Source organism: Nonomuraea africana (assembly GCF_014873535.1).
GTDB lineage: Bacteria > Actinomycetota > Actinomycetes > Streptosporangiales > Streptosporangiaceae > Nonomuraea > Nonomuraea africana.
On sequence record NZ_JADBEF010000001.1, the window covers coordinates 4,004,784 to 4,062,454 of the forward strand.

Annotated in this window: 49 protein-coding genes (2 of these 49 cut by a window edge); 21 read left to right on the plus strand and 28 right to left on the minus strand. The window is 70.9% G+C overall.

Annotation, left to right across the window (positions count from 1 at the left end; translation table 11 throughout):
- The 5 genes from H4W81_RS19000 to H4W81_RS19020 all read left to right on the plus strand — a co-directional run.
- Positions 1 to 954: the 3' portion of an ABC transporter substrate-binding protein gene (locus tag H4W81_RS19000; protein WP_192776044.1), read on the plus strand. Its footprint begins 399 nt before the window's first position; only the last 954 of its 1,353 coding nucleotides appear in the window; its start codon lies beyond the left edge, outside the window; the stop codon is at positions 952 to 954.
- Between the two features lie 244 nt (positions 955 to 1,198).
- The gene (locus H4W81_RS19005) at positions 1,199 to 2,173 is read left to right on the plus strand and encodes a carbohydrate ABC transporter permease (RefSeq protein ID WP_192776045.1); all 975 of its coding nucleotides are present in this window, start codon (positions 1,199 to 1,201) and stop codon (positions 2,171 to 2,173) included.
- Complete coding sequence (locus H4W81_RS19010) at positions 2,170 to 3,063, plus strand: carbohydrate ABC transporter permease (protein WP_192776046.1); 894 nt, start codon at positions 2,170 to 2,172, stop codon at positions 3,061 to 3,063. Before H4W81_RS19005 ends, H4W81_RS19010 begins: the two co-directional genes overlap by 4 nt.
- Before the next feature lie 85 nt (positions 3,064 to 3,148).
- Complete coding sequence (locus H4W81_RS19015; protein WP_192776047.1) at positions 3,149 to 4,585, plus strand: GH1 family beta-glucosidase; 1,437 nt, start codon at positions 3,149 to 3,151, stop codon at positions 4,583 to 4,585.
- Positions 4,586 to 4,617: 32 nt separating this feature from the next.
- Positions 4,618 to 5,637 carry a LacI family DNA-binding transcriptional regulator gene (locus tag H4W81_RS19020; protein WP_192776048.1) on the plus strand — a complete coding sequence of 340 codons (1,020 nt, stop codon included), beginning with the start codon at positions 4,618 to 4,620 and terminating at the stop codon, positions 5,635 to 5,637.
- A 147-nt stretch (positions 5,638 to 5,784) separates the two neighbouring features.
- Here the strand turns inward: H4W81_RS19020 and H4W81_RS19025 are convergent, their stop codons facing one another.
- From H4W81_RS19025 to H4W81_RS19045, 5 genes are all read right to left on the minus strand, one after another.
- Entirely contained in the window at positions 5,785 to 6,708 is a 924-nt protein-coding gene (locus tag H4W81_RS19025; protein WP_192780896.1) for an ATP-binding cassette domain-containing protein, read from the minus strand.
- Entirely contained in the window at positions 6,708 to 7,652 is a 945-nt protein-coding gene (locus H4W81_RS19030; protein ID WP_192776049.1) for an ABC transporter ATP-binding protein, read from the minus strand. The genes H4W81_RS19025 and H4W81_RS19030 overlap by 1 nt, the downstream gene beginning before the upstream one ends.
- Before the next feature lies 1 nt (position 7,653).
- Complete coding sequence (locus H4W81_RS19035; RefSeq protein WP_192776050.1) at positions 7,654 to 8,541, minus strand: ABC transporter permease; 888 nt, start codon at positions 8,539 to 8,541, stop codon at positions 7,654 to 7,656.
- A complete protein-coding gene (locus H4W81_RS19040) occupies positions 8,538 to 9,530 on the minus strand; it encodes an ABC transporter permease (RefSeq protein WP_192776051.1) in 993 nt (330 codons plus the stop codon). Before H4W81_RS19040 ends, H4W81_RS19035 begins: the two co-directional genes overlap by 4 nt.
- Before the next feature lie 75 nt (positions 9,531 to 9,605).
- Positions 9,606 to 11,372: an ABC transporter substrate-binding protein gene (locus H4W81_RS19045; RefSeq protein ID WP_192776052.1), complete on the minus strand. Its 1,767-nt coding sequence runs from the start codon at positions 11,370 to 11,372 to the stop codon at positions 9,606 to 9,608.
- A 278-nt stretch (positions 11,373 to 11,650) separates the two neighbouring features.
- Here H4W81_RS19045 and H4W81_RS19050 point away from each other — a divergent pair, with 278 nt between their 5' ends.
- Genes H4W81_RS19050 through H4W81_RS19070 form a run of 5 tightly spaced genes read left to right on the plus strand, consistent with a single transcriptional unit; the run spans position 11,651 to position 17,144 of the window.
- Positions 11,651 to 12,640, plus strand: coding sequence for a phosphotransferase family protein (locus H4W81_RS19050; protein WP_192776053.1), 990 nt, complete (start codon positions 11,651 to 11,653; stop codon positions 12,638 to 12,640).
- A gap of 55 nt (positions 12,641 to 12,695) precedes the next feature.
- Positions 12,696 to 13,862: an FAD-dependent oxidoreductase gene (locus tag H4W81_RS19055; protein WP_192776054.1), complete on the plus strand. Its 1,167-nt coding sequence runs from the start codon at positions 12,696 to 12,698 to the stop codon at positions 13,860 to 13,862.
- Positions 13,863 to 13,888: 26 nt separating this feature from the next.
- On the plus strand, positions 13,889 to 14,575 hold the full coding sequence (locus H4W81_RS19060; protein WP_192776055.1) for a hypothetical protein: 687 nt from the start codon (positions 13,889 to 13,891) through the stop codon (positions 14,573 to 14,575).
- Entirely contained in the window at positions 14,569 to 15,819 is a 1,251-nt protein-coding gene (locus H4W81_RS19065) for a S8 family serine peptidase (protein WP_192776056.1), read from the plus strand. Before H4W81_RS19060 ends, H4W81_RS19065 begins: the two co-directional genes overlap by 7 nt.
- Complete coding sequence (locus H4W81_RS19070) at positions 15,813 to 17,144, plus strand: class II 3-deoxy-7-phosphoheptulonate synthase (protein WP_318782507.1); 1,332 nt, start codon at positions 15,813 to 15,815, stop codon at positions 17,142 to 17,144. The genes H4W81_RS19065 and H4W81_RS19070 overlap by 7 nt, the downstream gene beginning before the upstream one ends.
- A 146-nt stretch (positions 17,145 to 17,290) precedes the next feature.
- On the opposite strand, the gene H4W81_RS19075 is transcribed toward H4W81_RS19070, so the two are convergent.
- The 7 genes from H4W81_RS19075 to H4W81_RS19105 all read right to left on the minus strand — a co-directional run bounded on the left by H4W81_RS19075 (position 17,291) and on the right by H4W81_RS19105 (position 29,123).
- Positions 17,291 to 17,668 (minus strand): thioredoxin family protein, encoded by a 378-nt coding sequence (locus H4W81_RS19075; protein ID WP_192776058.1) that lies wholly within the window; start codon positions 17,666 to 17,668, stop codon positions 17,291 to 17,293.
- A 60-nt stretch (positions 17,669 to 17,728) separates the two neighbouring features.
- The gene (locus H4W81_RS19080; protein WP_192776059.1) at positions 17,729 to 20,458 is read right to left on the minus strand and encodes an ABC transporter permease; all 2,730 of its coding nucleotides are present in this window, start codon (positions 20,456 to 20,458) and stop codon (positions 17,729 to 17,731) included.
- Positions 20,455 to 23,607, minus strand: a complete 3,153-nt coding sequence (locus tag H4W81_RS19085; RefSeq protein ID WP_192776060.1) for an FtsX-like permease family protein — start codon at positions 23,605 to 23,607, stop codon at positions 20,455 to 20,457. The genes H4W81_RS19080 and H4W81_RS19085 overlap by 4 nt, the downstream gene beginning before the upstream one ends.
- A gap of 127 nt (positions 23,608 to 23,734) precedes the next feature.
- Entirely contained in the window at positions 23,735 to 25,459 is a 1,725-nt protein-coding gene (cydC, locus tag H4W81_RS19090; RefSeq protein ID WP_225958692.1) for a thiol reductant ABC exporter subunit CydC, read from the minus strand.
- Positions 25,456 to 27,189, minus strand: coding sequence for a thiol reductant ABC exporter subunit CydD (gene cydD / locus H4W81_RS19095; protein WP_192776061.1), 1,734 nt, complete (start codon positions 27,187 to 27,189; stop codon positions 25,456 to 25,458). Before cydD ends, cydC begins: the two co-directional genes overlap by 4 nt.
- Positions 27,190 to 27,220: 31 nt before the next feature.
- A complete protein-coding gene (locus H4W81_RS19100) occupies positions 27,221 to 27,949 on the minus strand; it encodes a cytochrome d ubiquinol oxidase subunit II (protein ID WP_192776062.1) in 729 nt (242 codons plus the stop codon).
- A 1-nt stretch (position 27,950) separates the two neighbouring features.
- Positions 27,951 to 29,123 (minus strand): cytochrome ubiquinol oxidase subunit I, encoded by a 1,173-nt coding sequence (locus tag H4W81_RS19105; RefSeq protein WP_192776063.1) that lies wholly within the window; start codon positions 29,121 to 29,123, stop codon positions 27,951 to 27,953.
- Positions 29,124 to 29,213: 90 nt separating this feature from the next.
- Between H4W81_RS19105 and H4W81_RS19110 the strand changes: the two genes are divergently transcribed.
- A complete protein-coding gene (locus tag H4W81_RS19110) occupies positions 29,214 to 29,558 on the plus strand; it encodes a helix-turn-helix transcriptional regulator (RefSeq protein WP_192776064.1) in 345 nt (114 codons plus the stop codon).
- A 34-nt stretch (positions 29,559 to 29,592) separates the two neighbouring features.
- Here H4W81_RS19110 and H4W81_RS19115 read toward each other — a convergent pair whose 3' ends face one another.
- Entirely contained in the window at positions 29,593 to 30,261 is a 669-nt protein-coding gene (locus H4W81_RS19115; RefSeq protein ID WP_192776065.1) for a permease prefix domain 1-containing protein, read from the minus strand.
- 10 nt (positions 30,262 to 30,271) lie between these two features.
- A complete protein-coding gene (locus H4W81_RS19120; protein ID WP_192776066.1) occupies positions 30,272 to 31,441 on the minus strand; it encodes a pentapeptide repeat-containing protein in 1,170 nt (389 codons plus the stop codon).
- 114 nt (positions 31,442 to 31,555) lie between these two features.
- Here H4W81_RS19120 and H4W81_RS19125 point away from each other — a divergent pair, with 114 nt between their 5' ends.
- From H4W81_RS19125 to H4W81_RS19145, 5 genes are all read left to right on the plus strand, one after another.
- Positions 31,556 to 33,904, plus strand: coding sequence for an ExeM/NucH family extracellular endonuclease (locus H4W81_RS19125; protein ID WP_192776067.1), 2,349 nt, complete (start codon positions 31,556 to 31,558; stop codon positions 33,902 to 33,904).
- 115 nt (positions 33,905 to 34,019) lie between these two features.
- Positions 34,020 to 34,634 carry a transporter gene (locus H4W81_RS49375; protein ID WP_192776068.1) on the plus strand — a complete coding sequence of 205 codons (615 nt, stop codon included), beginning with the start codon at positions 34,020 to 34,022 and terminating at the stop codon, positions 34,632 to 34,634.
- Positions 34,631 to 34,933, plus strand: a complete 303-nt coding sequence (locus tag H4W81_RS49380) for a transcriptional regulator (RefSeq protein WP_192776069.1) — start codon at positions 34,631 to 34,633, stop codon at positions 34,931 to 34,933. Before H4W81_RS49375 ends, H4W81_RS49380 begins: the two co-directional genes overlap by 4 nt.
- Complete coding sequence (locus H4W81_RS19140) at positions 34,930 to 35,811, plus strand: ABC transporter ATP-binding protein (RefSeq protein ID WP_192776070.1); 882 nt, start codon at positions 34,930 to 34,932, stop codon at positions 35,809 to 35,811. The genes H4W81_RS49380 and H4W81_RS19140 overlap by 4 nt, the downstream gene beginning before the upstream one ends.
- Positions 35,804 to 36,544, plus strand: coding sequence for an ABC transporter permease (locus H4W81_RS19145; RefSeq protein ID WP_192776071.1), 741 nt, complete (start codon positions 35,804 to 35,806; stop codon positions 36,542 to 36,544). The genes H4W81_RS19140 and H4W81_RS19145 overlap by 8 nt, the downstream gene beginning before the upstream one ends.
- Positions 36,545 to 36,617: 73 nt before the next feature.
- Here the strand turns inward: H4W81_RS19145 and H4W81_RS19150 are convergent, their stop codons facing one another.
- The gene (locus H4W81_RS19150; protein ID WP_225958694.1) at positions 36,618 to 38,027 is read right to left on the minus strand and encodes a S1C family serine protease; all 1,410 of its coding nucleotides are present in this window, start codon (positions 38,025 to 38,027) and stop codon (positions 36,618 to 36,620) included.
- 181 nt (positions 38,028 to 38,208) lie between these two features.
- Complete coding sequence (locus H4W81_RS19155) at positions 38,209 to 39,729, minus strand: acyl-CoA synthetase (protein WP_192776072.1); 1,521 nt, start codon at positions 39,727 to 39,729, stop codon at positions 38,209 to 38,211.
- Between H4W81_RS19155 and H4W81_RS48690 the strand changes: the two genes are divergently transcribed.
- On the plus strand, positions 39,728 to 39,850 hold the full coding sequence (locus H4W81_RS48690) for a hypothetical protein (protein ID WP_264083175.1): 123 nt from the start codon (positions 39,728 to 39,730) through the stop codon (positions 39,848 to 39,850). The genes H4W81_RS19155 and H4W81_RS48690 overlap by 2 nt on opposite strands.
- A gap of 157 nt (positions 39,851 to 40,007) precedes the next feature.
- On the opposite strand, the gene H4W81_RS19160 is transcribed toward H4W81_RS48690, so the two are convergent.
- The 5 genes from H4W81_RS19160 to H4W81_RS19180 all read right to left on the minus strand — a co-directional run bounded on the left by H4W81_RS19160 (position 40,008) and on the right by H4W81_RS19180 (position 44,586).
- Positions 40,008 to 40,580, minus strand: a complete 573-nt coding sequence (locus H4W81_RS19160; protein WP_192776073.1) for a hypothetical protein — start codon at positions 40,578 to 40,580, stop codon at positions 40,008 to 40,010.
- A gap of 156 nt (positions 40,581 to 40,736) precedes the next feature.
- Positions 40,737 to 41,543 (minus strand): MetQ/NlpA family ABC transporter substrate-binding protein, encoded by an 807-nt coding sequence (locus H4W81_RS19165; RefSeq protein ID WP_192776074.1) that lies wholly within the window; start codon positions 41,541 to 41,543, stop codon positions 40,737 to 40,739.
- Between the two features lie 21 nt (positions 41,544 to 41,564).
- Entirely contained in the window at positions 41,565 to 42,221 is a 657-nt protein-coding gene (locus tag H4W81_RS19170; RefSeq protein ID WP_192776075.1) for a methionine ABC transporter permease, read from the minus strand.
- Complete coding sequence (locus tag H4W81_RS19175; protein ID WP_192776076.1) at positions 42,218 to 43,168, minus strand: methionine ABC transporter ATP-binding protein; 951 nt, start codon at positions 43,166 to 43,168, stop codon at positions 42,218 to 42,220. The genes H4W81_RS19170 and H4W81_RS19175 overlap by 4 nt, the downstream gene beginning before the upstream one ends.
- Before the next feature lie 458 nt (positions 43,169 to 43,626).
- Positions 43,627 to 44,586 (minus strand): GlxA family transcriptional regulator, encoded by a 960-nt coding sequence (locus H4W81_RS19180; protein WP_192776077.1) that lies wholly within the window; start codon positions 44,584 to 44,586, stop codon positions 43,627 to 43,629.
- Positions 44,587 to 44,657: 71 nt separating this feature from the next.
- Here H4W81_RS19180 and H4W81_RS19185 point away from each other — a divergent pair, with 71 nt between their 5' ends.
- Positions 44,658 to 46,100, plus strand: a complete 1,443-nt coding sequence (locus H4W81_RS19185; protein ID WP_192776078.1) for a pyridoxal phosphate-dependent decarboxylase family protein — start codon at positions 44,658 to 44,660, stop codon at positions 46,098 to 46,100.
- Positions 46,101 to 46,228: 128 nt separating this feature from the next.
- Here H4W81_RS19185 and lon read toward each other — a convergent pair whose 3' ends face one another.
- Positions 46,229 to 48,586, minus strand: a complete 2,358-nt coding sequence (gene lon / locus H4W81_RS19190; RefSeq protein WP_192776079.1) for an endopeptidase La — start codon at positions 48,584 to 48,586, stop codon at positions 46,229 to 46,231.
- 163 nt (positions 48,587 to 48,749) lie between these two features.
- Between lon and H4W81_RS19195 the strand changes: the two genes are divergently transcribed.
- A complete protein-coding gene (locus H4W81_RS19195; protein WP_192776080.1) occupies positions 48,750 to 49,349 on the plus strand; it encodes a response regulator in 600 nt (199 codons plus the stop codon).
- 58 nt (positions 49,350 to 49,407) lie between these two features.
- Here the strand turns inward: H4W81_RS19195 and H4W81_RS19200 are convergent, their stop codons facing one another.
- Genes H4W81_RS19200 through H4W81_RS19215 form a run of 4 tightly spaced genes read right to left on the minus strand, consistent with a single transcriptional unit; the run spans position 49,408 to position 51,940 of the window.
- Positions 49,408 to 50,007 (minus strand): TetR/AcrR family transcriptional regulator, encoded by a 600-nt coding sequence (locus tag H4W81_RS19200; RefSeq protein WP_192776081.1) that lies wholly within the window; start codon positions 50,005 to 50,007, stop codon positions 49,408 to 49,410.
- Between the two features lie 9 nt (positions 50,008 to 50,016).
- Positions 50,017 to 50,655 (minus strand): biliverdin-producing heme oxygenase, encoded by a 639-nt coding sequence (locus H4W81_RS19205; protein WP_192776082.1) that lies wholly within the window; start codon positions 50,653 to 50,655, stop codon positions 50,017 to 50,019.
- A gap of 9 nt (positions 50,656 to 50,664) precedes the next feature.
- On the minus strand, positions 50,665 to 51,735 hold the full coding sequence (locus tag H4W81_RS19210; protein ID WP_192776083.1) for an acyltransferase family protein: 1,071 nt from the start codon (positions 51,733 to 51,735) through the stop codon (positions 50,665 to 50,667).
- Entirely contained in the window at positions 51,728 to 51,940 is a 213-nt protein-coding gene (locus H4W81_RS19215) for a hypothetical protein (protein WP_192776084.1), read from the minus strand. Before H4W81_RS19215 ends, H4W81_RS19210 begins: the two co-directional genes overlap by 8 nt.
- 178 nt (positions 51,941 to 52,118) lie before the next feature.
- Here H4W81_RS19215 and H4W81_RS19220 point away from each other — a divergent pair, with 178 nt between their 5' ends.
- Entirely contained in the window at positions 52,119 to 53,516 is a 1,398-nt protein-coding gene (locus H4W81_RS19220) for an MFS transporter (RefSeq protein WP_192776085.1), read from the plus strand.
- On the opposite strand, the gene H4W81_RS19225 is transcribed toward H4W81_RS19220, so the two are convergent.
- Positions 53,498 to 54,727 (minus strand): cytochrome P450, encoded by a 1,230-nt coding sequence (locus tag H4W81_RS19225; protein WP_318781818.1) that lies wholly within the window; start codon positions 54,725 to 54,727, stop codon positions 53,498 to 53,500. The genes H4W81_RS19220 and H4W81_RS19225 overlap by 19 nt on opposite strands.
- A 66-nt stretch (positions 54,728 to 54,793) precedes the next feature.
- Here H4W81_RS19225 and H4W81_RS19230 point away from each other — a divergent pair, with 66 nt between their 5' ends.
- A complete protein-coding gene (locus H4W81_RS19230; RefSeq protein WP_192776087.1) occupies positions 54,794 to 56,200 on the plus strand; it encodes an FG-GAP-like repeat-containing protein in 1,407 nt (468 codons plus the stop codon).
- 582 nt (positions 56,201 to 56,782) lie between these two features.
- On the opposite strand, the gene H4W81_RS19235 is transcribed toward H4W81_RS19230, so the two are convergent.
- A protein-coding gene (locus H4W81_RS19235; RefSeq protein WP_192776088.1) for a phosphotransferase family protein crosses the window boundary here: on the minus strand, positions 56,783 to 57,671 show its 3' portion. 11 nt of this gene lie beyond the right edge of the window; 889 of the gene's 900 nt are visible here — the last part of the coding sequence; the start codon falls outside the window, past its right edge — the gene reads right to left on this strand; it ends in the stop codon at positions 56,783 to 56,785.

The window sequence follows — 57,671 nt, forward strand, 5'->3', positions numbered from 1 at the left end:
GCGCAGTACGGCCTCGACAGCCGCAAGGCGGACTTCCCCGAGTGGAAGTGGAACACCGGCCTCAACAAGGACGGCAAGCTGTTCGCACTCGGCACCGACGTCGGCGGGATGGCCATGTGCTACCGCAGCGATCTGTTCAAGAAGGCGGGGCTGCCGACCGACCGCGAGGAGGTCGCCAAGCTCTGGCCCGACTGGGACTCCTACCTGAAGGTCGGCCAGCAGCTCAAGAGCAAGCTGCCGAAGACCAGCTTCGTGGACGGCCCGGTCACCATCTTCAACACGCTGATGGTCCAGGAGGCCGGCAAGGCGGGCAACCTGACCTTCTTCGACAAGGAGCAGAACCTCGTCATCGAGTCGAACCCCGCGGTCAAGACCGCGTTCGACTTCACCAAGAAGCTGAGCGAGGCCGGGCTGAGCGCCAAGCTCGCCGCCTGGACCGACGAATGGGCCGCGGGACAGAAGAACGGCGCGTTCGCCACCATGGCCTGCCCCAGCTGGATGCTCGGCGTGATCTCGGGCAACGCCGGTGAGGAGAACGCCGGCAAGTGGGACGTCGCGGCCGTGCCTGGCGGTGCGGGCAACTGGGGCGGTTCCTGGCTGGCGGTGACCTCGCAGAGCAAGCACCCCAAGGAGGCCGCCGAGGTCCTGAACTACCTCACGAGCAAGGAGGGTCAGCTGCACGCCTTCAAGGAGGCGGGCGGTGTGCCGAGCACGCTGACGGGTCAGCAGGACCCGGTGGTCGCCGACGCCGTCAACGAGTACTTCAGCAAGGCGCCGAGCGGCAAGATCTTCGCCGAGTCGACGCAGTCGGTGAGCCCGATCTTCTTCGGTGAGAAGCACACCCAGGTCCGTGCGGCCGTTGAGCAGGTGCTGCTGGGCGCCGACCAGGGTTCGGTCAAGTGGGGCGAGGCCTGGGCGAAGTTCGTGGCAGAGGGGCAGATGGCGGCCGGCTGAGCACGCCGCCCTGCCCACCTTCGATCGAGGGCGGCCCGAGCGGGCTTGCCACCGCCTCCGGCCGCCCTCCCCACGAAGACCCGCTCCTCCCCGAAAGCACAGCCGCTCCGTCAACGGAAGCCGGGCTCCCCGCGACGGCGACCTCGTCCTCCAGAAAGCCGGGCCGCAAGCCCCATAAGCCCCATGCCGCCATCCCACCAGCAACGCCATCCCATGAAAACGCCATCCCATGAAAGGGACAGCGATGAGCCTCGACGTTGACGCGGGCCGTGCCAGGCTCCGTCCGGTGCCGCCAGGCCCGCACCGGCATCGCCAGTCCAGCACGCGACACCTGCTGTCGTGGCTGGACATGCGGGCCACCCCCTACCTGTTCGTCTCCCCGTACTTCCTGCTGTTCGCCCTGTTCGGGCTGTTCCCGCTGATCTTCACCCTCTGGGTGTCGCTGCACGACTGGCAGCTCGCCGGTGAGCGGGAGTTCGTCGGCCTGGAGAACTACACCCAGCTGCTCGCCGACACCAAGTTCTGGAACTCCGTCCTCAACACGGTCGGCATCTTCGTCCTGGCCACGGTGCCGCAGCTGCTGATCGCCCTCCTGCTGGCCAACGCGCTCAACAAGCGCCTGCGCGGCCGGCTGGTGCTGCGGCTGAGCGTGCTGATCCCGCTGGTCACATCGGTGGTCGCGGTCGGTGTCATCTTCACCCAGCTGTACGCCAGGGACTACGGCCTGGTGAACTGGCTGCTCGGCGCGTTCGGCGTGGAGCCGATCCACTGGCAGAACCAGAAGTGGTCGTCGTGGATCGCCATCGCCACCATGGTCGACTGGCGATGGACCGGCTACAACGCGATCATCTACCTCGCCGGGATGCAGACCATCTCGAAGGACATCTACGAGGCTGCCTCGATCGACGGCGCCACCCCGCGCCGCCAGTTCTGGACGATCACCGTCCCGCTGCTCAAGCCGACGATCATCTTCACCGTGATCGTCTCGACCATCGGCGGGTTCACGCTGTTCGCCGAGCCGGTGATCTTCGGGGGCGGCGGCATGACGGGAGGCACCGTCGGACAGTTCCAGACGGTGGCGATGTTCATCGTCAAGGAGGCCTTCCGCGACTTCGACTACGGCTACGCCGCCGCGGCCGCCTGGATCCTCTTCCTGCTGATCCTCGTCGCCGCGCTCGTCAACTACGCCATCACCCGGGGCCTTGGGAGATCACGATGACCACCGTCCAGCACAGCGGGCCGGGCGCGAGGCGCCACCGCGCTCCCGCGCCCGTGGCGGGCGACGTGTTCAGGGCCACGGTGCTCACCAAGGTCATGCTCGGCTTCACCGCGATCCTGTCGATCTTCCCGATCTACTGGATGATCATCATCGCGACGCGGTCCAACGCCGACGTGCACAGCATCCCGCCGCCGCTGCTGCCGGGCGGCAACCTCGGGGAAAACATCAAGGCGGTGTTCGAGGCCGAGAACGCCCACTTCCTGACCGGCATCGTGAACTCCGTGATCGTCACGGCGAGCGTGACGCTGGCCGTGGTGCTGATCTCCACGCTGGCCGGGTTCGCGTTCGCGTCGCTGCAGTTCCGCGGGCGCAACGTGCTGCTGCTGTCGGTGGTGCTGACCATGATGGTGCCGCTCCAGCAGATGGGCGTCGTGCCGCTCTACCAGATGATGGTCACGCTGGGCTGGACGAACACCCTGCAGGCGGTGATCCTGCCGTTCCTGGTCAACGGGTTCGGCGTCTTCCTGATGACGCAGTACACCCGCCAGGCCGTCCCGCGTGAGCTGGTCGAGGCGGCCAGGGTGGACGGCGCGAGCACCGCGCGCATCTGGTGGAACGTCGTCGTGCCGGCCGTACGGCCGGGCATGGCCGTGCTGTCGATCCAGACGTTCATGCTGATCTGGAACGAGTTCCTCTGGCCGTTGATCATCCTGCGCGCCGACAACCCGACCGTGCAGGTCGCGATCAGGGCACTGAACGAGAAGTACTCGACCAACTACGTGCTCGTCTTCGCCGGAACGGCCCTGTCGATCATCCCGCTGCTGCTGGTCTTCGTCTTCTTCGGCCGGCAGATCATCGGCGGTCTGATGGACGGCGCGGTCAAGTCGTGAGCAGAGCCCGCGCGGCGGCTCCCCCTGGAAAGACCCGACACCCGAACAGAACCTCGGTCATGCGACCGACGAAGGAGGAGGCTGCGTGACCACGCAGGAGACTCAGACCTCGGCCGGACCGGCCATCCTGGACTTCCCCACCGGGTTCGTCTGGGGAGCGGCCACCTCGGCCTACCAGATCGAGGGCGCGCTCACCGCCGACGGCAGGGGCACGTCGATCTGGGACACCTTCGTCTCCAGGCCGGGGCGGGTGCTGAACGGCGAGCACGCCGAGCTGGCCGTCGACCACTACCACCGCTACCGCGACGACGTGAAGCTGATGGCCGAGCTCGGCCTGAAGGCCTACCGGTTCTCCGTCTCGTGGCCGAGGATCCAGCCGGACGGCGCGGGCCGGATCAACCAGGCGGGACTCGACTTCTACCGGCGGCTGACCGACGAGCTGCTCGGCCACGGCATCGACCCGTGGCTGACGCTCTACCACTGGGACCTGCCGCAGGCGCTCGAGGACGCCGGCGGCTGGCCGTCCCGCGACACGGCGCTGCGTTTCGCGGACTACGCGGCCGCCGTCCACGACGCGCTCGGTGACCGGGTGCGGCACTGGAGCACGGTCAACGAGCCGTGGTGCGCGGCGTTCCTGGGTTACGCCTCGGGCGAGCACGCGCCGGGACGGCGCGAGCCCGCACAGGCGGTACGCGCCGCGCACCACCTGAACCTCGCGCACGGCCTGGCCGTGGGGGCGATGCGGGCGCAGGGCAAGGGCACCCTGATCGGCGGCTGCGTCAACCTGTACGCGGTCACGCCGGAGACCGGCTCCCCCGCCGATCTGGACGCGGCCCGCCGCATCGACGGCCTGCAGAACCGCTTCTTCCTGGACGCGCTGCTCAAGGGCCGCTACCCGCAGGACGTGCTCGAGGACCTGCGCGAGGTGGGCGAGCCCGACTTCATCAGGGACGGCGACATGGAGATCATCTCCGCCCCCCTCGACCTGCTCATGGTCAACTACTACAGCCGCTTCACCGTCTCGGGCACGCCCGGCGGCGCCGCCTCGGCGGCCGCCGCGCCGACCGACTCGGGCTCGCCGTGGGTGGGCAGCGAGCACGTCTCCTTCGTCAACGCCGGACGCCCGGTCACCTCGATGGGCTGGGAGATCGACGACTCGGGCCTGGTGGAGATCCTTACCTGGGTGGCCCGTGAGTACCCGGCCATCCCGATGGTGATCTCCGAGAACGGCGCCGCCTTCGACGACGAGCTCACCGCGGAGGACACCGTCCACGACGGGGACCGGCGCGCCTACCTCGACGCTCACCTGGGCGCCTGCCACGCCGCGATCACGGCGGGCGTGCCGCTGCGCGGATACTTCGCCTGGTCGCTGATGGACAACTTCGAATGGGCCTGGGGGTACGGCAAGCGCTTCGGACTGGTCTACGTCGACAGGGAGACGCTGCGCAGGATTCTCAAGGACAGCGCGCTCTGGTATGCCGAGACCATCAGGGCCGGCGGCTTGCGCGTTCCGGCAGAATAGGCGCTGACACTCAGGGACAGGGGAAAACAGCCATGAACGGGGATCGCCACGCCGCAGTGCGCCCAACGCTGGAGGCGGTCGCCGCACTCGCGGGAGTCGGCCGCGGCACGGTGTCGCGCGTGATCAACGGTTCGCCGAAGGTCAGCGACCGGGCCAGGACGGCCGTCCTGGAGGCCATCGAGGAGCTGGGCTACGTACCGAACAGGGCGGCGCGCACGCTGGTGACGCGCCGTACCGACACCGTCGCCCTGGTGGTCTCGGAGACCCAGCAGCGCCTGTTCGACGAGCCGTTCTTCGCCGGCACGATCCGCGGCATCGGCTCGGTGCTGGCCGAGACGGGGCTGCAGCTCATCCTGGCGCTGGCCCAGACGCAGGAGGAGCACCAGCGGCTGGAGCAGTATCTCACGGGACAGCACGTCGACGGGGCGTTGCTGATCTCGCTGCACGGCGCCGACCCCCTGCCCGGCAGGCTCGAGGAGCTGGGCGTGCCGACCGTGCTCGGCGGCCGTCCCGTCGGTCTCGCGCCCTACAGCTACGTCGACATGGACAACAGGGGCGGGGCCCGGCAGGCCGTGAAGTACCTCGTCTCCAAGGGCCGCACCAGGATCGCCACCATCGCCGGCCCCCAGGACATGGGTGTGGGCGTGGACCGCCTCGCGGGTTACCGCGACGCGCTGCTGGCGGCGGGGCTGCCGGAGATCGTGACCTACGGCGACTTCAGCGAGGAGAGCGGCATGACGGCCATGCGCACGCTGCTGGCCGAGCATCCCGACGTCGACGCCGTCTTCACCGCCTCCGACCCGATGGCGCTGGGCGCGATCAGGGTGCTCAAGGAGAACGGCAAGGACGTGCCCGGCGACGTGGCGGTGATCGGCTTCGACGACTCCCCCGCGGGGGCGCATTCCTCGCCCGCGCTCACCACTGTCCACAACCCCTCGGAGGCGATGGGCCGCCAGATGGCCCATCTCCTCGTCTCCCGCATCAACGGCGAACGGCTGGAGCAACCCGTGGTGATCCTCGACACCCACCTCGTGATCCGCGACTCGGCCTGAACGACAGCCCCGCCGCCACGAAGGCCCCAGCCCGCGAAGCCCGCCACGGGAAACCCCCCACACAGCCCGCCTTTCGAAGAAGAGCTCCAAAAGGTGGAGGCGTGAAGGGCCCAAGAGGGAGGTCCGAGGGGGGAGGCGCCAAGAGCCTCAGCGCACCGGCTCCAGGGCCGGCGCGCACGTGCCCGAGGTGGCGCAGCCGACGAAGTGGCCGGGCTCGACCTCCACGAGGCCGGGCCACGTCGCGTCGCGCCCCGCGGCGCCGTGGTAGAAGCAGGTCGCCTCCGCCTCGGGCCGGTCCTCCTCCTCCGACCACCTGTGGTGCAGCCGCGGAACCGAGCCGAGCAGGTTCCTCGTGTAGGGGTGCAGGGGGTTGCCGAAGACCAGCTCGGTCCGGCCCATCTCGACGACCCTGCCGCTGCGCAGCACGACCGTCTTCTCGCTGACGTAGTTGCCGAGCGACAGGTCGTGCGTGATGAACAGGATGCCGAGCCCTCTCCCCTTGAGCTCGCCGAGCAGGTTCAGCACGTCGATCCTGGTCGAGGCGTCCAGCATGCTGATGATCTCGTCGGCGACCAGCAGCCTGATGTCCAGCAGCAGCGCGCGGGCGATCAGCAGGCGCTGCAACTGCCCTCCGCTGAGCTGGTGCGGGTACTTCCCGAGCACGGCTCCGGGATCCAGCCGTACGGCCGCGAGCGAACTCTCCACCCTGCCCTGCCAGTCGGCCGCGCCCATCCTGGGGAAGAACCGCTGCCTGATCATCTCCAGCACCCTGTCGGCCTTGAAGATCGGGTTGTAGGAGCTGAAGGGATCCTGGAAGACGCCCTGCACCGACCGGTAGTAGTCCTTCGTCCCTGCCACGTCGGCGCCGTCCAGGGTGATCGTGCCGCCCGAGACGGGGGCGAGGCGCAGGATCATCCTGCCCAGCGTGCTCTTGCCGCTGCCGCTCTCGCCGATCAGGGAGACGACCTCGCCCTCCGCGACCTCGAACCCCACCTCGCGTACGGCATGCAGCTCGCGCCCGCCGAACGACCCTGTCCTGTAGGTCTTGGAGACCCCGTCCAGTCTGAGCATCACACGGCGTTCCAGCAGGCGACGGAGTGTCCCGGCGCGACCTCGGCGAAGGGCGGCTCCTCCGCGCAGCGCTCGAAGGCGAGCGGGCAGCGGCTCCTGAACCTGCAGCCCTTCGGCGGGTCGAGCAGGGAGGGCGGGCGTCCTGGAATGCCCTGGAGCCTGCGTTCCTCGTAGCGGACGCCGACCTCGGGCAGCGAGGAGATGAGCGCCTGGGTGTAGGGGTGGCGGGGCGCGGAGACGATGACGTCGGCGGGCGCCTTCTCGGCCAGCTTCCCGGCGTACATCACCATGATCGTGTCGGCGATCTGGTAGCCGAGCGAGATGTCGTGGGTGACCACGATCATGCTCTTGACCAGGTCGCGGTCCCTGAACTCCAGCAGCGTCTTCGCCACGGCCTTCTGCGAGGAGACGTCGAGGGCCGAGGTGACCTCGTCGGCGATCAGCAGGGAAGGGTTGAGCAGCGTGGAGATGACCATCACCATGCGCTGCTTCATCCCGCCCGAGAGCTCGATCGGGTAGCGGTCGAGCACGTCGGCGGAGAGGCCGACCAGTCCGACGCGCCGTTCGAGCTCCTGCCGCATGGGCGCGACGCCGCGCGACCTGAGCAGCTCGTCGACCATCCGGCCGATCTTCCTCGTGGGGTTCATGGCGCTCATGGCGTACTGCGGGATGAGCGACACCTCGTGGAACCTGAAGGGGTTCATCGCCTCGGTGTCGCCGACGGGCAGCTCCTTGCCATCGAGCTCGGCGCTGCCGCCGATGTGCCGCATCCTGCCGTCGAGCCTGATGAGGCTCTTGCCGAGCGTCGACTTGCCCGAGCCCGACTCGCCGGCCAGGCCCATGATCTCGCCGTCGGCGAGGGAGAAGCTGACGCCGTCGAGGGCCTTCACGTCCCCCTTGAGCGTCCGGTAGTAGACCCTGAGGTCCTCCACCTTCAAGGTCATGTCACATCTCCCTCAGCTTGGGATTGAACACCTCGTCGAGGCCGACGTTCATCACGTAGAGCGAGCCGACGACGGCCGTGATGCCGAGTCCGGGCGGGATGAACCACCACCACATGCCGAGGTGCAGCGCGTTGTAGCGGGCGGCGTTGTTCAGCATCAGGCCCAGGGAGATCGAGTCGGTCGGGCCGAGCCCGACGAAGTCGAGGGAGGCGCCGATCAGCACCGATCCCCCGAACAGCAGGATGAAGGCCATGAACAGGTAGGAGCTCATGTTGGGCGCGATCTCGGTGGTCATGATCTTCCACGGACGCACACCGCTGAGCCTGGCCAGGTCCACGAAGTCGCGGGTGCGCAGCGAGAACGTCTGCGCCCTGATCGCTCTTGCGACCCACGGCCACGAGGTGAGCCCGATGAAGACGGCCTGCACCGGGATGCTGCGGATGCCGAGATAGGCGTTGATCACCAGCAGGACGGCCAGCGCGGGCAGCACCAGGACGATGTTGGTCAGCATGTTCAGGACCTCGTCCACGACGCCGCCCCGGTAGCCGGCGGTGAACCCGATCGCCATGCCGATGACCGCGGCGATGCCGCCGCCGAGCAGGCCGACCAGGAACGTCGCGCGCAGGCCGTGGACGAACTGGGTGAAGATGTCCTGTCCGAAGAGCGTGGTGCCGAACCAGTGGTCGCCGGACGGCGGCGCGAACTGCGGGCCGACGTACGCGTTGGGGTCGCCGGCCGACACCAGCGGCCCGAACAGACCGAGCAGCAGGAGCGCCAGCAGTACGGCGAGGCCGGCCAGGAGCTTGCCGTTGCGCAGCGCGAAGTGCAGCGCCTCGGCGCGGACCCCCGCGGACGCGACCGCCGCCTTCTCGTCGGGAACGACGCTCATGCCTCAGCCCCCATCCCGGCCCTGGTCCGCGGATCGACCAGGACGTAGACGATGTCGATGACGAAGTTGGCGATGAGCACGCCCGTCACGATGAACAGGAAGATGCCCTGGAGCAGGAAGAAGTCCTGGTTCTGGATGGCCTTGAGTATCAGGCTGCCGAGCCCCGGATAGGAGAAGACCACCTCGGTGACCAGCGCGCCCGCCACGAGCACGCCGAGCTGCAGGGCCAGGCCGGTGATCTGCGGCAGCACCGCGTTCCTGAAGGCGTAGCGGCGGATCAGCCGCCGCGGGGCGCCGAGGGCCGCCAGATAGCTGGAGTAGTCGGCCTCCAGCTCATAGATGATCATGTTGCGCATGCCGATCGCCCAGCCGCCGAAGGCGACCAAGAACAGCGACAGGAACGGCAGGAACCAGTGCAGCGCCAGGCTGCCGGCGAACTCCCACGACAGGTTGGGACGCATCGCGTAGCTGTAACCGCCCGCCACGGGGAAGATCCCCGCCACGATGCCGAGCCCCCACGCCAGCAGGATGGCCAGCCACATGTACGGCGTGGCCGTCAGGATGTAGCCGACGGGCAGCACCGTGTTGTCCAGGAGCCTGCGCCTGGCCGCGAAGGCGCCGAACCTGTTGCCCGCCCACCAGCTCAGCAGGATCGCGGGAACCAGCAGGCCCAGGGTGTACGGCACGGCACGCGTGATCACGTCGGCCACCGGGGTGGGAAACAGCCAGATGCTGATCCCGAGGTCCCCGCGCAGCAGCGCGCCCCAGAAGTTGAGGTACTGCTGCCAGGCGGGCAGGTCGAGGCCGAACAGGCCGGTGTAGTAGGCCTGCATGGCCGCCACCGCCTCGGGCTGGGTGAGGTTGGCCCTCGACACCATCGAGGCGACGGGGTCGCCGGGCATGAGACGCGGGATCAGCCAGTTGATGGTGACCGCCGCGAAGAAGGTGAGTCCGTAGATGAGCAGCTTCCTGCCGAAATAGCGTCGCACGCGAGAACTCCAGAGAGGACGGCGAAGGGCGGGCGGGCCGCCCCCTCCGGCGAGGGAAGGGGCGGCGGACGGGGGTCAGCCCTTCGCCGGCTGGATCTCGGTGAGCGTCAGGATGCCGCCCAGCTCCAGCCAGTTGCGCCACATGGTCGGCGCGGACTTGGGCGCGTCAGGGGCCGACGACGGCCAGTTCGTCCACACCGAGCTGGTGGTCTGCGACCACAGGCCGTTGTACCAGAGCGGGATGGCCGGCATCTCCTCCAGCTGGATGCGCTGGATCCTGGACAGGACCTCCTTCATCCCGGCCTCGTCCTCGGGCTTCTTGCCGTCGAGCTCCTGGACCAGCTCCCAGGCCTTCTTGTTCTCGTAGCGGCCGAAGTTGACCGTGTTCTGCGCCTTCTGGATCGGCAGCTGGAAGAGGTAGTCGTAGTACATCCACGGCGTGTTCGACAGCTGCCGCTCATTGTTGATCATCATGTCGAACTTGCCCGACGAGCGCTTGTCCACCAGGGCGTTGTAGTCGGGGAACTCGGGCGTGAGGTTGACGCCCACCGCCTTGGCGCTCTCGGCGATGACCCTGATCGACTCCATCCAGTCGGACCAGCCGGCCGGCACCTCGATCTTCAGCTGGATCTTGGAACCGTCCTTGTTCTCGACGAAGCCGTCGCCGTCGGTGTCCTTGTATCCCGCGTCGGCCAGCATCTTCTTGGCCTTGGCCTGGTCGAAGGTGAATCCCAGCTCGCTCACCACGTTCTGGTCGACGTACTTGTCCCACTGCGGCAGCAGGCCGGTCGGGTTGGCGGGGCGCACGAGGTTGCCGTAGACGCCCTCGACGATCTTCTTGGTGTCGACGGCGCCGGCCACGGCCTTGCGGAAGGCCGGGTCGTCCATGGGCTTCTTTTCGGTGTTGAGCACCAGCCACGCGGTGTTGGCCGACAGCATGTACGGCGGCTCGGGATAGTAGGTCTTCACGCCGAAGCTGCCGTTGACCAGGTTGGCGATGCCGGGCAGGAAGTTGTTGCTCAGGTCGAGGCCATTCTGCAGCAGCAGGCCCATCGCGACCTCGTTGCTGGAGTTGACGATGTCGACGATGTACTTCGGCTTGACGTCCTTGTTCAGCGCCTTGGTGGCCCACCAGCCGTCCCGCTTCACCCAGGCCACCCGGTCCTGGTCGTGGCTGTGGTAGGTGTACGGGCCGGTGCCGACGGGCTTGTCGTTGACGCCGTTGACGACGTCCTCCTCCGAGCGGCTCTCCCAGACGTGCTTCGGCACGATCACCCTGCTGTACAGCGCGTTGGCCCACTGCTGGTAGTTGGGCTTGGAGAAGCTGAACCGCACCGTCTGCGCGTCGACCGCCTCGGCGCTCTTGAGGAAGGTCCACAGGTTGGCGTACGGGACGGTCTTCATCTTGCCGAGCTCGAAGGTGAACACGACGTCGGCCGCGGTGAGCGGCTTGCCGTCCGACCAGGTGACGCCCTGGCGCAGCTTCAGCTCGTAGGTGGTGTCGTCGGCCCAGGCGCCGCTCTCGGCCAGCCAGGGGGTGAACGTGCCCGTGTTGGGGTCGAACAGGAACAGCGGCTCGTAGACCAGGCCGTTGGTGCCCGTGGCGTGGTCCCAGTTCCTGATGGGGTTGAAGTTGGCCGGCGCTCCCCACTGGGTGCCGCCGGTGTAGAGCGTCTCGTTGCGCGGGAACGCGCCGGTGCCGCCCTGGGCGGGCGCCTGGCTCGCCGCCGCGCCGGGGGCGCTCGACTGCACGGCGGGCGCAGGCGGCTGCCCCGACGTGCAGGCGGTCACTACCAGGCAGGTCGCGAGCAGGGGAGTGAGCACGCGCCATCGGTTTCGCATGGAATCTCCTTCGTCCCCGCTCAGGGATCGCCCTGGCGGAGTTCTCCTCGAGCACCATCCCCCCGATGGCCTGAACAGCAAGGCGCCGCCTCGCTCAGTGGGAGCGCTCCCACTCGCCAAGCTCTCCGCCGCGCCGGACAGGTAACGCGACCGTAAAATCGGCGAATCTCGCTGTCAATAGCGCTGCAGTACGCGTGACGTATCCGAGATACGCCGAAAAATCCTGGAACCGGATAGCGTGGGAGCGTTTCCATACCCTTCCGGAGGGATCATCAGGGGTGGACAGCAGAACCAAACGCCGCCTCGACGCCGAGGCCCTCTCCGCGCTCGCCCACCGCGCCGTCGGCGCGCACGTGCGCGAAGCGGTCGAGCTCGCCGACGGCTTCGCCAACGCCGTGTGGAGGCTCCACCTCGACGACGGCCGCCAGGTCGTGCTGAAGCTCTCCCCTCCGCCCGACCTCGATCAGCTCACCTACGAGCGGGACCTGCTGCGCATGGAGGCCGCCGCCTGCTCCCACGCGGCCGCCGCGGGCGTGCCGGTGGCGAGCCTGCTGAAGGCCGGGTTCGACGACCCCGTGCTCGGCGGCGACTACCTCGTCATGGCGGCGCTCGACGGCACCCCGTGGAACCAGGCCGAGCTCGACGCCGCCGCCCAGGCGGCGCTGAGGTACGAGCTGGGCGGCCACCTGGCCCGCCTCAACACGGTGACGGGCCAGGTGTACGGCTACCCGCACAGCGGCCTCACCGGCGCGACCTGGCGCGAGGCGTACCTGCGGATGACCGGCGCGCTGCTCGACGACGCCGTGCGCTATCAGGAGATCCCGCTCCCCCGTCCCGTCACCGAGCTCAGGGCGTTACTGGCGAGCGCCTCGGCGGCGCTGGAGGAGGTCACCACGCCGCACCTGGTGCACTTCGACGTCTGGACGGGCAACGTGTTCCTCGACCTGACCGGAACGCCCAGGATCCAGGCGATCATCGACCACGAGCGGGCCTTCTGGGGCGACCCGCTGGCCGAGCTGATCACCCCGACCCTCTTCGGCGAGATCGACGAGGACGACCCGCTGCTGGCCGGATACCGCGCCGTCCGTCCGCTGGAGTTGACTCCCGCCGCGCACCGGCGGCTCGACCTCTACCGTGCCTACCTCTACCTGATCCTGCTCGTGGAGCACGGCCCGAGGCAGTACCCGGAGGACGACTACGCCCCGCTCAGGGAGCTGGCGACGACCTGGCTGGTGAAGGTCCTGGACCGGCTCCAGGGATCCCCGTGACGATCGGCGGGTAGGGAGGGGTTGCGCCTCCCCAAATCTCAACGGATGATGAATTATGCGCTGTGTGATAGCGGGCGGCGGCCCGGCGGGCGCCATGCTCGCCCTGCTGCTGGCCAGAGCGGGCGTCGAGGTGACGTTGCTGGAGAAGCACGCCGACTTCCTGCGCGACTTCAGGGGTGACACCATCCACCCCTCGACCCTCCAGGTGCTCGACGAGCTGGGGCTGGCGGCGGCCTTCCACCGGATCCAGCACCGCAAGGTCTACGCGATCGACCTGGTCACCGACACCGGCAGGACCCATCTCTCGAGCCTGCGCAACCTGCCCGGCCCCTACAACTACATCGCCTTCGTCCCGCAGTGGGACTTCCTCACCCTCATCACCGCCGAGGCCGCGAAGTACCCCACCTTCCGGCTGATCATGAAAGCCGAGGCGGTCGGCCTGATCCGCGAGGGCGGCGCGGTGCGCGGGCTGCGCTACCGCGACGCCGAGGGCGAGCACGAGCTCAGGGCCGAGGTGACGATCGCCGCCGACGGTCGCGGCTCCACCCTGCGGGCGGCCGCCGGGCTGGTGCCGAAGGAGCTGGGCGCGCCGATGGACGTCGTCTGGTTCAGGATGCCGCGCGAGGGCGACGACCCCGGCGACACGTTTTTGCGCGTCTCCGCGGGGCATCTCATGGTCTCGATCAACAGGGAGACCTACTGGCAGCTCGGCTACGTCATCCCCAAGGGGGGCGCCGACCGGCTGCGCGCCGCGGGCATCGAGGAACTGCGCCGCAAGGTCGGGCAGCTGCTTCCCTTCCTCGGCGACCGTACGGACCAGATCGGGAGCTTCGAGGACGTCAGCGTGCTCACCGTGGCGCTGAACCGGCTCGAACGCTGGTACCGGCCCGGCTTCCTGTGCATCGGCGACGCGGCGCACGCGATGTCGCCGCTGTTCGGGGTCGGGATCAACCTGGCCGTGCAGGACGCCGTGGCCACCGCCAACATCCTGCTGCGCGAGGGCCCTTCGGCGCTGCCCAAGGTGCAGCGGCGGCGGATGTTCCCGACGAGGGTGACGCAGTTCGCCCAGCAGGTGGCGCAGCGGCGGCTGGTCCAGCCTGCGCTGACCGGGACGCTGAGGCCCGCCAGCGTGCCGAACCTGGCCGCCGTGCCGCTGGTCAACACCCTGATCGCCCGCTTCATCGGCCACGGCGTCCGCCCGGAACACGTAACCGCAAAGTGACATAAAGCATTTACTATCGCTTGCCCATGCGAGCAAGATCACTTGTCATCGGCCTGTTATGCGTGGTCGCGGGCCTCGGCGCCATCGTCGCCGGCGCGTACGGCCTGGCCACCGAGCTGACCAGGGGTCCGACCACGGAGGAGAAGACCAAGGCGAGCCTGCGCGAGCTGGCCCTGCGCTGGCGGTACTGGTCGGCGGAGCGACTGTTCCCCGCCCAGCTGGGGGACGTCGGCGACACCGGGTTCGCCCGCCGCCTCGGCATCGCCCCCGAGAGCGACTGCGCGAAGGCCCTGGACGAGGCCGCCGCCAGAGTGGTGACGCCGCGCGGCTGCGAGCGCGTGCTGCGGGCCACCTACGCCGACAGCTCGGGCACCATGCTGGCCACGCTCGCCGTGGTGGTCATGAAGGACTCCGAGTCCGCGCGGGCGGCGCTGGCCGCGGGGAAGTGGGAGACCAGCGGCGTGCGTCCGGCGGGCTTCTCCGGCACGGTGTCGGCGAGGTTCGACACGGGCCAGGAGCAGGAGCGTTCGGCCACGCACCGCCTCAACTACCTCGTGCTGGGCACGGGCGGCTTCGCCGACGGCAGGCCGCGCATGGCCGAGGCCGACCGCACCGGACTGCCCGGCATCACGGCGGCCGCGATGGACAAGCTCGCCGGAAGACTGCTGAAGCCGGTGCCCGCCTGCGAGGTGAAGGAGATCGTCACATGCTGATCAGAGCGCTGCTCATGGCGGTTCCGCTGGCGCTGGTCAGCACGACACCCGCGCATGCCGACGAGGCTCCCGTCCTGCGTATGCTGGACGACTTTCGGACCGCCCAGCGCGTCACCTCGGGCGAGGGAGCCACGGTGGCCATCGTCTCCGACGGCGTGGCCAACTCCCGTGCGCTCAACGGCGCTGTCAAACGCCGCCTCGACCTGGTGAGGTGGCCACGCGCCAAGATGATCGCCGGCACCGCCGCCGCCACCATGCTCGCCTCCTCGGGGCCGCGTCCAGGCAGCCAGAAAGCCACGCGCGGCCTGGTGCCCGATGTCGATCTGCTCTCTGTGCGCGTCGAGGACGGCATGCCAGCCGTCGGCCGGCCAGGGGTCTGGCTGGACGACAGGCAGAGCCTGCTCTTCCTGTCGAGCGGCATCCGCTGGGCGGCCAACCACGGCGCCGATGTCATCTGGACCTTCTACGCCTGGCAGCCAGGGGACAAGGGGCTCGAAGAGGCCGTCGAGTACGCCGTCGGCAAGGGCGCGGTGGTCGTCCAAGGCGCTCAGGTCGTCACGAAGGACTGGCCCGGCGGCCGCGACGGGGTGAGTGACCCAGCGGCGCTGCCCGGCGTCATCGGCGTCGGCACCGTCAACCTGAACGGGAACCGCTTGGAGGAGTACTCCCCCAAGAACCGCACCATCCTGGTGTCGGCCCCCGGCATGGCCGTACCGGCGACCGGGCCACGCGGCGAGCCGTACTCTGTGAGCGGCTCCATGGCGGCGGCGAGCTGGGTGGTGGCGGCCGCGGCGATGATCAAGGCGAAGTATCCCAAGCTGTCCCCCGCTCTCGTCGTCCAGGCCCTGGCGACCTCCGCGCGCCGTCCCGACCAGCCGCGGCAGTCGGACGACATCGAGACAGCCGCATGGCGGAGCGCGGCCGAACCCGCGAGCTATGACACCTCGATCGGGTTCGGGCTGGTCAACGCGGCGGGGGCCCTCAAGGTCGCCGGCCGGCTCGCCGCCATGCGGCCGGGGGCCGACGCGGTCGCTCCTGGCTCGCGGTTCGGTGGCGCGCCTGTCCAGAAGATCAAGGCGGTACGGCACGACAAGGCCATGCTCACCGGCTACGCGGGCGCGATAGCCGGGGGCGGGCTGCTGCTCTCCCTCGCCTCCGTGGTCATCGTCCGCGGACGGCGTTCTCACTACGTGGACATCGATGTCCACGCTCGAGAGCGAGTGGAATACCCTCGTATATCGTGAGCAACCTTGATTCCTGGCGCACCATGACCGCGGCCCAGCAGCCCGACTGGCCCGACCGCAGCGAGCTCGAGAAAGTCGTCGCCGAGCTCGGCGGCCTGCCCCCGCTGGTCTTCGCCGGCGAGTGCGACCAGCTGAAGGACCAGCTGGCCGCCGTGGTCAGGGGCGAGGCGTTCGTGCTGCAGGGCGGCGACTGCGCCGAGACGTTCGCCGGCGCGACCGCCGACAACGTCCGCAACAAGCTCAAGACGCTCCTGCAGATGGCGATCGTGCTCACTTACGCCGCCAAGGTGCCGGTGGTCAAGATCGGGCGCGTGGCCGGCCAGTTCGCCAAGCCGCGCTCCAAGGGCACCGAGGTGCGCGCGGGCGTCGAGCTGCCCGCCTACCGCGGCGACATGGTGAACGGGTTCGAGTTCACGGCCGAGTCGCGCAGGCCCGATCCGTGGCGGCTGCTGCGCGCCTACCACTCCTCCGCCGTCACGCTGAACCTCGCGCGTGCCTTCACCAAGGGCGGCTACGCCGACCTGCGCCAGGTCCACGCGTGGAACCAGGACTTCGTGGCCGAGTCGCCCGCCGGGCGCCGCTACGAGCAGCTGGCCCGCGAGATCGACCAGGCGCTGGCGTTCATGCACGCCTGCGGGGCCGACCCCGAGGAGTTCCACACGGTGGAGTTCTACTCCTCGCACGAGGCGCTGATCCTCGACTACGACCGGGCGCTCACCCGGGTCGACTCCCGCACCGGCCTGCCGTACGACGTGTCGGCGCACATGGTCTGGATCGGCGAGCGCACCAGGCAGCTCGACGGCGCGCACGTGGAGTTCTTCTCGCGCATCCGCAACCCGATCGGCGTCAAGCTCGGCCCCACGACGACGCCCGAGGAGGCCCTCGCGCTGATCGACAAGCTCAACCCCGACAACGAGGCGGGACGCCTGACCTTCATCACGCGGATGGGCGCCTCCAAGATCCGCGAACACCTGCCAACGCTGGTGGAGAAGGTGACCGCCTCGGGGGCGAAGGTGGCCTGGATCTGCGACCCGATGCACGGCAACACCTGGGAGACGCCGAGCGGGCACAAGACGCGGCGGCTCGACGACGTGCTCGACGAGGTGGCGGGCTTCTTCGAGGTGCACCGCGCGCTCGGCACGCACCCCGGCGGCATCCACATCGAGTTCACCGGCGACGACGTCACGGAGTGCGTGGGCGGCGGCCAGGAGATCGTCGAGGGCGACCTCGCGCTGCGCTACGAGACGGCCTGCGACCCCAGGCTCAACCGGAGCCAGTCGCTCGACCTGGCCTTCAGGGTGGCCGAGCTCTACCGCTCGGCCTGACCGCGAAACCGCCCCGGCCTGACCGCGGAACCGCTCGGCCTGACCGCGAAACCATCCGGTCTGACCGCGCTCCCCCGCTTCGGGAGCGGGCGTGACGTGACGCGAGCCCTCACCCCGCCGGGGTGAGGGCTCGCCGCGTCATGGCGTCACTGCTGCTCGGGAGCCGTGCCCAGCTCCTTGGCGAGCTCGGCCTTGATGGCGTCCATGTCGAGGGCCTTGACCTGGCCGATCAGGTCCTCGAGTGCGGGGGCGGGGAGCGCGCCGGGCTGGGCGAAGACCACGATGCCGTCGCGGATCGCCATGATCGTCGGAATCGAGGTGATCTCGAATCCCTCCGACAGCCCTCGCTGAGCCTCAGTGTCGATCTTGCCGAAGGTCACGTCGGTGTGCTTCTCCGACGCCTGCTCGAAGATCGGGCCGAAGGTCCTGCACGGGCCGCACCAGGCCGCCCAGAAGTCGAGAAGGACGATCCCCTTGTCGGCGATGTCGTTGAAGTTCTCGTCGGTTACTTCGATAGTCGCCACAAGTGGCTCCTCGTATCGTCGTCATGCTTGCTTTTCCTTAGAACCGCCAGCATTTCACGCTCATTCCCCGCCCCGCAGCGCCACACCGACCTTCCTCCTGCCCGACAGCGCGACGTGCGCCACGGCGCCCAGCAGCGCGGCGAGGGTCACGCCGGCGCCCAGCGCCAGAGGTGTCGTCCAGGTGACGGTGTAGCCGACGGGCAGTCCACCGGCGTAGCCGCTCAGGTCGACGCCCCCGCCGAAGAGCGAGGGGAAGAGCGTGCCCAGCGCGATGCCCGTCACCGCGGCCGTGACCACCAGCGGCGAGATCTCGCCGAGCGTGATGGCCCGCGCCTGCCCGCTCGACATGCCCATGGTGGACAGGAAGGAGATGCTGCGGTCGCGCTCGGCCGCGCCCGCGACCACGCTCACCCACACCGCCAGCAGTGAGTAGAGGGCCAGGACGACGGCCGACAGCCGGAAGGCCAGCGTGATCGTCCTGGTGAGCGGCGTCGAGACGATCGCCGCCAGATCCCCTTCGCGGGTGCTCGCCGAGGCGGCCGGTCCCACCGCCCGCTCCAGGTCGGCGGCGCGCAGGCCGGCGCCGAAGACGAGGAGCCGGTTCGGCCGCATCGCGACCTTCTGCTCGGGCAGCACGGAGGTGGGCAGCACGAGCAGCTCGCCGAGTTGGTCGGTGCCGGGGAAGCGGTCGAGGTGGCCCACGTGGTCGACCACGACGGGGGCGCGCTCTGCGCCCTCCAGCACGATCGGTCTGCTGCGCGCCTTGCCGAGACCACCGGTCACCAGGACGGGGGCCGAGGGCCCGTTGGCCGCGCCGGCGGCCCTGTTGACGGCCGCCACCGGCGAGGAGACCACGGAAGGGGCCGGGCCGAGCCGCTTCGCGTAGGCGGCGGTGTCCATGCGCAGGTAGGAGAACGACAACGTGCCACCCGACAGGCGGCCCTCGCGCAGCTCCACCGGGAGGACCTCCCGCACGCCGGGCAGCGCCCGCACCTTCTCGATCGCCGCCGGCGCGATCACCCCCTCGCCGACGCCGACCTGGGCGTCGGCCCCCGTCCGCTGCCAGGCCGCGGCCCGCTGGCCCGCGTCCAGTGAGTCGAGGGTGAGCGCGCTGTAGACCGACAGGGTGAGCGCGGGGACCAGGATCAGCGCGGGCAGCGTGGCGGCGGTCCTCGAGCGGGCCGCGGAGGCGACGGCCAGGAACAGCACCGACCGCCTGCTCCGGGCCGCGCCGAAGGACAGCAGGCGCAACAGGTACGGGTAGCCCCACAGCACGACGAGCGCGACGGCGACGGCGACCGCGGTGGGCGCCGCGACCAGGAGCGGATCGCTGCCCGAGGCCGTCTGGGCGGTCGTCACGCCGCGCGTGACGGCGATGTAGGTGGCCACCGCCGCCAGGAAGACGACCAGGAGGTCGGCCACCAGCCTGCGCGGCGTGAACGGCCTGGCCACCAGGTCGTCGCGCTGCTCCACCAGTGGCCGGCGGTGGGTGAGCAGGAGGCGGCCCATGCCGTACAGGACGGTGGCCAGGGCGAGCAGTGGCGCGGACAGCAGGGAGATGGGGGTGTCCAGCCCGGGGACGAGACGCGCCAGCGCGAAGCCGAGCAGCGCGCCCGGCACGACGGCCAGGAGGAGCACGGCCGCGCCCACGGCCGCGAACTGGCCGAGCGAGGCGGCCCTGGCCCTGGCCGCGACCAGACTGGCGGCGACCCGGCCGAGCAGCAGGCCCGCCACGAGCGCCACCACGCCGAACGCCACCGCGAAGAGCCCGGCGAGCAGCACGCCCATGAGAGTCTGCGTCGTCTCGAGCTTGCCCAGGAAGTCGTCCATCATCTTCGGCAGGTGGCTGGTCACCTTGTACGGCATGCCGGGCGTCGACATCCGCCGCGCCGCCGCGGTGAAGTTGTCGAGGGCGGGACCGGCGTCGGGCGCGGCCTCGATGGTGAAGGCGCCAGGGACGGCGGCGAACCCCCACCGGTAGTGCATCCGCTCCCTGAGCGGGGCCAGCGCGGCCACGACCTGCTCACTCCCCAGGGCGGTGACCACGAAGGAGGCGCGGTTGGCGGCCGGGTCTGGGACGTAGACGCCGGCCATCGAGGGGAAGACCGACCAGAACGGGTCGGCCGGGTCGACCGGCTCGTACAGCCCCGTGACCTTGATGAGCAGGCCCGCCGCCGAGACGATCGTGTCGCCGACGGCGAGGCCCATCAGCTCGGGGGCGTCGCTGGGCAGGCCGACCTCGACCGTGGTGATCGTCGGCTTGGCCAGCGCGATGGTCAGCGCCGGGTCCTGGTACGGGTTGGGCGTCGATCGCTCGGTGAGGGGGTTGGGCCCGCTGGTGACGCCGGAGGGCGGGGTGCCTTCGACGTAGCGGACGCGCCTGACCGCGCCGCTGTTCCACGCCAGGTCGACGTAGTTGTTGGCGCGTGGTTCGTGTCCGACGTGGCCGGCCAGCCGCAGGCGGTTGGTGCTGACGCCGTACTTCACCTCGCCGACCAGGGAGGACAGCGCGGGCGGCAGCGCCCCGCGCAGCGCGTCGACGCGCGCGGCCAGCGCGGCGGCGTTCTCGGGACGATGCCCGGGCGACACCGACTGCGCGTCCACGGCGATCTCGAGCAGTTCGGGCCTGGTCTCCTGGACGGCCTGCCGCAGCGAACGCTCGTAGGAGTCCTCGAAGACCCTCGGCAGCGCGCCGCCCAGGAGCGTGACGCTGAGCACCAGCAGTCCCAGCAGCGCGGTGATGCCTCTGTGCAGCAGGGCGAGCCGCCCGGCCAGCTTGAGTACGGTCATGCGTCCTCCCCCACGTGCCTGGCCTGGACCAGGCCGCGGCGGCGCAGCGACGCCGCCAGCGCGGCCACGATCGCGAACAGGGCCGCGGCGATGACCGCGAGCAGGATCGCCGTCCGGGCCCAGGGGATGTCCAGCCGCACCGGCGGCGTCACCGCGGTGACCTGGCCCGACAGCACGAGGTGCGGCACCACGACGGCCGCCATGCCGCCCGCGAGCAGCGTGCCGCCCACCAGGCCGAGGCCGATCAGGAACGTCTGCTCGACGGCGAGCAGGCCGAGCACCTGGCGGAAGCTCACCCCGAGCGCGTGCAGCAGTCCCAGCTCGGCCGAGCGCTCGCGGGCGGCGACGGCGGCGTTGACCGCGAAGCCGAGTCCCGCGAAGATCACCGCGGCGACGAAGCCGACGAGCAGCGCGCCCTGCAGGCCACCGGCGAGCGGGTCGTCGCGCAGCTCGGTGAAGACGGTCTGCCTGTCGAGCACGCGGGCGCTCCAGCCGGGTTGGGCCGCCAGCGCCGCGGCGGCGGCGGTGGGGTCGCCGTCCGCCGTGGCGGCCCACCATTCGGTGACCCTGGGCGGGGCGTTGACGGTGAGCACGTCCCTGTCGGCGATGGTCGGCAGATCCACCAGGACGGCGGGCTCGCCGACGTCCAGGCCGGGCAGGCTGTCGACGACGGCGACCACGACCAGGCTGGAGGTGGTGGCGTCGAAGGGCAGGAACAGCTTCGCGCCCACGGAGAGCTTCTCCGCCGCCGCCAGCTCGTCGGTGACCACGATCGGCAGCGACTGCGGGAGGGTCGCCCTGCCGTCGACGGTCTCGCCGAACACCCGCTCGGGTGGCGTGCCAGGTGGTACGGCCAGCACCACCGCCTTGCCCCTGGCCGGGATCGCGTCGAGGCCGAACAGCGTGCCCTCTCCGGTGCGGACCTCCTTGACCTCGCCCTCGCCGACCCCGGCGGCCCCCGGCAGGCTCGCCTGCTCGAAGCCGGTCCACGCCAGGCCACCGGGCAGCACCACCTCGGCCGTGCCCGCGGTCAGCGGGCCGAGCACGACGGGCGCGCCCGTCTCGCCGAAGGCGAAGCCGCGCAGCGCCAGCGGGTAGGCGATCTTCCCTTCCTTCCCCGCCAGCGCCGCCAGGTCGGCCACGAGGCTGCGCTCGTCGCCGGAGCCACGGTCGGCCAGGTCGAGCTGCCAGCGCACCCCGTCGGCGTCGGTGAGCAGGATCGCGGCGTCCAGCGGCGCGGGGGCCTGGGTGCGCAGCGGCACGGTGAGCAGGGACGGCGCGCCGGGGATCGGCACCGCGCCGAGCGAGGGCCGGCCCGCCTTCAGCGCCGTGGCCAGGTCGGCCAGCGGAGTGGCCGACAGGTCCTCGCGCAGGTTCATGACCTGGTCGAGCCGGTCGGCGTCGAGCGCGAGCAGCTGGGCCGAGCCGGACCCGATCGCCACCGAGTCGCGGAAGGCGGGGCTGATCGTGCGCACGCCGGGCAGTTCCGCGTAGACCCGGCCCGCGCCGAGCCCGCCCACCTGGCCCTGGTCGAGGACGGGAGAGATCCGCAGGTCGGCGCCGACCCGGTGACCGGCCTGGTCGCGCTGGGACGACTCCCACGTGGTCGTGGTGGTGATCGACAGCACCCCGATGGCCACCGCCATCGTCAGCAGCAGCGCGGGGCCGACGTAGCGCAGCGGGCGGCGGCTGACCTGCCACGCGCCGAGCGCCGGGGCCAGCGTCGGGCGGCGTGAGGTGAGGGCGGAGACGATCCTGGAGGTCCAGGGCACCAGGCGCATGCCCAGCAGGCCGCCGCTCAGCAGGGCGAGGGCGGGCCCGGTGACCAGCATGGGGTCGATGCCCAGCACGCCACCGGCGGTCGCGGTGACCGGCGAGCCGTACCTGGTGAGCTGCCAGACCGCCAGCGCCGCCACCACGAGCAGGGCGAGGTCGCCGCCCGCCCTGGCCAGCGGGCCCCTGCGGTCGCCGCGCCCGCGCGCCGCCTGCTCCTCCACATACGTACGGCGGGCGCTCTTGACGGCCGAAGCGGCCAGCAGCACCGCTCCCGCCAGCGCCGCCGCGGCGGCGATCGCGAACGTGACGGGTTCGGGGGCGGAGGGCACCAGCACCGCGCCCGCCTGCGTCCACAGCAGGCCGCTCACCCCGTTGAGCACGTGCGGGGCGGCGAAGGGCGCGATCAGCACGCTCGGCAACGCGATCAGCAGCGCCTCTGTCAGGCTGAGGGACACCAGCCCGCCCATGCCCGCGCCCCTGGCCCGCAGCAGCGCGACCTCCATGCGGCGGCGGTCGGCCAGCATCCTGGCGGTCAGCATGAGCGAGTATCCGGCCAGGATCAGCAGCTGCAGCACCGGCACGAGCATCGTCGACTGGCCGACGAGCGCGCTGCGGTCGAGCTGGCCGAGATAGCCGGACAGCTCTTCGCGGACCGTGCAGTCGGCGCAGTCGGGACGGCCCTTGAGCTGGTCGGGCAGGCGCGCGGCGGCCGCCGACAGCGCGGCCAGGTCGCCGGTGCTGACGCCGCTGAGGTCGGGCAGCACGTGCCAGAAGCCGAGCATCTGGTCGGTGAACCGCGCCAGGAAGGCCTGCTGGGGGAGCATGAGCGGGCTCTTGCCGGCGTCCAGACGCGGATACAGGTCGTCGGGGACGGTGAACACGCCGGTGACCAGCACCGTGGTCGGCGGGTCGGTCGCGCCGCGCCGTACTGTGAGCTCCTGGCCGGCGGTGACGCCGAGGCGCTGGGCGCTCTCCTGCGCCAGCGTCGCCTGCAGCGGCCCTGCGCCCGGGCGCGCCCACCGGCCCCGCACCAGCTTCGCCCGCTTCTCCAGGTCGGAGCGGGTGCCGAAGAACAGCTGCGCGCCGTTCTCCCCGTGGAAGGCGTTCGAGGTGACGGACGACACGATCTCGGGGCGGAACCGGCCGAAGGACTCGGCGGCCTGGGCGCGCACGGCCGCGTCGGCCCTGGCGAAGGTGGCGCCCTTGATCCAGGTGGAGACCTCCGCCGAGGTGTCGGCCCGGTCGGCCTGTGTCACGCTCCATCGGACGCCGACGTCGACCACCAAGGAGATGGAGATCGACAGGGACACCAGCGTGGTGGTCGCGAGGAGAATGGCCGCGAAGGCGGTCAGGGGCAGCAGCGGCTCACTCACGGCACGCTTGAGCACCCACGTTGTCCGCCCCCGCATCCGGTTCCCCCTCTGATCTGGTACGGGAGAACATTCGCGGGACAAAACTCACATACGCAACGATTACCGTGATTTCATCACATAGTTGAGATCAACCCGAGACCAGTGCCTCCGACTGCCAGAGATCGCGGTAGTAACCGGGCCTGGCGACCAGCTCGTCGTGGCGTCCGCGCTGGATGATCCGGCCGTGCTCCATCACCACGATCTCGTCCACCTCCTCCAGGCCCTTCAGGCGGTGCGTGACGATCAGCGTGGTGCGGCCGTGCGTCACGTCGAGCAGATCGGCCATCAGCTCGTCGGCCGCCGTCTCGTCCAGCGCCTCGGCGGGCTCGTCGAGCAGCAGCACGGGCGGGTCGTACAGCAGGGCGCGGGCGAGGGCCAGACGCTGCAACTGCCCGCCCGAGACCGTCCGCCCGTCCTCGCCGAGCTGGGCGTCCCAGCCGGTGCGCGCCACCCACCGGTCCAGGCGGGCCCGCCGTACGGCCTGCTCCAGGTCCTCGTCCGTGCTCTCGGGACCGGCCAGGCGCAGGTTGTCGCGCAGCGTGGTCTGGAAGATGTAGGGGTCTTGAGTCAGGCCGGTCATGAGCGTCCTGACATCGTCGGAGTCGAGGGACCTGAGGTCGGCGCCGTTGACGGTGATCGCCCCCGACTCCGGCTCGACCAGCCGCATCAGTGCGGCCAGCAGCGTGCTCTTGCCCGCGCCGCTCGGGCCGACCAGAGCGACCCGCCGGCCCGGAGTCAGCGTGAGGCTCACCCCGTCGACGGCCGCGGGGCCGCCGGGGGCGTGCCGTACGACCAGGTCGGCGATCTCGACGGTCAGCGGCGCGCCGGGCACCGGCGCCGGCGTGGCGGGCTCGGTGACGGCGGGCGGCACCGAGCGGACCTCCTTCAGCCGCCGCAGGGCCGCGGAGATCCCCGCGAACCGCTCCCCCGCCGCGGCCAGCGGCAGGACGGGCTCGAAGGAGACCAGGGCGGTGAGCGCGAGCACGGCCGTCGCGACGGTGCCCGCGCCGGACCCCTGCGCCAGCAGCACGATGGCGGCGACGGTCAGCCCCTGCACCAGGACGCCGACGGCCAGCGCCGCCGCGTGGACACGGGACTGGCGGCGTTCGAGCGCCGAGAGGGCCGCGTCGGCCTCGAGCGCGCTCGACAGCGCCCTGTCGCCCGCGCCGTAGGCGGCCAGGTCGGCCGAGCCGTGCACCAGATCGGCGACGCGCTCGGCCAGCGCGGCCCTGGCCGGGGCGATGCGGGCCGACCAGCGACGGGCGGCCGCCGCCGTGCCGGCGGGCAGCAGCACGCCCGCGGCCACCAGCCCGGCCAGCAGCACCAGCGCCGCGGCGGGGTGCACGACGACGGCGATGACGACGGCGGCGAGGCCGGTGATGAGCGCCGAGGTGGCCGGCAGGAGGCAGCGCACCAGCAGGTCCTGGACCGCGTCGGTGTCGTCGACCATGCGGCTGAGCAGGTCCGCGCCGCCGTGCCGGGGCGGCCTGGGCGGGATGAGCGAGTGGTAGAGGCGTTCGCGGGTGGCGGCCTGGGCCCGCAGGGCGACGTCGTGACCGGTCAGGCGTTCGGCGTAGCGGAAGACGCCCCTGCTGGTGGCGAACGCCCGCACCGCGACGATCGCCACGCTCAGCGCGGCCAGCGGCGGCTGCTCGGCGGCCCTGGTGATGAGCCAGGCGGCCGAGGCGATCAGGCCGAGCCCGGTCAGTTCGGCGGCCGCCCCGGCGAGCACGGCCCACAGCAGGCGGACGCCCATGCGGCGGCCGGACATCGGCTCGGTGTCCCCGGCGCCCTGCTGGGTGGTGGTGGTCATCGCTCGTCTCCTGCCTGCGCGGCGCTCGCGCCTGGGACCAGGCTCTTCTCGGCGAGGGTGTCGGAGACGACCCGCCCCTCCTGGATGCGGATCACGCGGTCGGCCAGGTCGATCATCGCGGGCCGGTGCGCGACGATCACGGCGGTGCGCCCCCTGCTCAGCTCGGCGGTCGCGGTGACGACGGCCGCCTCGCTGCGGCCGTCGAGGCGCGCGGTGGGCTCGTCGAGCAGCAGCAGCGAGGCGCCGGGACGGCAGAACGCGCGGGCCAGCGCCAGCCGCTGGCGCTGGCCGGCCGACAGGTTGGCGCCGCGCTCCCCCACCGGCGTGTCGTAGCCGTCGGGCAGGGCGCTGACGAACTCGTCGGCGTGCGCTGCGGCGGCGGCCTGCCGTACGAGATCAGGGGTGGCCGAGGGGGCGCCGAGGCGGATGTTGTCGGCGACGGAGGTGGCGAACAGGTGGGGGCGCTGGGGCACGAAGGCCAGCCGGTCGCGCCAGGCGGTCAGGTCGAGGCCGGCCAGATCGGCGCCGTCGACCAGCACGCGGCCCTCGGTGGGGGTGACGAAGCCGAGCAACAGGTGCAGGAGGGTGCTCTTGCCGCCGCCGCTCTCCCCCACCAGCGCCACCCGCTCCCCCGGCGTGATCACCAGGGAGACGTCGTCGAGCGCGGGGTCGTCGCGCCCCGGATAGCGGACGGTGACGTTCTCCAGGCGGATCTCGGGGGGACCGCCGGAGGTCAGCGCCGATCGGGCGTCTTCGCGGAGGCCGGTGGCCGAGGTCCGCTCGGCCGAGCCGGCGGCGCCGGCCAGGGCCCGCTCGGGGTCGACGGCGTCGTCCAGGACGGCGAAGGCCGCGTCGGCCGCCGCGACGCCCTCCATCGAGGCGTGGAAGCGGGTGCCCATCATCCGCAGCGGCAGGTACGCCTCGGGCGCGAGCAGCAGCACCAGCAGCGCGGTCGTCAGGTCGAGCGACCCGCCGAGCAACCGCAGCCCGATCGGCACCGCGACCAGCGCGAGCGACAGCGAGGCGCACAGCTCCAGCACGAGAGAGGAGAGGAAGGCCACCCGCAGCGTCCGCATGGTCGCCGACCGGTGCGAGTCGGCCACGCGCTGGATGACGGTCGCCTGGTAGCGGGCCCTGCCGAAGGCGCGCAGGGTGGGCAGGCCGCGCACCACGTCGAGGAAGTGCCCGCCGAGCAGGGACAGCGCCCGCCACTGCCGTTCGGTGACGGCCTTGGTGTGCATGCCGACCAGCGCCCCGAAGATCGGAATGAGCGGCAGCGTCACCAGCACGATGACCGCGCTGGTGAGGTCGGCGGCGAACAGCCTGACGAGGACGGCCACCGGCACCACGCCCGCCACCGCCATGGCGGGCAGGTACCCGGTCAGGTAGGGGTCGAGCGCGTCGAGGCCGCGACCGGTGAGCGTGACGAGCTCCCCGGATCGGTGCCCCGACAGCCGCGCCGGCCCGAGGTCCTGGAGCCGGGCCAGCAGCCGGTGACGCAGCGCGGACTTCACCCCCGTGGAGGTGCGGGCCGCGAAGATCCCCTGCCCCCAGCCGAGCAGCGCGCGCAGTCCGACGACGGCGGCCAGGACCAGCAGCGCCCCGGTGGCGAACCTGCCCGACAGCACCCCCGCCAGCAGTTCGGCCTGGACGAGCACGAGCAGCCCGGCGATGACGGCGGCGGCCAGAGTGGCGGTCAGATGCGTGCGTACCGAACGCTCGGCTCGCATGAGCCGCAGGAGATCCTTGTGCACGGGCCCTCTAGAAGAACGACGGGATGCGGTCGGCGCCCTTGCCTGGACGGAAGGTGCGCCACACCCATACTTGCGCGCCCACCATGAGGGGTGCGAACGGGACCACCATGAGACTGAGCACATTCAGCGTCGCGGCCGGCGCCGCGTGGTCGAGCAGGTGCGGGGCGACGGCCGCCAGCAGCACGATGACGGGCGCGGCGGCCGCGAGCGCCGACAGGGTCAGGCTCCTGCCCCCGCCGCGCGCCTCCCTCCAGGCCAGGAAGGTCCTGCCGTGGAAGGCGAACAGCGCGGTGGTGACCGCGCCGAGGGCCAGCCCGGCGATCCACGGCAGGCCCGCGACCGAGCCGATCACCATCCCCCAGCCGACGGCCAGCACCAGCGAGCCGAGCGAGATCATCAGATCCCAGAACCCGCGCCACGCGCGCCCGTCCATCCTGCGGCGGAACCACAGACCCGCGTCACGCACGATCCAGCCCAGCAGCATGGCCACGACGAGCGGGTAGAGCGCGAAGATCACCTCTCCTTCCAGCGCGGGGAACGCGCCGAACAGCACGCCCGCCACCGCCACCAGCCATACCTCGTTGGCCAGCACGAACGGCGCCATCGCCGCGACCATGCGGTCCCTGCGCTCCTGGGAACGGCCGGCCATCAGCAGCCCCACCCCCAGGTCGAAGCCCTCGAGGGCGAAGTAGCCCGTCAGCAGGACGGCGAAGGCGAGCAGCCACACGACTTCCATGTCAGACCTCCAGGCGAACGGGCTGGGGAGCGGCGGGAACCGGCCACGCGCCGAGCGCGAGGTCGCCGGGGCCGCGCCGGACGACGCGGGCGATCAGGACGTAGTCGACGACGGCCAGCAGCCCGAGCACGGCGGTGAAACCGATCAGCGACGCCGTGACCATGCCCGAGGTCAGCCCTGGCGACATCGCGTCGGCGACGGTGAGCCGCTCCCAGATCATCCACGGCTGGCGGCCGATCTCCCTGGCCATCCAGCCGAAGGTCGCGGCCAGGAACGGCAGCGGCGTCATGATGATCAGGATGGGATGGGCCCAGCGCCAGCGCGGTAGCCAGTAGACGGTCGGCAGCAGCAGGAAGGGCACGACCAGCTGCATCAGCTCGCCGATCAGGACCATGAAGCCGAGCCCGATCGCCGCCCCCGTGTTGCCCTCGAACTTGGCCTCCTGCACCACGGCGAACTGCGCGTATCCGGTGCCCACGGCCACCACGACCCCGATGGCCGCGACCACGACGCCCGTGCGCAGGGACTTGGTGAAGAACTCCTGGTAGGTCGTGCGGCGCAGCAGCTGGTATGCGCTGGCGCCCATGAGGAGGAACCCGCCTGCCGTGAGCCCGGCCCCGATGACGTGCGGGAAGGACAGGACGAGGGCCTTGTTGGACAGCAGCGCGCCGAAGTCGGTGAGCTCCAGGTGGTCGCCCTTCACGACGGAGCCGACCGGGTTCTGCAGGAAGGAGTTGGCGACCATGATGTAGAAGGCGCTCCCGTAGGCGGTGAGCGTGACGATCCAGATGCACGCCAGGTGCAGGCCCTTGGGCAGCCGGTGCCAGCCGAAGATCCACAGTCCGAGGAAGGTCGACTCGAGGAAGAAGGCGACCAGCGTCTCCATCGCCAGCGGCGCGCCGAACACGTCGCCCGCGTAGTGCGACAGGCCGCTCCAGCTCAGCCCGAACTGGAACTCCATCACCAGACCCGTGACGATGCCCAGGGCGTAGTTGATCACGTAGATCTGGCCCCAGAACCTGGTCATGTGCTCGTGGAGGGGGTTGCCGGAGCGCACCCAGCGGGTGTGCATGATCGCCACCAGCGGAGCGAGGCCCAGCGTGAGGACCACGAAGAGGAAGTGCAGGCTGCCTGTCAACGCGAACTGCAGGCGGGCCAGATCCAGGACGTCCATCGCATCAAACTCCGTCGTTGTGTCTGCCTACATATAGAGAGCCTACATGTAGACTGCCTACATGACGAACGCGGACCTAGGATGGGCGATGTGAATCCCGACGCGCTTCGCGGTCACATGGACGCTCTGCTGCTCTCCGTGCTCGAGCACGAGCCGCTGCACGGCTACGCCATCATCGAGGCGCTGCAGGAGCGCAGCGGGGGCGCGCTGGCCGTCCCCACGGGCACCGTCTATCCCGCCCTGCGCAGGCTGGAGAGGGTCGGCTATCTGGCGAGCGAGTGGGCGACGGTGGGTGGTCGCAAGCGACGCACCTACCGGCTGACCTCCTCGGGGGCCAAGCAGCTGGCGGGCGAGCGGTCGGCGTGGCGGGAGTTCGCCGAGGTGATCGCGAGCGTGCTGGAGCCCGGCGCACGGCGAGCCGAAGCCGCCGGGTGAGCCCCCAGGAGCGGTCGTAGCCGTCAGATGACCGTCAGGCGGGACGCGGCCGCCGGGTGAGGCGCAGGCAGCGGGCCGCGCAGTACAGCTGCAGGCCGTTCAGCAGCGGCGTGGTCAGCGAGAGGAGCATGCCGGGCAGGAAACCCGAGAAGCCGGTGGGGCCCTGCGAGCCGTACTGCAGGGCGGCGCTGAAGAGCAGTGTCACCGGCAGCATCGCCCAGACCCACACCGCGAGCAGGCGGGTCGCCCGCTCGGGCCTGCGCAGCCAGCGCGCCCCCCAGGTGAGCGCGAGCAGGGTCAGACCGCCGAGCACGCCGGTGGCCAGGTGGAACAGGTCGAGCGCGCGGGCCACCGGCAGGAACCACTCGGGCCTGTTCGCCCAGTCGTCGGCGTTCACCGGGAAGAAGGCCCAGATGAGGCTCCACAGCAGCGTCGTCAGCGGCACGCTGACGAACAGCAGCGCCGCCAGCCTGCGACCCGCGGTCGCGGTCAGCTCGCGCTGGTAGCCCGGCGCGATCTCGCGCAGCTCACCGAACTCCTCGACGGCCAGGCGCTCGGCCTCGAGCCGGCCCAGGCCCGCCTCCTCGTAGGCCTCGGCGGTGTCGACGAGACTGTCGCGGGCCTCGACGACCAGGTCGCGCTTGGGCCCGCCGGGGCCCTCGAGCGCCCTGTTGAGCCCGGCCACGTAGTCGTCGATCAGCATGGCCTCCAGTTTACGGAGAACCCCCGTGGCCGGCATCGGGGAAATCCCTGACGTCGCCCGCCGTCCGGAGAGGGGTCAGCGGTGCGGCGCGGTCGCCGGGACCCTGGGCCCAGCCGCGCCAGCGGTGCTCGTCGGCCAGGGCCCCGCGGCGGGAGAACCAGCGCAGCGGCCAGCGCAGGCTCAGCCGTACTCCCCCGGGGGTGAAGGCGAACGTGCAGCCGGTCAGCCGCAGCCCCGACGGGTGCGCGAGCCCGGCGAACCTGCACGCTGACAGATCGAGCCTGAACAGCGACAGGTCAGGGGCGACGGCCGCGCGCAGCGAGCTGATCGTGCAGAACCCCCGTCCCGAGACCGTCGCCGGGCCGCGCAGGACGGCCGACTCCAGGTCGGCGTGCGAGCCGGTGAGCCTGATCGCCGTCGTGCCCCGCACCTCGATCCTGCGCAGGTCGACCGAGCAGTCCTCGACGGTCAGGTCGAGCGCGCCGTCGGCGCGGGCGCCCGTCGCCGACAGCCGCCCGGTGGCCGACAGGTAGGCCGCCGACGCGAAGTGCGCGGACTCGAACGCCGCCCTCCCCCGCACCTTCCTGAACGACAGCGTGCGCCCGAACCTGGCGCCTCTGAAAGCGGCCTGCTCGCCGAACACGGCGCCGTCGAAGGTGGCGTAGCCGTCGAACCTGGCCCGCTCGCACGACAGCCCGCGGGTGAAGACGGCCGCGCTGAACAGGGCGTCGCTGCCCACCACGGCCCGGTCGAAGCAGGCGTGGCCGCGCACCGTGGCGCCGTGGAAGGACAGCTGGCGGGCGAACCTGGCCCCGGTGAACGAGACGTTGCCGGCGAAGGTCGCGCCGAAGAAGGAGGCGAGCCGGTCGAACCTGGCGCCGTCGAGCGACACGTCGCCGTGGAAGCGCACCTCGGTGAAACGGGCCTCGCCGGTGAAGCGGGCCAGGTCCATGCGGGCCCTGCCGGGCCTGCCCTCCACCGCGGCCAGCACCCTGGCCAGCAGCTCGCCGTCGATCGTGGTCCCGCGGAGGTCGAGCAGCCGCCCCGGGCGGATGCCTTCGAGAGCGTCGGTCAGCTGCTCGGGGGACAGATGTGACAGGCAGCGACCGTACGGCTGGCGCGCGACTCCCGTGCATGACGGGGAGTGTGAACACGTGGCCCAGTCCATGTCCATGGTCATACCCGTGTTGCTAGGTCATGAGACGACATGTCGGCGGCCGGCGTCTGGGCAAGGGTAGATGATTTCATCCCTTTGTGGCGTTACGTTCGGTTATCTCCATCTAAAGTGCCGGTCATGCGAGCTTTAACCGCCCTTGTCGCCCTCGGCCTCGCCGCCGCGGGCGTGGCGACCCTCTCGACCACCCCCGCCATCGCGGCGCCGGGGCCGCTCGTCATCAGCCAGGTCTACGGTGGCGGCGGCAACTCCGGCGCGCCGCTGGCGAACGACTTCGTGGAGCTGTTCAACAGGAGCTCCGCTCCCGTGGCCATCGACGGCTGGTCGGTGCAGTACACCAGCGCCACCGGCACCGGCCACTTCGCCGCCAACGTGGCCAGGCTCTCCGGCACGCTTGCGCCCGGCCAGTACTACCTGGTGCAGCTCGCCGCGGGCAGCAACCCGGGTACGGCGCTGCCCGCCCCCGACGCCACCGCCGGCATCAACATCAGCGGCAGCGCGGGCAAGGTGGCGCTGGTCCGCTCGGCCACCGGCCTGGCCTGCAACGGCAGCCCGACTTCCTGCACACCGGAGCAGGCCGCGCAGATCGCCGACCTCGTCGGCTTCGGCACGGCGAACTTCTTCGAGGGCTCGGGCGCCGCGCCAGGCCTGTCGAACAGCACGGCGGCGCTGCGCAAGGCGCGCGGCTGCGCCGACGCCGACGACAACGCCGCCGACTTCGAGACGGGGACGCCTGCCCCGCGCAACACCGCGACCGCCCCCGCCGTCTGCGGCGGCACGGGCGAGCCCACCCCTTCGCCCACCCCCACGTCGTCGCCCACGCCGTCGCCCACGACCGACCCCTGCGACACGGCCGCGACCCATCAGATCGCCGCCGTCCAGGGCGCGGGCGACGCCAGCCCGCTGGCCGGGCAGACCGTGCGGGTGGAGGGCGTCGTGACCGGCGACTTCCAGAAGAGCGCCGAGCTGAGCGGCTTCTTCCTCCAGGACGCCACGCCCGACGCCGACCCGAAGACCTCCGAGGGCCTGTTCGCCTTCGCCCGCGACACCGTCAAGGACGTCAAGGTCGGCGACAGGGTGCTGGTCACCGGCAAGGTGATCGAGTTCAACGGCTGGACCGAGCTGTCGCCCGTGACCGCCGTCGACGTGTGCGGCACGGGAACGGTCCCGGCCCAGCCCCAGCAGCTGCCCAGGGCGGAGGGGACCACCTTCGAGCCCGTCGAGAACATGCTGGTCACCTTCTCCGAGCCGCTGACCGTCACCGAGCACTACAACCTGGGCCGCTTCGGCGAGGTCACCGTCTCCTCCGAGGGGCGCCTGTACCAGCCGACCGACCGGCCGGGCGTGGACGCGGCGCTCGACGCCCGCCGTTCGCTGCTGATCGACGACGGATCCAGCAGGGAGAACCCCGCCACGATCCCGTACACCAGCCCGCGCGTGGTGCGCACCGGCGACACCGCCGCGGGGGTGACCGGCGTGCTCGGTTACGGCTTCGGCGCCTACCGGCTCCAGCCCACCAAGCCGATCACCTTCCTGCCGACCAACCCGCGCCTGCCGCGGCCGCTGCCGGTCGGCGGGAACGTCAAGGTGGCCAGCCTCAACACGCTCAACTGGTTCACCACGCTCGACTCTCGCGGCGCGAACACCGCCGTCGAGCAGAAGCGGCAGCTCGACAAGCTGGTGGCGACGTTGCAGGGCATCGACGCCGACGTGGTCGGCCTCATGGAGGTCGAGAACAACGGCCAGACCGCCCTGCAGGCGCTGACCGACGCCCTGAACGCCAAGGTGGGCGCGGGCACCTACGCCGCCCTCGCGCACCCGTTCCCCGGCACGGACGCGATCCAGGTCGCGATGATCTACAAGCCCGCCAGGGTCTCGCCGGTCGGCGCCGCGCAGTCCTCCGAGGACGCGGTCTTCAGCAGGCCGCCGCTGATCCAGACCTTCAGGCAGGCCGGTGGCGGGCAGCCGTTCACGATGATCGTCAACCACTTCAAGTCGAAGGGCTCCTGCCCGCCCAGCGGCCCCGAGGCCGACCAGGGCGACGGGCAGTCGTGCTGGAACCCGCTGCGGGTCAGGCAGTCCGAGGCCATCCTGGGGCTGATCTCCTCCCTCGACCTGCCGCACCCGCTGGTGCTCGGCGACCTCAACGCCTACGGCGAGGAGGACCCGATCGACACGCTGGAGGCCGGCGGCCTGACCAGCGTGACCAAGCGGTTCGTCCCCGCGCCGCTGCGCTACAGCTACCTGTTCAACGGCCTCGCGGGCGAGCTCGACCACGCGCTGGTCGGCAAGCAGCTGCTCAAGCGGGTGACCGGGGCGACGATCTGGCACGTCAACTCCGACGAGCCGCGCATCCTCGACTACAACACCGAGTTCAACCCGCCCGCGCTGTACCGGCCCGACGCCTTCCGCTCCTCCGACCACGACCCCCTGGTGATCGGCCTGTCCCTGCCCGGCGGCAAGGACTGACCTGATCCCTCTCACGGCGGCCTCCTCCCTTCCGGGAGGGGGCCGCTCTTGTGTTTGCCGGGCAATCAGGTTTACATTACAAACCAGTTGATGACATCGACCAGTTTGGAACGACGTGGACGAGGAAGACCTGAGCCCCGCCGAGATGCTGCGGCTCATCGAGGAGCAGGGCGCCGCGGTGGCGCGCAGGCTCCAGCCCGATCCCCTGGTGATGTACGCGCCATGGGGAGTCGCCTGGCTGGTGGGGTTCGGCGCGTTCTTCCTCTCCTACGGGCTCGACGGCCGCCCGGTGGTCCCGATCAGCTGGCAGCTCGCCCTGGCGATCCTGTTCGGCGGGCAGGTGCTGGCCGGGGCCTTCCTGTTCTGGGCCCTGCGCGCCTCCAGCGTCCAGGTCAGGGGCGAGTCGGCCCAGCGCGGGATGATGTACGGCTACTCCTGGTTCGTCGGCATGATGGCGATGAGCCTGATCGTCGGCCGCTTCGCCCCGCTGCTCCCCCGAGACCAGGTCGGCCTGCTCTACGCCTCGGTCTCGCTGCTGGTCGTCGCCATCCTCTACATGGCGGGCGGCGCGGTCTGGCGGGAGTGGCCGATGTTCTTCATCGGCGCCTGGGTCGCGGCCGTGAACGCCGTGGGCACCACGCTGGGCCCGGGCTGGCACTCCCTGCTGATCTCCCTGCTCGTCGGCGGCGGCTTCTTCGTGGCGGGGATCGTGCTCAGGCGGCGCGGGTGACCGTTCCCGACCTCGACCCCGTCATCCACGCCCAGGCCAGGCTCCGCGTGGTGGCCACGCTCAACGCCCTGTGCGAAGGCGACCAGATCGCCTTTCCCGGGTTGAAGGACCTGCTCGGCATGACCGCGGGCAACCTCTCGGTGCACCTGACGAAGCTCGAGGACGCGGGCTACGTCGAGATCACCAAGACGCACAAGGGCCGCACCCCCGTCACCTACGTCGCGCTCACCAGGCGCGGACGGCTGGCCTTCGAGGAATACACCGTCGCGATCCGCGCCCTTCTTGGAGGAGACACATGACCCCCCTGGCCAGGACCGTCGAGGTCAGCAAGCACTACGGCGAGGTGCGCGCCCTCGACGGCGTGTCACTGGAGATCCACGCGGGCCAGCTCGTCGGCCTGCTCGGCCCGAACGGCGCGGGCAAGTCCACGCTCGTCAACCTCTTCGTGGGCCTGCGCAGGCCGACGAAGGGGCTGGTGGAGCTGATGGGCGGCGACCCCGCCGACCCCCGCGTACGGCAGGGCATGGGCGTGACGCCCCAGGAGACCGGCCTGCCCGAGGCGCTCAAGGTCGGCGAGATCGTCGACTTCGTCTCCTCCCATTTCCCGAAAAGAGCCGACAAGTGGGAGTTACTTGATCGCTTCGGCCTGCGAGACCTGGCCAAGCGCCAGGTGGGCGGCCTGTCCGGCGGGCAGAAGCGCAGGGTCGCGGTCGCGCTGGCCTTCGCCGGCAACCCGCGCGTCGTCTTCCTCGACGAGCCCACCACCGGACTCGACGTGGAGGCGCGCCGCGCGCTGTGGGAGGGCATCAGGCTCTTCCACGCCGACGGCGGCACGGTGGTGCTCACCAGCCACTACCTGGAGGAGGTCGAGGCGCTGGCCGAGCGGGTCGTGGTGATCGGCCGCGGCAGGGTGCTGGCCGACGACACCATCCAGGCGGTGCGCGGCATGGTCGGCGTGCGCAAGGTCAGCCTGTCGGCCGCCGAGCTGCCCGACCTGCCCGGCGTGGTCAGCTCCGAGCAGGTCGACGGGCGCCACCAGCTGCTCACCTCCGACTCCGACCGGCTGGTCCTCGACCTGGTCGCCAGCGGCACCCCGTTCTCCGGACTGGAGATCAGCCCGGCCAGCCTCGAGGACGCCTTCCTCGCCATCACCGCGAAGGAGACCGCCGGTGTCTAGCCTGATCCTGACCCACACCCGCTACCAGTTCCTCGAGCAGCTGCGGGTCCCGATCGCGATCGTGGCGAGCGTCTTCTTCCCCACCGTCGCGATGCTCGCCTTCGTGGTGCCCTTCGCCGGCCACGACCCGATAGCCGCCACGGTCGGCGCCGCCTCGATGACGATGTTCGCGGTCATGTCGAGCGGGCTCATGGGGCTCGGCATCGGCGTGGCCGACGACCGTGGCAAGCCGTGGGACCCCTACCTCCGCACCCTGCCCGCGGGGCCCTTCCCGCGCTTCGCCGGGCGGATGCTGACCACGCTGGCCATCATGCTCATCGCGGTCGTTCCCGTGGTGCTGGTCGCCGCGCTGCTCACCGAGGCCACCGCCACCCCTGTCCAGCTGCTGCTCGGCCTCGGCGCGCTGGTCGTGGGCGCGCTGCCGTTCATGATGCTGGGTCTGTTCGTCGGCTACTCGCTGTCGGCCAAGGCCGCGGTGGCCGTCTCCCAGGTGCTGTTCTTCCCGATCGCGATCGGCGGCGGGATGCTCGGCAATCCGCTCGACCCGCCCGCCTTCATCGGGGCGGTCGCGCCGTACTTGCCGAGCAGGGGGGCCATGGAGCTGGTGTGGGCCGCGACCACGGACCTGTCGCCCACGCCGCTGGCGCTGGTCATGCTGGGAGTCTGGACGGTCGCGGCCGGAGCGGCCGCGGTGTGGGCCTACCGTCGCGACGAGGGTCGCAGATTCCGCTGAGCACGGCGAAAGGGGGGAGACGCCGCCGAGTCCGCAGCGATCTCGACGGCGCCTCCGTTCGCGAGGGGGAATCCTACTCGGTGGTCTTCTTCTCTTCGAGGGTCACGGTCGCTTCCTGGGTCTGACCGTTCCTCATATATGTGATCTTGACCTGCTGGCCGACTTTGAAACCTCTGACCTGTCCCACCACGGTATCTCCACCGTCGACCGGCTTGTCACCGATCCTGGTGATGAGGTCGCCTTCTTTCAGCCCCGCCTTGGCCGCGGGGCTCCCCTGCTGCACCTGACGCACCAGCGCGCCGGGAACGTCGCCCGTCGCGTCGGTGACGCTGACGCCCAGGTACGCGTGGCTGACCTTGCCGCTCTCGATGAGCTGCTGGGCCACCTGCTTGGCGGTGTTGATCGGGATGGCGAAGCCGACGCCGATGTTGCCGCTGCCGCTCCCGCCCGTGGCGATGGCGGTGTTGATGCCGATCACCTCTCCTGCCGCGTTGACCAGCGCGCCGCCCGAGTTGCCGGGGTTGATGGCGGCGTCGGTCTGGATCGCGCCGCCGATCGTCGTGGTGGAGCTCTGCGACTGGGCGCGCGGGTCGCCCCATCCTGGCGGCAGCTGCTGCCGGCCCTCGTCCTCGCCGCCGACGGTGAGCGTCCGGTCCAGCGCGCTGATGATGCCCGCGGTGACCGAGCCGTCCAGGCCGAGCGGGCTGCCGATGGCCAGCACCGCGTCGCCGACCCGCAGCGCGTCGCTGTCGCCGATGGCGGCCTTGGTCAGCCCCGAGACGCCCTCCGCCCTGATGACCGCGAGGTCGGTGGCCGGGTCGGTGCCGACGACCGTGGCCTTGGCGGTCTTGCCGTCGCTGAACTTCACCGTCATCGAGCCGCCGCCCTGGCCCGCGCCGACGACCACGTGGTTGTTGGTGAGGATCAGGCCGTCCGCCGACAGCACGACGCCGGAGCCCTCCCCTGTCTGCCCCTGGATCTGCACGACCGACGGCTGCACGTTCTGGGCGACGTCGGCCACCGTCAGCGGGTTCGACACCTGCTTGAACGTGGGGCTCGGCGAGGCTGCGACGGCGGTGCCGCCGCCGCCCATGGCGGTGGCGGTCACCGCCCCCGCGGCGCCGCCCACCAGCGCGGTGGCCGCCAGCGCGAGACCCGCGATCGCCTTCTGTCCCGTGCTGAACCGCGACCGCTGCTTCGGTACGGCCGGCGCCGCCATGATCGTCGTGTCGTCGAGCGAGGGGGCCGCGGGCGAGGCGACCCGGTCCTCCGGCGCGGGAGCGCCCGGCGTCGTGCCGGCCGCCGCGCCGTGCGCCGGGTGCTCGGCCGTCACGCCCTGCGCCGGATCGGCCGCACTGCTGTGCGCCTTGTCGCCGGGGGCTTCCTGCGGGAACTCCCCGGCCACGGGGGGCTTGGAACCGAACTGGGTCCATCCCCCACCCACGTTGCCTTCGCCCTGCTCACGAGGCTCGTTCGCGTTCATTTCCATCCCCAAGAGGCCACTGAGGCCCGCCACCGTGGCGTGCCGTACTCCCAGGGTGTCAACGGGGCTGTAAACGCTGGTTAAGCCGCTGATCGCGGGCCCGGACCGGCCCTGACGCACGCCTTATCACCCGAGGTCGGGCGGGGGGCGAGGGGCGAGACTCTCATCGAAAACTCATCCTTCAGCGGGCGTTCAGGTACTCCTCGCGCAGGAGGCGCTTGTAGAGCTTGCCGGTCGGGTGGCGGGGCAGTTCGTCGCGGAAGTCGACGCTCTTCGGGCACTTGTAGGGGGCCAGGCGCTCCCTGCAGTACTCGATCAGCTCGGCCTCCAGGGCGGACCCCGCCTCGGCCGGATCGGCGGGCTGGACGACGGCCTTGACCTGCTCGCCCATCTCCTCGTCCGGCACCCCGAAGACGGCCACGTCGGCCACCTTCGGGTGGACCGACAACACGTTCTCCGCCTCCTGCGGGTAGATGTTCACCCCGCCCGAGATGATCATGTAGGAGCGCCGGTCGGTCAGGTAGAGGAAGCCCTCCTCGTCGAGGTAGCCGATGTCGCCGAGCGTGGTCCAGCCCCTGCCCTGCGGGTCCTGCGCGGAGCGGGTCTTGTCGGGGTCGCCGTGGTACTCGAAACGCGGCCCGTCGGAGAAGTAGACCGTGCCCCGCTCGCCGGCCGGCAGCTCGTTGCCGTCCTCGTCGCAGATGTGCACCACGCCCAGCAGCGGACGGCCGACCGTGCCCTTGTGGGCCAGCCAGTCGGCCGGGCTCGCGTACAGGAAGCCGTTGCCCTCGGTGCCCGCGTAGTACTCGTGGATGATCGGCCCCCACCACTCGAGCATCTGCTCCTTGACGGGGACGGGGCACGGCGCGGCGGCGTGGATCGCGCACCGCAGGGACGACAGGTCGTAGTCGTGCCTGGAGGGCAGCTTGAGCATCTTGACGAACATCGTCGGCACCAGCTGCGAGTGCGTCACCTTGTACCGCTCGACCAGCGCGAGGTACTCGGCCGGATCGAAGCGCTCCATCACCACCACCGTCGCCCCGATCCGCTGGAACTGCAGGCAGTAGCGCAGCGGCGCGGCGTGGTAGAGCGGCGCGGGCGACAGGTAGACGCTGTCGGCCGAGGGCGCGAAGAGGAACTGGATGAGCTGCAGCAGCGGGCCGGGGGTGTCGAGGGGCGCCTGGGAGAGCGTGGGCTTGACGCCCTTGGGGCGGCCCGTGGTCCCCGAGGAGTAGAGCATGTCCGAGCCCTGGCACTCGTCCTCGATGGGCGTCACCGGCAGTCCCTCGACCGCCTTCTCGTACGACTCGAACCCCTCGGCGACGCCGTCGAGCATCAGGCGGCGCTCCACCCCCGGCGCGGAGACCGTGGTGGCCACCTCGGCCAGCCTGGCCGAGGAGATGAAGATCCTGGCCTCGCAGTTGTCGACGATGTAATCGAGCTCTTCGCTCCGCAGCCGCGAGCTGATCGCGGTGTAGTAGAGCCCCGAGCGCTGCGCGGCCCAGGCGACGACCAGGAAGAGCGGATGGTTCTCCAGCATGAAGGCGATATGGTCGCCCGGTTTGAGCCCGGCCGAGCGGAAGAGGTGCGCGAGCCGGTTCGACTCCTCCTCCAACTGGCGGTAGGTGACGACCTGCCCGGAGCCCGCCATGATCACAGCGGGCTTGTCGGGGGTGACTGCTGCGATGGCTCCCGGATACATGACCAGAACACTATTCGGTTACCACTCCGGCAGGAAGGCCCCGCTCCGCGTCCACCGCGAGACCTCCCACGCGCCCGATCTCACGAACGGACTGAAGGCGCCCAGCGTCTCCCTGCGGTAGGCGGCCTGCGCCTCTCCCGGCACAGCTTGCCCGGAAATCACCAGCAATATAGCGATCACAAGTTGCACATGCCGACAACTGCCCTCGCGGTATCTGCGGCCAATCCCAACAAAAGGCCGTGATCTCACCAGGAGATCACGGCCTTTCGGGGGAACCGTCAGGCGTGGTACACGGCCTTCCAGCCGGAGTGGAAGCCCTGCGGGCCGCCGTAGTTGCCCCGGCTCACATCGACGTAGATGTGCTCGGCGTTCTTGCCGGAGAAGGAGTAGTCGGCGCCGCCCTTACCGCAGTTCTTGAAGCTCTTGAGGTAGGTGGAGCCGTTGAAGTTGACGACCTTGAAGGTCTCCCAGGCGCAGACGTACTTCTTCTTGCCCCACCACTTGTGGTTGGTGAGGGTGCTGTCGACGGTGAAGAAGTAGTCGTGCTTCCACGTCCAGACCTTCTTCTTGAAGGACTTCTTCTTCCAGACGCAGTGCTTGTTGCCGTGCTTGTCCTTCCAGCACACCTTGACCTTCTTGTAGAAGGTCTCCCAGTGCCAGGTCTTGTAGGACTTCTTGGCCACGTCCACCTGGCCTAACGCCGAGGCCTTGTGGTCGCTGGAGTGGTACGCGCCCCAGGAGGCGCCGGTGGTGGCGGCGCCGACGGTCGCCGCGCTCGCGGCGACCGGGGCGCCGACAGCCACAGCCGTGGCGATGGCGGCGCCGGTCAGGATTCGTGAAACGAATCGCATTCGGGTTGCTCCTCGGGAAGAGGGTTTCTGTCACCCCCTTCCTATGCCCAAGCGATTGCCAAATGCTTACAATTCGCTTGAAATACCTGGCCCAGCCCTAAATGCAGCCCGTAAATATCAGATAAGTGTATTTTCCTGATCTTTCACAGGAAAAATTCAGGCTGGGATAACGGCACCCTTATAGGTGTCCTCAATGTACTTCTTGACTTCGGGGCTCTTCAGCAGCTTCGCCAGCTTCTGGACCAGCGGGTCGTTCTGCTTGCCCTCCTGGACTACCAGGCCGTTGGCGTACGGGTTGCCCTCGGCCTTCTCGACCACGATCGCGTCGGTGGCCGGGTTCAGCTTGGCCTCCAGCGCGTAGTTGCCGTTGATGACGGCGGCGTCGACGTCCTCGAGGGAGCGGGGCAGCTGGGCGGCGTCGAGCGGCTTGAAGGCGATGTTCTTCGGGTTGGCGGTGACGTCGCGCTCGGTGGCGGCGGTGCCGACACCCTCCTTGAGGGTGATCACGCCGTTGTCGGCCAGCAGCTTCAGCGCGCGGCCGAGGTTGGTGGCGTCGTTGGGCACGGCCACGCTGGCGCCCGAGGCGAGCGAGGCGAGGTCCTTCACCTTGCTCGAGTAGAGGCCGAGCGGCTCCAGGTGCACGCTCTCCACCCAGGTGAGCTTGGCGCCCTTCTCCTTGTTGTAGTCACCGAGGTAGGGCTGGTGCTGGAAGTAGTTGGCGCCCAGCTGGCCCTCCTGGAGCTGCGGGTTCAGCGGCACGTAGTCACTGAACTCGACGATCTCCAGCTTCAGGCCCTCCTTGGTGGCCAGGTTGTCCGAGATGTACTTCAGGATCTCGGCGTGCGGGGTGGGGGTGGCGCCCACCTTGAGCGTGTCGCTCGCCGTACCGGCGGAGGACGAGCCGCAGGCCGTCAGAACAAGCGCCAGGACGGCAGCGGTGACAACACCGAACAACGTACGCATAGTGGTTCTCCTGTGAAGGGTCTAACGCTTGGCCAGGCGGTCGGCGAGGGTGTCGCCGAGGGTCTGGACCAGTTGGACGAGGATGATGATGACCACGCAGGTCGTGATCATGAGAGGCGTCTCGAACCGCTGGTAGCCGTAGCGGATGGCCAGGTCGCCCAGACCGCCCGCGCCGATCACCCCGGCCATGGCGGAGTACGAGACGAGGGTGACGAGGGTGACGGTGACCCCGGCGACCAGCCCGGCCCTGGCCTCGGGCAGCAGCACCTTGGTCACGATGGTCAGCCGCCCCACGCCCATGGCGTGGGCGGCCTGCACGACGTCCGGGCTGACCGCGCGCAGCGCCATCTCCACCAGCCTGGCGAAGAACGGCACCGCGCCGATGGTCAGCGGCACGACCGCGGCGTGGAGGCCGATGGAGGTGCCGAGGAGCAGCCGCGTGAAGGGGATCACCGCGATCATCAGAATGAGGAACGGCAGCGACCTGCCGATGTTGACGAGCAGGCCGAGCACCTGGTTGGCCACGCGCGAGGGGAACAACCCGTCACGCGAGGTGCCGACCAGCGCGACGCCCAGCGGCAGCCCGAACAGCACCGTGAACAGGGTGGACCAGACGACCATCTGGACCGTCTCCCACGTCGCGGGGACGAGCAGCTCGACGATCTCCTGCCAGGTCACGCCGCCACCTCCACGATCAGGCCGCGCTCACGCAGGTAGGCGAGGGCGGCCGCGGACTCGGCGCCGTCCAGCGACACCCGCAGCCGGCCGACCGAGTCGCCCGCGACGTCCTCGAGCGCGCCGCCGAGGATGTTGACGTCCACGTCGAACTTCCGCACGAGCTGGGAGATCACCGGCTCCTCGGCCGCGCCCGTGAAGGTGATGGTGACGTCACCGGGCGCGGGGGCGGGCAGGGGGAACAGCTCTGCCGCCAGGCGCGAGCCCGGCGTCGTCAGCAGCTCCCTGATCGGGCCCGACTCCAGGATGCGCCCACCCGCCATGATGGCCACCGAGTCGCACACGCTCTTGACGACGTTCATCTCGTGCGTGATCAGCAGGATGGTCAGCCCGAGCTCGGCGTTGAGCCGCTTCAGCAGGGCGAGGATCGAGGTGGTGGTGCCGGGGTCGAGCGCCGAGGTGGCCTCGTCGGCCAGCAGCACCGCGGGGTTGCCCGCCAGCGCCCTGGCGATGCCGACCCGCTGCTTCTGCCCGCCGGACAGCTGCCCAGGGCGCGCGTCCGCCTTGTCGGCGATGCCGACGAGGTCGAGCAGCTCGGCCACCCTGGCCGCGCGCTCGCTCCTGCCGACGCCCATGACTTCGAGGGGGAAGGCCACGTTGCCGGCGACCGTGCGCGACGACAGCAGGGCGAAGTGCTGGTGGATCATGCCGATCCGCTGCCTGGCGGCTCGCAGGTCGCGTTCGCCGAGCGTGGTCAGCTCCTGCCCCGCGACCGTCACGACGCCCTGGTCGGGGCGCTCCAGCAGGTTGACGCAGCGCAGCAGTGTGCTCTTGCCCGCGCCACTCTGGCCGAGCACGCCGAAGATCTCACCCTGACGCACGTGCAGGTCGACACCGTCCAGCGCGACGATGCCACCGTACGACTTGCGCAGGCCTGAAGCCTGAATCACGAAATTTCCCCACAACGGAGTCGGTAACGGACAATCAACTCGTTTAGCGACGCAGGGGGAGGCGTCAGCGGGTGCCGGGGTGGAACGGCAGGTGGCTCAGGCGGCGCAGCACGAAGCTGGGTCGGATCATCGGGAAGCCTTAGAACGAGGGGCGGAAGGGTGCGCTTCTAGCGGGCCTGACAGCCCGTACACATGCGCATTCGCAGCTCGTTCACGTGGAGGCTAACGATCCCCTAAGGGGCGGCTATTCCCTGCGCGCGCTGTGAAGTGGCTCACTGCCTCCCTGCCTGGCGAAGCCGATGCCCGGATAGCAGCCCGCCTACGCCACATCCAGCAGGAACCGCAGGACGTAGAGGGCCTCGGGCCTGGTCACCAGCGCGGTGGCCGCCGACAGCAGGCTCCAGCTGACCATGAGGCAAGCGATCCAGACCTCGTCACCCAGCGTGGCCGCTGGGAGACTACCTCGAACCCTGGAACGTGCGCCGGTAGGCGGAGGGGGTGGTGCCGAGCGTCTTCGTGAAGTGCTGGCGCAGGCCGTTGCCGGTGCTGAATCCCGAGCGCTCGGCCACGGCGTCCACGGGCAGGCGGGTGGTCTCCAGCAGCTCCCGCGCCCTGGCCAGGCGCTGCTGGGTGAGCCACCTGATGGGGGTGAGCCCGAGCTCCCTGTGGAAGCGACGGATGAAAGTCCTGGTGCTCATCATCGCCTGCTCGGCCAGCTGAGGGATGGTGACGGGCTCGTGCAACCGTTCCAGCGCCCAGCTCAGCACCGGGGCGAGCCCCCTGTCCTGGGCCGGGACCGGCGGGCCTGCCGACACGTACTGCGCCTGGTCGCCCTCGCGCTGCGGCGCGACGACCATCCGGCGGCCGACCTCCGCCGCCACGGCCGCGCCGAAGTCGCCGCGGACGATGTGCAGGCACAGGTCGATGCCGGCCGCCGTGCCCGCGCTGGTGAGGATGTCGCCCTCGTCGACGTACAGGGCCCGCTGGTTGACGCTGATCCGCGGGTAGCGGCTGCGCAGCTCGTCGGCGTGCATCCAGTGCGTGGCCGCTTCCCTGCCGTCGAGCAGGCCCGCCGCGGCCAGGACGAAGGCGCCCGAGCACAGGGCGGCGATCCGCGCGCCTCTCTCGTGCGCCTCGGTCAGCGCGGACAGCAGCGCCTCGGGCGGCCGGTAGGAGGCGTCCGCGCAGGCGGGCACCACCACGAGATCCGCCGCGCGCATCGCCTCCAGCCCCTGGGGCGCGCGCAGCCACAGGCCGTTGAGCGACTCCTGCTCGCGGTCGGCGCTCTGGCAGAGGGTGAGCTCGTACCAGTCGGGCGTCAGGTCGCGGCGGTCCCTGCCGAAGACCTCGCAGGGGACGGCGAGCTCGAACAGCGGGCAGTCGTCCAGCACCGGGACGACCACGCGAATCCTGGCCATGGCGTAAATCTAGTGGAACACGACATTTTTGCCACTAGTGGCTCGGCCCGCCGCACGGCGACAGTGGTGCCATGAACGAGGCAGGACCGCTCGACGTGGGCGAGGAAGAAGGGGCCAGGCTGCTGACGGCCGCCGTGGACCTGGTCGTACGGCACGCGAAAGAGGTGGCCGAGGGTCCGGTGGCGCCGGCCGAGCCCGGCACCGCGTGGCTGCGCGAATGGCTGGCGAGCCAGGACTTCGAGGCGGCCAGGTCGCCCGAGGACGCGCTCCCCGAGGTGATGGCGGCGCTGCGCCGGTGGGGGGTGCACACGACGCACCCGCGCTACTTCGGGCTGTTCAATCCCACCCCCACCTGGTGGGGCGTCGCGGGCGAGCTCCTCGCGGCCGGGGTCAACCCGCAGCTGGCCGCCTACAGCCACGCCCCCGCGGCCGTCGAGATGGAACGCCATGTGCTGCGCTTCATGGCGGGACGCCTCGGCCTGCCCGCCGGCGCCGAGGGCAGCTTCACAGTGGGCGGCGCCGAGGCGAACCTGACGGCCGTCATCGTCGCGCTGACCCGCAGGTTCCCCGCCTATCCGCGGTCGGGCCTCGCAGGCCTGCCGCGCCGGCCCGTGCTGTACGCCTCCGCCGAGAGCCACCTGGCGTGGCTCAAGATCGCGCACATGACCGGTCTCGGGCGCGACGCCGTACGGCTGGTGCCCGCCGGCGCGGCGCACCGCATGGACACCGAGCGGCTGCGCGAGATGCGCGAAGCCGATCTCGCCGCGGGGCTGGAGCCCTTCCTGCTGGTCGGTACGGCCGGCACGACGGCGGGCGGCGCGCTGGACCCGCTGCCGGAGCTGGCCGCCCTGGCCGCGGAGTGGGGCGCGCACTTCCACGTCGACGCCGCGTGGGCGGGCGCGGTCGCGCTGTCGGACCGGCTGCGCCCGCTGCTGACCGGCGTGGAGCTGGCCGACAGCGTCACGGTGGACGCGCACAAGTGGCTGTCGGCGCCGATGGGCGCGGGCATGTTCCTCACCCCGCACGCGGCGGCGCTGGCCGAGAGCTTCCGTGCGACCACCTCGTACATGCCCGCGGAGACCGAGGACGCGCCCGACCCCTACGCCACCAGCGTGCAGTGGTCGCGCCGGTTCGCCGGCCTGAAGGTGTTCCTGGCGCTGGCCGTCGCGGGCCGGCCCGCCCACGCCGCCCAGCTCGAGCGGGATGTGCGGCTCGGGGAGCGGCTCGCGCGCCGCCTCACCGAGGAGGGCTGGCTGCGGATCAACGACACCCCGCTTCCCGTCGTCTGCGTCACGGCTCCCGAGGCCGAGACGGCCGGCCCCGAGCGCAGCGCCGCCTGGCACGCCGCCGTCGCCGAGCACGTGGTGCGCAGCGGCCAGGCGTGGCTCAGCACGGTCCGTCTCGGCGGGCGTCCCGCCCTCCGGCTGTGCGTGACCAGTCACCGCACGGGCGTCGCCGACCTCGAGGCCGTGGTGAGCGCGCTCGGCGACGCCCGCAAGAGGATGGGCACGTGACCGCCCGGGGCCCGTGACCTCGGCATCGTCATCGGGGAAGGGCGTACGGGAGCCCACTCGTCCGCGCAGAAGCCGCCCCGCCGTGCGACGGCGGGGCGGCTTCGGGGTGACGGGTCAGCCGGCGGCGGTCACGCGGCCGCCGTCTGCGCCACCTTGGCGGGGGCGAGCGCGATGTCGAGGACCTCGCGCACGTCGCTCACCGCGTGGATGGTCAGCTCGTCGCGGACCTCCTTGGGCAGGTCGTCCAGGTCGGGCTCGTTGCGGGCGGGGATGAGGACCGTGGTGATGCCCGCCCGGTGCGCCGCCAGCAGCTTCTGCTTGACGCCGCCGATGGGCAGCACCCTGCCGGTGAGGGAGATCTCGCCGGTCATCGCCACGTCGTTGCGGACCAGCCGTCCCGACAGCAGCGAGGCCAGGGCCGTGGTGAGCGTGACGCCCGCCGAGGGCCCGTCCTTGGGGACGGCGCCCGCGGGGAAGTGCACGTGCACCGAGCGGTCCTTCAGCGCGGTGACCGGCAGCTCCAGCTCCGCGCCGTGCGAGCGCAGGTAGGACAGCGCGATGCGCGCCGACTCCTTCATCACGTCGCCCAGCTGACCGGTGAGGGTCAGCCCCGTCTCGCCGGTCTCGGGGTCGGCCAGCGACGCCTCGACGTAGAGGACGTCACCGCCGGCGCCGGTGACCGCGAGGCCCGTGGCCACGCCCGGCACCGAGGTGCGCTGCTTGGACTCGGGCAGCGACGCCTCGGGAACGAAGCGCGGCCTGCCGAGGTAGTCGACCAGGGAGTCCTCGCCGATGGTGGCCGGCAGCGCGTCCTTGGCCGTGACCTTGCGCAGGATCCTGGCGATCGAGCGCTCGAGGGAGCGCACGCCCGCCTCGCGGGTGTACTCGGCGGCCAGCCTGCGCAGCGCCGGCTCCTCGACCGTGACCTCCTCGGCGGTCAGGCCCGCCAGCTCCAGCTGCTTGGGCAGCAGGTGGTCGCGGGCGATGGCGACCTTCTCGTCCTCGGTGTAGCCGTCGAGCGTGACGACCTCCATGCGGTCGAGCAGCGGCCCCGGGATGGACTCCAGGACGTTGGCCGTGGCCAGGAAGAGCACATCCGACAGGTCGAGCTCGACCTCGAGGTAGTGGTCGCGGAAGGTGTGGTTCTGCGCCGGGTCGAGCACCTCGAGCAGGGCGGCCGTCGGGTCGCCGCGGTAGTCGGCGCCGACCTTGTCGATCTCGTCGAGCAGCACGACGGGGTTCATCGAGCCCGCCTCGCGGATCGCGCGGACGATGCGGCCGGACTGCGCGCCGACGTAGGTGCGCCGGTGGCCGCGGATCTCGGCCTCGTCGCGCACGCCGCCGAGGGCGACGCGGACGAACTTCCTGCCCATGGCGCGGGCCACGGACTCGCCGAGCGACGTCTTGCCCACTCCGGGAGGACCGGCGAGGGCGAGGACGGCGCCGCTGCGGCGGCCGCCCACCACGCCGAGGCCCTTGTCCTGACGCCGCTTGCGCACGGCCAGGTACTCGATGATGCGGTCCTTCACGTCCTCGAGACCGGTGTGGTCGGCGTCGAGCACCTCGCGGGCGCCCACGATGTCGTAGTTGTCGTCGCTCGTCTCGTTCCACGGGATGTCGAGGACGGTGTCGAGCCACGTGCGGATCCACCCGGTCTCCGGCGACTGGTCGGAGGTCCGCTCCAGCTTGTCGACCTCCTTGAGCGCGGCCTCGCGCACCTTCTCGGGGAGGTCGGCCGCCTCCACGCGGGCGCGGTAGTCCTCCTCCTCGGTCTCAGTGTCGCCGTTGAGCTCCTTCAGCTCCTTGCGGACCGCGGCGAGCTGCTGGCGCAGCAGGAACTCGCGCTGCTGCTTCTCCATGCCCTCCTGGACGTCCTTGCGGATCGTCTCGGCCACGTCCAGCTCGGCCAGGTGCTCGCGCGACCACTCCACCAGCTTGGCCAGCCGGTCGGCGGGGTCGGGCGCCTCCAGCAGCTCCACCTTCTGCGCGGTGCTCAGCCACGGGGTGTAGCCGGAGCTGTCGGCCAGCACGGAGGGGTCGTCGATCTGGTTGACCTGGTCGACCACCTGCCACGCGCCGCGCTTCTGCAAGATGGTCGTGGCGAGCGCCTTGTACTCCTTGGCCAGCTCCTGCGCCCGCTCACCGGCCTGGACGGGATCGACGGTGAGCACCTCCACCCACAGGGCCGCGCCCGGGCCCGTCGTGCCCTTGCCGACCCTGGCCCTGTTGACGCCGCGCACGACGGCGGCCGGCTCGCCCCCGGGGAGCCTGCCGACCTGCTCCACCACGGCCTGGACGCCCACGGCGCCGTAGCGGCCGTCGATCCTGGGAACGAGGAGCACGCGCGGCTTGTTGAGACCAGAAGCCTGAGCCGCGTCGATCGCAGCCCGGACCTCGGAGTCGGACAGGTCCAGGGGGACCACCATGCCCGGCAGGACCACCTCATCGTCGAGTGGCAGGACCGGGAGGATCAAGCTCTCACTCATCTGAACTCCAAAGGGTTGAGTTATACCGACTCAATTAACGAGAGCCCTCCAATGTTCCCGAAGTTGCTCCTGTTCGCTGTCAGCGATCGTAATTATGTAAGTCATACCTTCGAGGGATCACTCCTAAGGTTGACGCGCGCCTGGTCAGCGGCTCGGGTTCACCGTGTTCCTCGGCAGCCAGCCCGACATCGAGGTGGTCGGCGAGGCTGCGAACGGCGCCGAGGCGCTGGAGCGGGTCGCCGAGCTGGCGCCCGACGTGGTGCTGATGGACGTCAGGATGCCGGTGATGGACGGCCTGGAGGCCACCAGGCGGCTGATGTCCGCCGCGCGGACGAAGGTGCTCATCCTCACCACGTTCGACCTCGACGACTACGTCTACGAGGCGCTGCGCGCGGGAGCCAGCGGATTCCTGCTGAAGGACGCCTCCGCCGCGCAGCTGGCCGAGGCGGTGCGGGTGGTGGCCGCGGGGGACGCGCTGATCGCGCCGGCGGTCACCAAGCGGCTCATCCACGAGTTCGCGCGGCTGGGCGGGCCGCGGGCGCCGTCGGTGAAGCGGCTGGCCGAGTTGACCGAGCGGGAGACCGAGGTGATGACGCTCATCGCGCAGGGGCTGTCGAACCAGGAGATCGCCTCCAGGCTCGTGGTGTCGGAGCAGACGGTGAAGACGCACGTGGGCAGGGTGCTCTCCAAGCTCGACCTGCGCGACAGGGCGCAGGCGATCGTCTACGCCTACGAGACGGGGCTGGTACGGCCCGGCGAATGACCCCGGAGCCCGGGGCCGGTTCAGCGAACCGGCCCCGGGCCCACGGGGCGTCGCTGCTTCAGAGGGCGCTGCCGAGCGCGCGGAGCACGAAGCCCGAGACGATCTCCTCGGCCGCCTCCACGCTCACCCTGCCGCTGATCAGCGGCTCACGCTCGGCCCCGATGACCGCCATGATCATGCGCGCTGTTGCCGCCACGTCGGGCACGTGGAAGTCGCCCGAGGCGGCGCCGCTGTCGAGGATCTCCACCAGGATGCGCTGCATCGGCGCCACGTGGTCGGCCAGCCGCTGGTAGGCGTCGGGGCCCAGGGAGGCGCTGAGCCCCGCCGCGCCCGGGTGCGGATGCGCCACGAGCCCCGCCAGCTGCAGCCTGACAAAGGCGCGCAGCCGCTTGGACGGCGAGGCCGACGGCGGCAGCTCCGCGGTGTAGGCCTCGATGAAGTAGTGCGTCACGCGCTCGGTGAAGGCCAGCAGCAGCGCGGCCTTGTCCGGGTAGTAGTTGTAGAGCACGGTGCGGGTGATGCCCGCCTCGTGCGCCACGTCCGTCATCGAGATGGCGTCGATGCCCTGCACCCGCGACAGCCGGGAGACCGCCTGCAGGATGCGCTCCTGCGTCTGGGCGCGGTGCTCGCCGATCGTCGCGGCGCTGATCCTGGGCATGGCCCTATGCTAGGCCGCCGACCTGACCGTGTGCAGCAGCTCGGCGAGCACCTCGGTGTTGAGCTGGTAGGCCAGCCGGACCTCGCGGATGATCCGCTGTTGCTCGGCCTCGTCGAGGTCGAGGGCGTCAAGGCGGGCGCGGTACTCGTTCTTGAACCGGGGCAGCGAGCCGATCTCGTCGAAGACGTAGAAGTCGACGCCGCCGCCCTTGCCGTAGCCGTAGATCTTCTGCAGCTCCATCCTGATGAACTGGCCGCCCGACAGGTCGCCCATGTAGCGGGTGTAGTGGTGGGCGATGTAGCCGCCCGGCCAGTCGGTGACCTGCTCGATGCGGGCCACCAGGGTCCTGGTCGCCTTGGACGGCGCGATGCGCGACTCCCAGGAGGGGCCGTAGATCGTCGCGAGGTCGCGCTCCAGCGCCTGCTGCCGGTACAACGAGGGGAAGACGAAGCGTCCCGCGACCGGGTGGTCTGCCAGCCGCTCGGCCGCGCCGTCGAGGGCGAGGTAGGCGAAGTAGTGCTGGGCGACCATCTCGCCGTACTCCTCGGCGCTGAGCCGCCCTGACATCAGCTCTTTGAGGTAGCTCTCGTCCTCGGCCGACTCGTGGTCGCTCCAGGTGGCTTCACGCAGCGTCTGGGAGAAGGTCATGACACAGTGTCACCAAAATCGGCGGCCTACGTCAAGCTGATGACGACACCATGTCATAAAAGCCAGCACCAGCGCGACCACCGGAAGCCAGGCGAGCCGCTCGAGCACCCAGGAGGGCGTGTCGGGCCTGCCGTACAGGCCGAAGGCGAGCACGGTCAGCACCAGGGCCGTCTGGTGCCACAGGAAGATCGACATGGCGCCCAGGTTGGCCACGGCGACCACCGCCCACACCCGCGGCCTGCGCATGAGCCGCTTCAGTGGCTCGTGCAGCAGCAGCGCGAGCCCCGCCTGGGCGAGGCCGAAGCACACCACCGCCAGCGTGGGCGGGCTGAGGTTGGAGAAGGACTGCCCGGTTACGCCCGTCATACTCGCCGGGTAGCCGCCCCACGTCACCAGCGCCACCGCCGCGGCGCCGCCGCCCGCGAGCAGCCACGCGCCGTCCCTGCGCGGGCGCAGGTCGCCGCGCGCCCACAGGATGCCCAGCAGGTACGGCGCCAGCCACGCCGCCCCGACGTTCACCCAGCCGACCCCGCCGGGCGCGCCGAGCACGAGACGCAGCAGGTCCACGACCGCCACGACGGCGACGGCCGCCACGACGCCGCTCCGCCGTACCCTCACCAGCCAGGGGGTGAGGGCGGTCAGCGCCGCGAACACGCCGAGGAACCACAGCGGGCCGAGCGCGGGCAGCGCCAGCGCCCGCACCGACCCCGGCGGCTGGCCGTTGAGCACGCTCACCAGCACGCCCAGCACCACCCACGCCAGCAGCAGCGGCACCACGGGCGGCAGCAGGCGACGCAGCCTGCCGGCGATCCACGACGGGTACGGCTCCCGCACCCCGCGCGCCGCGGCGTAGCCGCCGACCAGGAAGAACAGCGCCAGCGTCTGGAGCACCCAGGAGAGCGGCGACAGCTCGGGCAGGTAGGCCAGCGGCGAGGAGATGATGACATGCGGCGTCCGCTCCCACGCGCTGACCAGCCAGTGCCCGAGCACCACCCCAGCGATCGCCAGCGCTCTCAGCGCGTCGACGCCCCTGTCGCGGCTCGCGGGAGTGGCCGCCTCGATGCCACGGACGTCAAGCACGGGTCACCTCCCCGGTCCTGCCCATGGCGATGAGGGCGAGGTTGCGCAGGGAGGCCGTGCCGGGGGCGAAGTAGTCGCTGTGCCCGCCATAACCGGTCTCGAAGATCCGCGCGCCGAACCCGGGCGCCATCGGGTCCCTGCCGAACCCGAGCGCGGCGACGCCCAGCAGCAGCGCCCCACCCGCGAGAAGAAGTCTCCTGGTCATGGGGCCGAAGCTAGGGATCGCGCGCCGTCGCGCGCGTCGCTCCACGGAGTGAACCCCATCGGTCCCCCGCAGGTACTACCCCGAAACTGCCGGACTGAGGTGCTCGTGAACGACCACAGGGACTCTCCTGGAGAGGGGGCGTCCAGTCCTACCAGAGACGTACGACAAGATTGACATCATGGAAGTCCAGCTCAAGTCCCCCCAGGGCCGGTGGATTCTGGCCGCGACCGTGCTCGGCTCAGGCCTGGCGATGCTTGACAGCACGATCGTCAACGTCGCCCTGCCGACTCTGAGCAAGGAGCTCGACGCCGACATGGCGGGTGCCCAGTGGACGATCAACGCCTACACCCTCACCCTCGCCGGGCTCATCCTCCTCGGCGGCTCCCTCGGCGACCGCTTCGGCCGTCGCAAGATCTTCCTGATCGGCACCGTCTGGTTCGCGCTGGCGTCGGCGCTGTGCGGTCTGGCGCTCAACGTCGAGATGCTGGTCCTGGCCCGCGCGTTGCAGGGCGTGGGCGGGGCGCTGCTCACACCCGGCTCGCTGGCCATCATCCAGGCCGGCTTCGTCCGCGAGGACCGGCCGCGGGCCGTGGGCGCCTGGTCCGGGCTCGGCGGCGTGGCCAGCGCGATCGGCCCGCTGCTGGGCGGCTGGCTGGTGCAGACCGCCGGCTGGCGCTGGGCGTTCCTGATCAATCTGCCGTTCGCCGCGATCGTCGTCGTGACCACGCTCAGGCACGTGCCCGAGTCGAAGGACGAGCAGGCCGCGGGCCGTTTCGACGTGCTCGGCTCGGTGCTGGCCGCGCTGGCGCTGGCGGGCATCACCTACGGGCTGATCGAGAGCGGCCAGCCGGTGCCGCTGGTGGCGGGACTGCTGCTGGCCGTCGCCTTCGTGGCGGTGCAGATCCGCAGGTCGCCCGATGCGCTGGTGCCGGTGAGCCTGTTCACGAACCGGGTGTTCACCGCGGTGAACGTGGTGACGCTGATCATGTACGCGGCGATGAGCGTGGTCTTCTTCCTGCTGACCCTGCAGCTGATCGTGGTCGCGGGCTTCTCCGAGGTCGCCGCGGGCTCGGCCCTGCTCCCGGTGACGATCCTGATGATGCTGCTGTCGGCGCGAGCGGGCGAGACGGCCAAGCGGTACGGCCCGCGCCTGCCGATGACGATCGGCATCCTCGTGGCGGGCGCCGGGTTCCTGATGATGAGCACGATCGGCAAGGGCTCCAGCTACTGGCTGCAGGTGCTGCCCGCCGTCACGGTCTTCGGCCTCGGCCTGTCGGCGGCCGTCGCGCCGCTGACCGCGACCGTGCTGGCCACCGCCCAGGAGCGCTACGCGGGGACGGCCAGCGGCGTCAACAACGCGGTGGCCCGCACCGGCGGCCTGCTGGCGGTGGCGGCGATCCCGCCCTTCGTCGGCCTGGTCGGCGACGCGCTCAGCGACCCCGCGCGGTTCGACGCCGGATTCACCAGGGCCATGCTGATCAGCGCGGGCATGATGGCCGCCGCCGCGCTGATCACCTTCGTCACCATCACCACGAACGTGCTGGCGCCGCAGGCCGCTCAGAACGTGAAGGACTGACTCCGCACGCTGTTGTCGAAGTTGGACACCAGCAGCTCGGGCTCCCCCACCGACCTGATGCCGGGCAGCCTGGTCAGCAGCTCGCGGAACATCGTCCGCATCTCCTGTCTGGCCAGGTTCGCCCCGAGACAGAAGTGCGGGCCCGGGCCGCCGAAACCGACGTGCGGCTTGGTGTCGCGGGTGATGTCGAAGGCGTCGGCGTCGGGGAAGACCTCCTCGTCGCGGTTGGCCGAGCCGTAGAAGAGGACCACCCGGTCGCCCTTCTTCAGCTCCAGGCCACGCAGCGAGTAGTCCTCGGTGACGGTCCTGCGGAACTGGATGATCGGCGAGACGTGCCTGACCATCTCCTCGATCGCGGCGTTGATGTGGCCGTCGAAGTCGGACATCAGCAGCTCGCGCTGGGCAGGGTGGTCGGTGAGCAGCTTGATGCCGTGGGCCATCGTGTTGCGCGCGGTCTCGTTGCCGGCCACCAGCAGCAGCACGAAGAACGAGCCCAGCTCCTTGTCGGTCAGCCGCTCGCCGTCGGGGTTGGCGGTGACCAGCGCGGAGACGAGGTCGCCGCCGGGGTCGGCGACCCGCTCGTGGCCCAGCCGGATGACCATGCGCTGCAGGGCGAGCAGCGCGACCACGTTCTTGCCCGCGAGCCTGGCGCTCTGCAGCACGCTGGGCCGCACCCCGCTGTAGGCGGTGGAGGCGTCGACGTGCTCGTGCACCTTGGCCCGCATACGCTCGGGGATCCCCATCATGTCGCAGATGACGTGGATGGGCAGGCGCGCGGCGACCTGCGTGACGAAGTCGCCGGGACCCTTGGCGAGCACGTCGTCGACGATGCGGGCGCAGGCCTGCTCGATGTCGGCCTGGAGGTTCTGCAGCATCCTGGGGCTGAAGGCGCGCGAGACGATGCGCCGCAGCCTGGCGTGGCGGGGGTCGTCCATGTTGACCATCGACTCGCCGAACACGTGCTTGACCCAGCCGGGCGGCTCGGGGTTGGTGACGGCGGGCTCGCTGGAGAAGACCCTGGCGTTGCGGCTGGCCTCGACGACGTCGGCGTGGCGGACCAGGGCGTAGAAGCCGGTGCCCGAGCGGAGCAGCGGAACCTTCTTCTCGGGGAAGAAGACGGGGTGGTCGAGCTGCCGGAGCCTGGCGAACGCCTCGTGTCGCTCCTTGAGTGGTCTGCGCCAGAAGTCGAGGTCCGCGAGGTCGATGTCCACCCGCCTATCCTGGCACGTTCCCTGGGTGTTAAGACCGGGTTCCACGGGCCTGGGGACCATCCGGGCATGAACGTCTCTCGCACCGCCCTGCTGGCCGCCGCCTGCCTCACGCTGCCGCTCTTTCCACCGGCCACGACGACTCCCGCCGCCGCCTCGATGAGGGAATGCGGCGGGCGCCCGTCCGACTTCGACGGTGACGGACTGGCCGATCTGGCGATCGCCGCGCCGTACGAGAGCGTGGACGGACACGCCCGCGCCGGCGCGATCACGATCATGTACGGCTCGGGCCGCAAGGACCGCCTGTCCCAGGCCACACCCGGCGTCCCCGGCGATCCCGAGAACGGCGACTCCTTCGGCTCGGCGCTCGCGACGGGCGACTTCGACGGCGACGGCTGCGGCGACCTCGCGGTCGGGGTGTCGGAGGAGTTCTTCGGCACGCCCGTTCCCGGCGCCGACGGCAACGGGGCCGTCCAGCTCTTCCACGGCTCGCCGCGCGGGCTCACCGCCGGACGGCAGCTGTCGCCCGCCAGGCACGGCTCCGACCGGTACGGCGCCGCCCTCGCTGCGGGGAACCTCGACGGCGACCGCGCCGACGAGCTGGTGATCGGCGCGCCCGCGACGGGAGGCGGCGGCGCGGTCATGGTCCACGGCTTCAAGGGCCGTGCGCGGTACCAGATCACTCAGAAGGGGCTGCGCCAGCGGGGCGTGGTCACCGACCAGTTCGGCGCCGCGCTGACCACGGGCGACTTCGACGGCGACGGCAAGGACGAGATCGCGATCGGCGCGCCCGCCGACACCGTCCGCTTCGACGGGCAGGGCTCGGTGACGGTCGTGAACCCGCGCAGCCGCCGGAACACGCAGTACACGCAGTCGAGTCCCGGTGTGAAGGGCGCCGCGGAGAAGTGGGACGCCTTCGGCGCCTCGCTCGCCGTCGCCGACTTCGACGCCGACGGCCGCGACGACCTGGCGATCGGCGTGCCGGGCGAGGGCCTGAGCGCCAACCAGCGGGCCATGGACTACGGCGACGGCATGGTGCACGTCCGCTACGGCACGGGCCGCTGGGAGGCGTGGACGCAGCGGCTGCTCAAGGGCACGCCGCGCTACTCCGACAGGTTCGGCGCTGCGCTGGCCACCGGCGACTTCGACGGCGACGGCGACGCCGAGCTGGCGGTCGGGGTGCCGGGCGAGAGCGCGGTGCAGGTGCTGGCCGGCGGCCGGCGGGGCGGGCTGAGCAGGCACCGCGACCTGCTCGTCAAGGGCAGGGGCCGCGACTTCGGCGCCTCGCTCGCCGCCCTGCCCGCCGTCGGCCGCTACCGCACGCTGTCGGTCCGCCGCCCCGTGCACGGCCTGGTCGTGGCCGCGCCGGGGCGCGGGGTGGTCACGCTGGTGCCCGGCTCCTCGGCGGGCCTGCGCCCCGCCAAGGCGCGCACGCTCTCCAGCGGTCCCGGCCTATTCGGCTACGCCTTCGGCTGATGCGCCGCTCAGCCGATCAGCGTCAGCCGACCAGCGTCAGCCGACCAGTGGCGCCAGGTCGGACGGGTCGCGGAAGTGCACCCCGACCAGACCCGCCGCTTCGGCCGCCGCGACGTTCTCCAGCCGGTCGTCGACGAACGTCACCTCGCCGGGCTCGGCCCCGAGCCCCCTCCAGGACGGCGAGGAAGATCTCCCTGTCGGGCTTCACCAGCCCCATCCTGCCGCTGTAGAAGCGCGGCTCGACCCGCGCCATCCACGGCAGCCGGTCGAGCGCGAGCGACCAGTACTCCTGGGGGTCGAGCGTCCCCTGTCGAACTCCAGACGGTGCTTCCATTGACGCGCTCCCCGGCGTAAACGCCGAGAATTTCGGCCCGTGCCGCACGGATGCGGCACCTCCTTGGCTTCCTGCTTCACCGACCTGCGCCACCGAGGCGGTCTTACCGGGTCTCCACAGGCTTTCGAGCCTTCCGGCTCCGTTCCCGCCCGTCCGGCGGTACCTGACGCGATGAACCTACCAAACGTCGATCCGCCTTGGCGGCGGATCGACGTTTCCGTAGTCGAACAGCACCCAGTTCATGGGGATCAATCCCACCAGTCGTGGGCGAGATCGTCCAGAGTGGTGGCCTTCGACTCGGGCAGCACCTCCATGTACCACGGCAGGTGGCTGTACTCGTGCAGCAGCGTGTACGCCATGATCGTGCGGGCGTCGAGCTGCTTGCCGTACGAGCTGAGGATCCGGGCGAGCACCCCCTCGCCGGTGAAGAAGACGGCGGGGGCGACGAACTCGTACTGCCAGGCGCCGCGCAGGGCGGGCTCGAAGTCGAACAGGCCCGACAGCCGTCCGTCGTCGCCGATCAGGAAGTGGTCGGGCATCGACTCGGTGTGCAGCAGCACGGGCGCGCCGGCGGGCAGGGTCACGCTGTCGAGGAAGGCGGGGATCTGCTCGATCCACTCCTCGCCGAGCTTCCTGGCCCGCTGCTGCTCGGCCGCGCCTGCCTTCTGCTCCTTGACGAAGGCGTCCCAGTCGTCGAACCGCAGCCCCTCGACGTGGGGGACCGGCAGGCCGTGCAGGGCGGCGAACACCTCGCCCAGCTGCGCGGCGAGGTCGTGCCTGGCCGCCAGGTCGAGGGTCGGCCACACGTCCTTCAGCTCGGCGCCGGGCAGGCGCTCCATGAGCACGTAGCCCCAGCGGTCGTACTCGCCCACCGCCTCGACGCGGGGCGTGGCGACGGGGAGGCGCCCGTGGACGGCGTCGAGGACGCCGCTCTCCAGGCCCGTCTCCTCGGCGTAGACCGGCGGGTAGAGCTTGAGCACCAGATCGTCGCCCACGGCGTAGACGGGCAGCGAGCCGCCGGCGAACCGCTGGACGTCGCCGGTGTGGCCGAGCGAGGAGAGCAGCGCGTCGACGCCGGGCCGCAGCGCGACCTCGTCCCTGCGGACGGCGTCGTACTGCTCTTCGGTGTCAGAGAGG

Coding starts and splice junctions, on each gene's coding strand:
- H4W81_RS19025 (WP_192780896.1), bottom strand. CDS start 6,708: ATGCTCAGACTGGACGGGGTCTCCAAGACCTACAGGACAGGGTCGTTC.
- H4W81_RS19220 (WP_192776085.1), top strand. CDS start 52,119: ATGGAAGTCCAGCTCAAGTCCCCCCAGGGCCGGTGGATTCTGGCCGCG.
- H4W81_RS19185 (WP_192776078.1), top strand. CDS start 44,658: ATGAACGAGGCAGGACCGCTCGACGTGGGCGAGGAAGAAGGGGCCAGG.
- H4W81_RS19205 (WP_192776082.1), bottom strand. CDS start 50,655: ATGACCTTCTCCCAGACGCTGCGTGAAGCCACCTGGAGCGACCACGAG.
- H4W81_RS19230 (WP_192776087.1), top strand. CDS start 54,794: ATGAACGTCTCTCGCACCGCCCTGCTGGCCGCCGCCTGCCTCACGCTG.
- H4W81_RS19030 (WP_192776049.1), bottom strand. CDS start 7,652: ATGACCTTGAAGGTGGAGGACCTCAGGGTCTACTACCGGACGCTCAAG.
- H4W81_RS19100 (WP_192776062.1), bottom strand. CDS start 27,949: ATGGAAGTCGTGTGGCTGCTCGCCTTCGCCGTCCTGCTGACGGGCTAC.
- H4W81_RS19010 (WP_192776046.1), top strand. CDS start 2,170: ATGACCACCGTCCAGCACAGCGGGCCGGGCGCGAGGCGCCACCGCGCT.
- H4W81_RS19065 (WP_192776056.1), top strand. CDS start 14,569: ATGCTGATCAGAGCGCTGCTCATGGCGGTTCCGCTGGCGCTGGTCAGC.
- H4W81_RS19180 (WP_192776077.1), bottom strand. CDS start 44,586: ATGGCCAGGATTCGCGTGGTCGTCCCGGTGCTGGACGACTGCCCGCTG.
- H4W81_RS19045 (WP_192776052.1), bottom strand. CDS start 11,372: ATGCGAAACCGATGGCGCGTGCTCACTCCCCTGCTCGCGACCTGCCTG.
- H4W81_RS19020 (WP_192776048.1), top strand. CDS start 4,618: ATGAACGGGGATCGCCACGCCGCAGTGCGCCCAACGCTGGAGGCGGTC.
- H4W81_RS19120 (WP_192776066.1), bottom strand. CDS start 31,441: ATGACCATGGACATGGACTGGGCCACGTGTTCACACTCCCCGTCATGC.
- H4W81_RS19060 (WP_192776055.1), top strand. CDS start 13,889: ATGCGAGCAAGATCACTTGTCATCGGCCTGTTATGCGTGGTCGCGGGC.
- H4W81_RS19115 (WP_192776065.1), bottom strand. CDS start 30,261: ATGCTGATCGACGACTACGTGGCCGGGCTCAACAGGGCGCTCGAGGGC.
- H4W81_RS19125 (WP_192776067.1), top strand. CDS start 31,556: ATGCGAGCTTTAACCGCCCTTGTCGCCCTCGGCCTCGCCGCCGCGGGC.
- H4W81_RS48690 (WP_264083175.1), top strand. CDS start 39,728: ATGACCAGAACACTATTCGGTTACCACTCCGGCAGGAAGGCCCCGCTC.
- H4W81_RS19215 (WP_192776084.1), bottom strand. CDS start 51,940: ATGACCAGGAGACTTCTTCTCGCGGGTGGGGCGCTGCTGCTGGGCGTC.
- H4W81_RS19155 (WP_192776072.1), bottom strand. CDS start 39,729: ATGTATCCGGGAGCCATCGCAGCAGTCACCCCCGACAAGCCCGCTGTG.
- H4W81_RS19005 (WP_192776045.1), top strand. CDS start 1,199: ATGAGCCTCGACGTTGACGCGGGCCGTGCCAGGCTCCGTCCGGTGCCG.
- H4W81_RS19165 (WP_192776074.1), bottom strand. CDS start 41,543: ATGCGTACGTTGTTCGGTGTTGTCACCGCTGCCGTCCTGGCGCTTGTT.
- H4W81_RS19160 (WP_192776073.1), bottom strand. CDS start 40,580: ATGCGATTCGTTTCACGAATCCTGACCGGCGCCGCCATCGCCACGGCT.
- H4W81_RS19080 (WP_192776059.1), bottom strand. CDS start 20,458: ATGACCGTACTCAAGCTGGCCGGGCGGCTCGCCCTGCTGCACAGAGGC.
- H4W81_RS19140 (WP_192776070.1), top strand. CDS start 34,930: ATGACCCCCCTGGCCAGGACCGTCGAGGTCAGCAAGCACTACGGCGAG.
- H4W81_RS19035 (WP_192776050.1), bottom strand. CDS start 8,541: ATGAGCGTCGTTCCCGACGAGAAGGCGGCGGTCGCGTCCGCGGGGGTC.
- lon (WP_192776079.1), bottom strand. CDS start 48,586: ATGAGTGAGAGCTTGATCCTCCCGGTCCTGCCACTCGACGATGAGGTG.
- H4W81_RS19055 (WP_192776054.1), top strand. CDS start 12,696: ATGCGCTGTGTGATAGCGGGCGGCGGCCCGGCGGGCGCCATGCTCGCC.
- H4W81_RS19105 (WP_192776063.1), bottom strand. CDS start 29,123: ATGGACGTCCTGGATCTGGCCCGCCTGCAGTTCGCGTTGACAGGCAGC.
- H4W81_RS19200 (WP_192776081.1), bottom strand. CDS start 50,007: ATGCCCAGGATCAGCGCCGCGACGATCGGCGAGCACCGCGCCCAGACG.
- cydD (WP_192776061.1), bottom strand. CDS start 27,189: ATGCGAGCCGAGCGTTCGGTACGCACGCATCTGACCGCCACTCTGGCC.
- cydC (WP_225958692.1), bottom strand. CDS start 25,459: ATGACCACCACCACCCAGCAGGGCGCCGGGGACACCGAGCCGATGTCC.
- H4W81_RS19150 (WP_225958694.1), bottom strand. CDS start 38,027: ATGAACGCGAACGAGCCTCGTGAGCAGGGCGAAGGCAACGTGGGTGGG.